We start from the raw sequence: 57,671 nt of genomic DNA on the forward strand, positions 1-57,671 counted from the left end.
CCACAAAGGTGAAGTTGGCCTGCAGACCCAGCCCGCGCAGGAAGCCCGGCAGTTGGTTGAAGAAGCCTTGGTAGCCGATTTCCAGCCCCTTGATCTTGCCGTCGCGGCCATTGGTCGGCGTGGACAGCGAATAGGTCGTGCCGTTGATCGACACCTGCGACACGCTGTTCTGGATAAAGCCCTGCACATCCTTGTAGAACGCCGCGCCATAGACGCTGTCGCTCTTGCTGATGTAGTACTCCAGCGTGGTGTCGACCTGGTTGGCGCGCAGGCGCTCCAGTTCTGGATTGCCCTGGTAGGCGGTCTGGTCGTTGACGTTCAGGCTCAGGCTGGGGGTGAGCTGGTCGAAGTTGGGACGTGTCACCACACGCGACACCCCCAGGCGGGCCTGCAGGTCCGGGCGGAGTTCCAGGCGCAGGTTCAGGCTGGGCAGCCAGTCGGTGTCGGTCTTGTCCAGATTGACCCGCTCGGCGCTGAGGTTGGTGTAGGCGCGGTCCACCTTGGTCCGCACCACGCGCAGGCCAACATTGCCGGTCAGCGGCAGGCCCGCCAGGCTGGTGTCCAGATCACCCGCCCCATACAGGGCCCCGCCACGCTCGCGGTAGTTGAAGGTCTGCGCCGGGTCGAAGGTCGGCACCGACAGGTCGAAGGTGTCCCGCACGGCCTGGGCATTGCGCAGCCAGTTGGTGTCGGTCACGCCCAGCCATTGGCGAGGAATGTTGCCGCTGCCGGCGTCCTTCAGCAGGTTGTTGTAGGGCAGCAGGCCGACGCTCGGAATGTCGGACAGGCCGAACATCCAGATGTCGTTGATGGTGTTGATCTCGGCGCTTTCGGCACGGCGGTCGTTGATGCGGACACCGCCACGCACCTTGGTGAGGATGCCGGCATCCACCGGCTTGTCTACGTCCGCACGCCAGGCCGTTTCACGACCGGTGTTCTTGATGCGGAAGTACAGCGTCTTGTCCGCCCAGTAGTTGGCGGTGTTGTCCAGCTGCGAGGTCGACGAATAGGCCGAGGGCAGCTTGGTGCTCAGGTCGAAGGTGTAGGTGGCCGGGTCGTCGGAGAAGGTGCCCAGGCGCACTTCCTGATAGAAGCGGTCGAATTTGCTGCGGGTGTGGCTGATGTCGCTGCGCACCACGGCGTCCGCGACCTTCCACTTGCCGGCCAGCGACAGTTGGTCGATACGGGTGTCTTCATCCGCCACCGAGCTGGAGGTGCTCATGCTGGCCCCCCAGAACGTGCCGGACACAAAATGGCCGTTGCTGTCGGTCTTGATCTCGCCGTTGGGCCACAGTTGGCCCTGGTTGGCGGTGCTGCTGTAGTTGGCCCAGAACGGCGAGGCGTAGAGGCCGTAGACGTCGGTGCGGCTCTTGAGCTGCGTGTGGGTCAGGTCCAGCGTGTATTCGCTGCGGCCGTCCGGGCGCCATTGCAGCGCGGCGCTGGCCGCCTTGCGGTCCCGTTCGCCGAATTCATAGGCCAGCCAGTTGCCCAGCGGTGCCACCACGCCGGAGCCGTCGGCCAGGGCGGCCGGGTTGTCCAGCTCTTGTGTGTCCGAGCGGTATTCGCGCTTTTGCGTGGAGAGGCTCAGCAGGGCGCCGAATTCACCGGCATCCAGCTTCCAGCGGTTGGACACCAGCAGCGACCCTTCGGCATTGTTCTTGTCCGCCAGTTCGGCACGGGTGCCCTTGACCGAGCCGGCCAGCTTGAAGCCGGCGAAGTCGAACGGGCGACGGGTGCGCAGGTCGATGACGCCGCCGATGCCGCCTTCAATCAGATCGGCGGTCGGGGTTTTGTAGACGTCGGCACCGGCCAGCAACTCGGACGGGACGTCCTGGAACGACAGGCCACGCTCCTTGCCGGCGGTGAAGATCACCCGGCCGTTCAGCAGCGTCTGCGTCTGCTGCAGGCCACGCACCTGCACCCGATCCCCTTCGCCGCGGTTGCGGGAGATCTGCACGCCGGTGATGCGCTGCAGTGCTTCGGCCACATTGGCGTCCGGCAACTTGCCGATGTCATCCGCCACGATGGAGTCCACCACCTGCTCGGCATTGCGCTTGATGTCCTGCGCACGGATCAGGCTGGAGCGCTGGCCTTGCACCACCACGGTGTCGAGCTTGGTGCTGTCACCGGAGGCGGGAGCCGCTTCCTGGGCGAGGACGGCCAAGGGGCTCAGCAGCGCGGCGCAGGCCAGGGCCACCGGGGCCAGGGGGGGCCGTGTGCTGTTGCGGGTGAGGGAAGCGGTCATGGTTGTCTCCGAAACTTGAGGTAACTCGTTTTAGGTGTGGTGGGGCCGGGGAAAGGGGGCGTTCAACAAGGGGGAGGGCCGAGGTCCGGTCAGGGGCAGGGCGCGGCGTCCCGGAACGCCTTGAGCGCGGGCAGCGCCCGACCGTTGGCGTCAAACAGGGTCTGGTTGGCCCAGGCATTGCCTTCACCGGTGCGCCAGCCCGCGCCGGGAACGTCCAGCCAGGCGGGTTCCCACCAGAACACGCCCAGGCCTTCCGGCACGGCAGCCACGGCCTGCACCAGATCCCGCAGCATGGCGGCCTGGCCTTCCGGCGTGGCGGGGTAACCGCCGCGTTTTGCACCTTCTTCATTGAAGACGGTGGGGCCGCCGACTGGATGGTCCGGCCGCCATCCATACGCGGTTTCCACCACCACCAGCGGTTTGCGGTAGCGGTCGGAGAGGTCGCGCAGGTTGGTGCGCAGGGCCTCGAAACCATCGTGGTGATAGGGGTACCAGCTCAGCCCGATCACGTCGTAATCCAGCTTGCCAGCTTCGAACTGGTCGTACACGCCGCGGAACATCTCGCCGCTTTTGCCGTCGCCCTGATGGGCCAGGTGGAGCATGACCGGCAGGCGGCTGCCCCGGAGGGCATCGGTAGCGCGGACGCCGCGAATGCCGGCCCGCAGCAGTTCAACAAATGCCTGCTCGCCGCCGATCTTTTCGTCCGGAGTCTCGCGCCAGGTCTTGCCGTCCGGCCAAAGCATGCCGCCGTTGATTTCGTTGCCGACCTGAATCATGTCGGGGTCGGTGCCCTGGTCATGCAGGGCCGTCAGCACTTGCGAGGTATAGCGTTCAACCGCAGCCTGCAATTCGGCCCCGTGGAGCTTGGCCCAGGCGGCCGGTTTGGCCTGCTTGCCGGGGTCGGTCCAGAAGTCGGAATAGTGGATGTCCAGCAGCAGCTTGAGGCCTTGCTTGCGGATGCGTTTGGCCAGCGCCAGCGTCACTTCCAGCCCGTTGTTGCCGCCGCCCACCGGGTCGCCGTGGCGGGAAATGATGCGCTCACCTTCCACCACGTCACGTGCATTGACCGGGGTGTGCCACAGCCGCAGCCGGGCCCAGTTGATGCCGGCCACTCGCAGGATCTGCAAGGCCGTGCCGCTCCGGCCGTCGGCGGTGGAAAACCTGGCGCCGCCGCGTTCCACCACGTCCAGCGTGGAGACATCAGCGCCCAGGATGAAGGATTTGGCGTACTTGGTGGCCGTTGGGGCCTGGCAGAGGGGCGCGGACGCCACAGCGGCCGGTGCGGATGCCGTGGCGGCCGCTGTGGCGCCCGCAGTCGCACCAGCAGTTGTTCCAGAAGCAGTGCCGGAAAGGGCTGCAGGCGGCGCCAGCCCGTCTGCCGCCAGAGCGGGCAGGGCATGGCTGGCCAGCGCGGCGCCACCGGCCAGCATCAGGCGACGGCGCCCCGGGTTGGCGGGGGCAGGGGAAGGGTGCGCAGGGGACGCATCGGTCATCAGGTGGCGGTCGCTCAAGGTTGTCTCGCTCCGGCGGTGGTCCAGCAGAACCACGCTCTTCTGTGCTTGGGCTTCATCTCAGGTTAATCGCTTAACCTGTTGCTAGTGTCCACGATTTGCCCTCCCGCACCATTGAGGGGTTTCCCGGAAGGGCTGGAAAGCCACATTCGGGGGGGGTGCACCGTTCTGGGGCTCGCTCCCGTGGAGCGCGGTGGCAGGGGCCGCAGGCAGTCCAGAGCCGACCCGCAAAACTGCCCGGCCGGGTCAAGCCCCCCGGGGGAGGGGGCTTTGTGCGAGTCGCGTGTCGTAACAACTTACCGTAACAACTGTTGCGTTGTTCCCCCTTCGGACTTCCCCCTTCTTAGGGGGTGCTTTACCCCCCCACCGGCCTAAGATGCGCCCGTCTCCGGTGCAAGAGGGGTTGCGATGTGCAAACCGGAGTTGGGTACATCGCTCAAGGGGGGGCCCTATGGAAGGTATGACTGATCTCCGCCATTTTGCGGGTTCTGTAAATGGTGGCTTTGCCATGTCCAACATGACTGTCACGCGTCGCGTGCTGCTCGTGGATGACCATGAATTGGTTCGCGCGGGCATTCGTACTCTTTATCAATCGCTGGATGAGATTGCCATCGACTGGGTGGAAGCCTGCTCGCTGCAGGAGGGGCTGCAGCAGTATGGTGAACATGCAGACGGGCAGGGCATTGATGCGGTCCTGCTGGACCTGAACCTGGGTGATTGCAAGGGTTTGCAGGGTTTGCGTCAGTTCATGGAGGCCTATCCGCAGGCGCGGGTGGTGGTCTTCAGCGGCACACAGGATGAATTTGTGGTCCGTCAGGCGCGAGCGATGGGGGCGGTGGGATATCTGCCCAAGGGCGCGCTGATGTCCGAGATGCGCAGCACCTTGCGTGCGCTGTTGGCGGAGCAACGCCGGTCCGGCCCGCCTGGGTCGATGTTTCCGCGTTTCCCGTCCTCGGCCATGTATGACCGTGTGGCCGAATTGGGCCCGCGTCATCTGGAAATTCTGGAATTGGTGCTCTCCGGCTGCAGCAATCAGGAGATCAGCAATTCCACGCAACTCTCGCTGGGCACGGTGAAGAACTATGTGTCCTCTCTGCTGCTGGCGCTGGATGTGAAATCGCGCTCGCACATGATCAGTCTGTTCCGCTGATTCCTTGGCTGAGCGAAAGCGTAGACGGTCGGCGGAGTCTGCCGGGGCCAGTCAGTTCGTGGCGGTGGCCGGTCGCGCCGGGGATGACAACCCGCAGGAGGGCCGGCGCCACGAGCGCCGCGCCATTGTTCGCCGCCTGGAAGATGCGGCCTTTGATGAGGCCTGGGCGCACTGGCCCTGGCTGCTTGCGGCGGTGGCTTTGCCGCTGCTGGTGTCCATCAACCGCCGGGATCTGTCTCCGGGGCTGATGCTCTGGCTGAGCGGCGTGGCGGCCTTGGCGGCCGGCTGTGTCTGGACGGCGCGGCACATGTCGCACCGGCTCGCACGTCCCTCGGTGCGCAGTTCCCTCGATCCCCGCAAGGGTCGCCGCCTGCTGCTGTTGCAGGGGGCGGGCTGTCTGCTGCTGCTGAGTTTGCATCCCTGGATTGCGGAAACGCCGGGCGCCCGTGCGCCGTTGGCGGGCCCGCTGCTGGCGGCGGCTTCCACGGTGCTGGCGGTGTTGCTCGCGCCCATGGGCCGAGGGGCGGCGGCTGCTGCCCTGTTGCCGGCGTCCGAGGGGCTGGCGCGGCTGGTGCTGGACGGGGCCCTGGAGCGTCCCTTGCAGGGCGCGGCCTGGTTTGCGGCGGCCATGGCGGTGGCGGGACTGGCGCTGCTGGAGCAGCATCGCTGGCACCGCAATCAACTTTGGGTGATGCAGCGTGATGACCGCGTGAACCTGCTGGAGCAGGAGCGGGACGAGGCGGTGCGGGCCGATCAGGAAAAGAGCCGCTTCCTCGCCATTGCCAGCCATGACCTGCGCCAGCCAGTGCATGCGCTGGGCCTGTTTGCAGCCACCCTGGAGCGGCGCCTGCAGGGCAGTGCCGAAGAGCCCCTGGTGCGCAACGTAATGCGGTCCATCGAGGGGCTGGAGCGTTCGTTTAATGCCATGCTGGACATCTCCCGCCTGGACGCCGGCACGGTCGAACCCAACATCCAGCACTTTGCCCTGCGCGACCTGTTCCGCCGGCTGCACATGCACTATGCCGGCCAGGCGGAGGCGTCGGGGCTGGGCCTGCGTCTGGCGCCGGGGGGGAAATCGGTCAGCAGCGACCCGCAACTCCTGGAGCGGATTCTGGGCAACCTGGTCCAGAACGCCCTGAAGTACACCGAAACAGGCGGCGTCGTGGTGGTGGCCCGCAGCACGGCGGACAACATCAACCTTGAAGTGTGGGATACGGGGATCGGCATCAAACCGGCCGACCTGCCCCGCATCTTTGCCGAGTTCTATCAGGTGGGCCACGGCGAGCGTAGTCGCACCCAGGGCTTGGGCATGGGCCTGGCCATTGTGAAGCGGCTGGCGCATTTGCTGGGCTACCGGCTGATGGTGGCCTCCCGGCCGGGGCGGGGCACCATGTTCCGTCTCAGCATTCCCGTCAGGCAACTGCATGCCGTGCAGGATGTCATTGGCGCGGCCGACACCGTTCCCATGTCGGTGATCGAGCCCCGCTCGGTGCTGGTGATAGACGACGAGGAGCCGATCCGGGAGGGTCTGAAAGTGCTGCTCGAGGAATGGGGTTACGAGGTGCAGGTGGCCGCGCATGCCGAAGATGCCGAGCGGGTGGCGCGTGAGCGCCCGGAACCGCCGGATCTGATCCTGTCCGACTTGCATCTGGGTGATGGCCCTGATGGCCTCGATGCCATTCGCGCCGTACGGACGGTGTATGGGCTGGATGTGCCCGCCATTCTGGTCACGGGCGACACCAGCAAGGAAGAAATTCGGCGCGCCACCGAGAGTGGCCACACCGTGCTCTTCAAGCCCCTGCAACCGCGCAAGCTCTTCAACGCCCTGCGCGGCATGGTGGCCTGAGGGTTGAAACGCGGCTTGCGCGCCGCGTTTCAACCCTCAATTTTGAGCAATGTGACTTTCGACCACTGCGCAGATTCAAACCTATCTCTAGAGTCCGGTCGTTAAGAAAACGCCGGACGCAATGGCTGATATAGAACTCGATCATCTGCTGAGCCCTCTTCAGGACGACGCCCCCTGTGGCCCCGACCTGGAATACGACCCTGCCTTCCTGGCGCTGCAGACCGCAGGCGAAGGCAAAGCCGAACAGCAGTATGGCGACACGGTCATCCCCGCCGAGGAACCTGACTGGATCAAGGTCTGGGAACAGGCCCTGGCCTTGGCCGAGCGCAGCCGCGACCTGCGCCTGGCCGTCTGGCTGGTGCGCAGCGGCGCCCGCCTCAAAGGCCTCCAGGCCGCCCTGCAAGGCCTCACCCTCATCCACGGCCTGCTGGACCGTCACTGGCACCACGTTCACCCCCAACTGGACGCCAGCGACAACAACGACCCCACCATGCGCATGAATGCGCTGCTGCCCCTGGCCAGCGGCGATGGCGGCCTGGCCGACCTGCGCGCCGCCAGCCTCACCGGTCAGCGCGGCGGCCCCCGCGTGCGCGACGTGGAACTGGCGTTTGGCAATGCCGACCCCGGCCCCAATGAATCGGCCCCCTCGCCGCAAGGCCTGCAGGAAGGCCTCAGCGCCTTCGCCGCGCAAGAACCGGCCCTGCTGGAACGCCTGCAGGCGGGGGTCACCACCGTCCAGGCCATCTCCGACATCATCGAACAGCACCTGGGCGTTGCTCAGGGACCGGACTTCTCCCCCTTGATCCGTGTCCTCAAGCCCCTCGCTCAATTGGCTGCTCAACTCGGCGGTGGCACGGTGGCCGCAGCCGACGACGTGTCGGCCGCCGGGGAAGGCCTCGACGCCTCCCCCGGTGCGTCCGCCACCCGGGTGGTGGTGCCCGCCGGGGTCATTGCCAGCCGTGAAGACGCCATGCGGGCCCTGCAGCGCGTGTGCGACTGGATCGAGCTGAACGAGCCCAGCAACCCCGCCCCGTTGCTGATCCGCCGTGCCCAGCGGCTGATGAGCAAGAACTTCATGGACATCATTCGCGACCTGGTGCCGGATGGCCTGCGCGAGATTGAACGCCTGGCCGGTACCAGTGAGTGATGCGTCCCGAATTTCCTTCCCTTCAAAAGAACCATTTCGACGCCCACGACGACGTCTTTCATCAGGAGTAAGACCATGGCCACCAGCAGCCAGAAGTTCATCGCCAGGAACCGTGCACCTCGCGTGCAGATTGAATACGACGTCGAACTCTACGGCGCCGAGAAGAAGGTCCAGCTGCCCTTCGTGATGGGCGTGCTGTCGGACCTGTCGGGCAAGCCGAACGAACCGCAGGCCCCGGTGGCGGACCGCAAGTTCCTGGATTTCGATGTCGACAACTTCGATGCCCGCATGAAGGCGATGAAGCCGCGTGTGGCCTTCAACGTGCCCAACACCCTGACGGGCGAAGGCAACCTGATGGTCGACATCACCTTCGAAAGCATGGATGACTTCTCGCCGGCCGCCGTGGCCCGCAAGGTGGACGGTCTCAAGCAACTGCTGGAAGCGCGTCAGCAACTGGCCAACCTCATCACCTACATGGATGGCAAGGTCGGCGCGGAACAGCTGATCGCCAAGGTGGTCAAGGACGAAGCGCTGCTCAAGTCCCTGGCGTCCGCCCAGAAACCCGCCGACGGCACCGACGCACAGTGATCGCAGCCGCGCACTGAATCAAGACTCCGGAGCACCCCACCATGGCCGAAGACACACTCGCCCAATCCTCCGCTGCGCTGCAGGGCATCTCGTATGAAGGCAACGAGTTCGCCCAGCTGCTGAACAAGGAATTCAAGCCCAAGACCGACGAGGCCAAGTCCGCCGTCGAGCAGGCCGTCCTGACCCTGGCCCAGCAGGCGCTGTCGCAAACCTCGCTGATCGGCAGCGATGTCATCGTCTCCATCGAGGCGATGATTGCCGAGCTGGACAAGAAGCTGTCCGAGCAGCTGAACCTGATCCTGCACAACCCGGAGTTCCAGCAGCTGGAAAGCGCCTGGCGCGGCCTGCACTACCTGGTCAGCAACACCGAGACGGATGAGCAGCTCAAGATCCGCGTGATGAGCATCTCCAAGCAGGAGCTGGGCAAGACGCTGAAGCGCTACAAGGGCACGGCCTGGGATCAGAGCCCGCTGTTCAAGCGGGTGTATGAAGAGGAATACGGCCAGTTTGGCGGTGAGCCGTTCGGCGCCATGGTCGGTGACTACTACTTCGACCACAGCCCGCCGGACGTCGAGCTGTTGGGTGAAATGGCCAAGGTGGCCGCAGCCGCCCATGCCCCGTTCATCGCCGCGGCCAATCCGTCGGCCATGCAGATGAGCTCCTGGCAGGAACTGGCCAACCCGCGTGATCTGACCAAGATCTTCGGCACGCCCGAATATGCGGCCTGGCGCTCGCTGCGTGAATCCGATGACGCGCGCTACATCGGCCTGACCATGCCGCGCTTCCTGGCCCGTCTGCCCTACGGCGCGCGGACCAACCCGGTGGAGGAATTCAATTTCGAGGAAGACACCGGCGGCGGCAGCCACAACGCCTACACCTGGGCCAATTCGGCCTATGCCATGGCCACCAACATCAACCGTTCGTTCAAGAACTACGGCTGGTGTACCCGCATCCGCGGCGTGGAGTCGGGTGGTGCGGTCGAGAACCTGCCCACCCACAGCTTCCCGACGGATGAAGGCGGTGTGGCCATGAAGTGCCCCACCGAGATCGCCATCAGCGACCGCCGCGAGGCCGAGCTGGCCCACAACGGCTTCATGCCGCTGGTGCACCGCAAGAATTCGGACTTCGCCGCCTTCATCGGTGCGCAATCGCTGCAAAGGCCTGCGGAATACGACGATCCGGACGCGACCGCCAATGCCAACCTGGCGGCGCGGCTGCCCTACCTGTTTGCCTGCACCCGTTTCGCGCATTACCTGAAGTGCATCGTGCGCGACAAGGTCGGCTCCTTCAAGGAGCGTGCCGAAATGGAGCGTTGGCTGAACAAATGGATCATGAATTACGTGGACGGGGATCCGGCGAATTCGTCGGAGATCACCAAGTCGCAGAAGCCGCTGTCCGCTGCCGAAGTGCTGGTGGAAGAGATCCCTGGCAACCCCGGCTACTACACGTCCAAATTCTTCCTGCGTCCGCACTATCAGCTCGAAGGGCTGACGGTGTCGCTGCGGCTGGTGTCCAAGCTGCCGTCGCAGAAGGGCCAGTAAGCACAGTGCCTGGAGACGCCCAAGACTGGGCAGCTCCCATCCGTTTCACGCATCACCGAGGGAGGGCCGGAAGGCCCACCGGCTGATAAGTTCCGGGCCACCGGCCCGTTTTTGCGGCCCCGCATGCGTTGAAGCGGGGTCGGTTACCACGAGTCCATCAAGGAGAGACCCACCATGACGATCGACGCCAATCTGAAACTCGCCGGTGTTGACGGCGAATCCACCCACAAGGACCACAAGGGCGAGATCGATCTGCTCGCCTGGTCCTGGGATTGCCGCCAGGACAGCACCGCCGGTAGTGGTGGTGGTTCGGGCAAGGGCAAGGCCATTCCCGGCCAACTGGTGTTCGCGCACTTCTACGACAAGGCTTCCCCGGTGCTGGCCAAGGCCTGCGCCAGCGGCAAGCACTTCGACAGCGCCGTGATCACCTGCCGCAAGGCCGGTGAAGGCCAGCAGGACTTCCTGAAGGTCACGCTGAAGCAGGTGCTGGTGACCTCGGTGTCGCCGTCCGCCAGCAGCGGTGGTGACATCTCGGAAAGCGTCTCGCTGAGCTACGCCGACATCGAGTTCGAATACAAGGCCCAGAACGAAAAGGGCGCACTGGGTGGCGCGGTGAAGTTCGGCTGGGACGTCGCCGCCGCCTCAACCCGCTGATCCGCGCACTTGCTGCGCTGACAAGCACCTGGCCACGCAGTGGCCGGGTGGGCGCGCCGGCCCTTTCATCCGTGGAAGCGGCCGGCGCGTGTCTTGGAGCCTTCACATGTCTTTCAACACCAGCGGCGGCAGCGCCGACATGTACCTGGACCTGACCCTCAAACGCGCAGGCAAGGTCAAGGGCGAATCCGTGGCCCAGGGCCACCAGAACGACATCACCGTCTCCGGCTTTGCCTGGGGCGTGGGTGCCAGCGGCGACGCCGTGGCCGGCCAGAGCACCGGCCGCCGCAGCTATCGCCAGCTGACCATCACCAAGCAGTTGGACAGTGCCAGCACTGCGCTGATGAGCGCCGTGGCCACCAACGACGAAGTGCGCAGCGCCAAGCTGAGCCTGCGCAAGGCCGGCGGTGAGCAGCAGGACTACTTCAGCATCACGCTGGAGAAGGCCCGTGTGGCCACCTACGACATCGATGTGGATCAGGACGGCCAGCCCGTTGAACGCATCACCCTGAGTTTCCAGAAGGTGGCGGTGGAATACCGCAACCAGAGTGCTGCCGGCCAGATGGGCGGCACCTGCACCTTCACCGACGACCTGACCTGAGGTCGGAAAGTCCTTTATGAGCGCAGTTGAAGACCTGATCGCCGCCGGCCAGCCCGTGGAGGCCTTGGCCGCCGTGCAGCAGCAGGTGCGCCAGCAAGCGCAGGATGTGCGTCTGCGGGTGTTGTTGTTCCAGCTGCTGGCCGTGAATGGCCAATGGGCACGTGCCGCTGCCCAGCTGGAGGTGTGTGGCGAGTTGGACGCCGCCACGCTGGCCATGGTCAACACCTACCGCGAAGCGCTCAAGTGCGAGCTGGTGCGTGAGGCGGTGTTTGACGGCAAGACAACGCCGCTGGTCATGGGCGAGCCGGCCGAATGGGTGGCGTCGATGGTGCAGGCCCTGAAGCTGTCGGCCGACGGCGACCACCACGCCGCTCAACTGATGCGGGCGCAGGCCCTGGAGCAGGCGCCCGCCACGGCCGGCACGATCGACGGCCAGGCCTTCGACTGGATTTGCGATGGAGATTCGCGGCTGGGCCCGATCCTGGAGGCGGTGATCAACGGCCGTTATTGCTGGGTGCCCTTGTCGGCGCTGGCCAAGATCCAGATCGAGCCGCCGGAAGACCTGCGTGACCTGGTCTGGGCTCCGGCCTTTCTGGAGTTTCCCAACGGCGGCGGGTCGGTGGCGCTGATTCCAACGCGGTATCCCCGCACGACCGGGTTTGACGACCCGCGCACCTGGCTCTCGCGTCGCACCGAGTGGTTGCCGCTAGGGGGTGAGGACGCAGCAGACGACGCTGCCGCTGCGGGCGAGGGCGGGGCGGGCCCTCAGTTCGCCGGCATCGGCCAGCGTGTGATGATGACCGACGCGACCGAAGCAGGTTTGCTGGATGTCCGTCTCATCGAACTGAGGTCTTGAATGTTCCGTTGTTCCTCCCGCAGTGCCGTCTCTGCCGTCTCCGCCGTCTCTGCCGAAGCCGCCCTCCAGATCACCCGTGCGCCAGCGGTATGGCGCACGCTGGCGGCCGTGATGCTGGGGGTGTCCTTGCCGAGCCACGCCGTGACGCCGGCAGAATCCAGACCATCGGCGGCCTCAGCCTCAGCCTCAGCCTCGGCACCGGCACCGGCACCGGCAGCCAGGTCGGCCAATACCGGCAACGTCTCCAATGCCGGCAACGTCTCCAAAAGCGGCAAATCCGCCAAGGCGGCACGCGCCTGGCGCACGCTGTCACCAGCGGGCTGCCATCCGCTCAATGATGCGGAGCAGGCGCGCCTGCCCGCGAGCTGGAAACCGTATGCCTCCTCCACGCGCCGCTGTGACCTCGCGGCACCGGGTGCAGCGCCCAAGGTGAGCCTGGTCTCCGTTTTCGCCGAGGACTATTTTCGTGGCAGCCCGCCGAGCGCCCCCTGGGAAGACTTCCCCAAGCCTTTGCTGGTGGATAACGCTTGGCGCTGCGTCGGGGTGCTGCCGGAGCTGTACCCCTTTGATGAGCCCCGCACGCTGACCCTGCGCTACGGGCAGTGGCTCGACGGCATCCCGCAGGAGATCCGCGTGCAGGTGGCCAACCCCGCCCTGGGTGGTGATTACGCCTTGCCGCCGCTGTCCTGGGATGCGGCGCAGCAGCGTTACCACTCGACTCCCACCTCCAACTCGGTAGCCCCCCAATGTCCGCAGTCCTGACTCCCTTCTCTCCGGCTTCGGCCGCCAGCGGTGCCCAGACCGGCGCCATCAGCGCGGATGAGCTGGCGCGTGTCGCTCAAGAGGCCTACGACCAGTACCCCGCCTCGTGCAGCCATTCGGTGTGGCATGTGATCAAGCGTTATGTGCCGGACCAGCAATACCGCACCGCCAATGTGCTGATCGCCTTCCTGGAAGCTGACAGGCGCTGGAAGGAAGTGCCCGTGTCCGAACTCGCGGACCGGGCCTCGCGTGGCGAGCTGATCGTCGGTGGCCTCAAGGAAACGCCCAATGGCCACGTGGTGGTGGTCTACCCCGGTGCGGCCAAGCCGGCAGGGGGCTATGCCTACACCTCCGGCGGAAGGTCGGTGACCATGCGTGCGCGGGGGCAGTATCCGCGCGTCATGTCGACCTCGCTCAGCGGTTGGGCCGGTGCCAAGAGCCGCGGCGACAAAACCATCTGGGACCCCTGGGCCAATGATGCGAAGTTCGGCCAGGTTCGTTTCTGGCGCCTGGACCTCTCCGCCGGGCAGTGACGAACGGAGCCCCGCAGTGAGCCAGCAGCCCACCCGCGACCGTCTGCAGCCGGCGCTGCTGGATCGCCTCACCGATGACGACCCCACCAGCCGCGTGGAGGCCGAAGAGCGGCGCATGATGAGCAAGTCGCAGCTGCGGCAAGCCGTGCTGCGCGACCTGGGCTGGCTGTTTAATGCGGTGCAGCCGCTCGGTCGGGCGCTGGAGGCGCATCCGCAGGTGGCCGCCAGCGTGCTGAATTTCGGGCTGCCGGCGCTGTCCGGCCAGCTGGCGTCCAAGGTGGACGTGAGCCATGTCGAGCGGGCCATCCGCCAGGCCATCGTGCGATTTGAGCCGCGCATTCTCGAGAGCACGCTGGAAGTGCGTGCCGTGGAGGCCGACAGTGTGCTGGACACCCACAACGTGATTGAATTTGAAATCCGCGGCCATCTGTGGTCGCAGCCGGTACCGCTGGAAATCCTGCTGCGGACGCAGATGGACCTGGAAGCCGGCCAGGTGGACGTGCGGGAGGCCTGAGCATGGATCCCCGCCTGCTTCGCCTCTACAGCGACGAGTTGACCCACCTGCGGGAAGTCGGCAGCGAGTTCGCTCGCGAATTTCCCAAGATCGCCGGCCGCCTCGGCATGGAGGGCACCGAGGTGGCCGACCCCTATGTGGAGCGGCTGCTGGAGGGGTTTGCCTTTCTGTCGGCCCGGGTGCAACTCAAGCTGGATGCGGAACATCCGCGCCTCATCTCGCATCTGCTGGAATCCATCTATCCGAATTTCCTGGCGCCGGTGCCGTCGATGATGGTGGCGAAGTTCACTGTCGACGTCACCGACCCCAATCTCTCCAAGGGCTTCCCGGTGCCGCGCGACAGCGCGCTGCAATCCGGCTTGCCGCGTGGCCAGGACACCCGTTGCGAGTTCCGCACCTCGCAGGATGTGATGCTGTGGCCGATCGAGCTGGTCAGTGCCCAGTACTTCAGCCATGCGACGGACCTGCCGATGAATCGCCTGCCCGGCGCGGGTGGTTATCGCGGTGGGCTGCGCCTGCGCATCCGCACCGGCGGTGGTCTGCCGCTGCGCCAGTTACGCATGGACCGGCTGCAGCTCTACATCAGCGCGCCGGACGACGTGGCCTTCCGTCTGCATGAGCTGGTGCTGGGCGCGTCGGTGGGCAGCTATGTCACCGGCAGCGGCGTGGACGGCCAGCACGCCTTGGCACAGTGGCGGGACGGCACCAGCATCGCGCCGGTGGGTTATGAACCCAGCCAGGCGCTGCTGCCGGACACCCACCGCGGCTTCTCCGGCTGCCGCCTGCTCCAGGAAGCGGCCGCCATGCCACGTCGCTTTCTGTTCTTCGACATCACCGATCTCGCCGACCGACTGGCGCGCGTCGAGGGACAGGAAGCCGATCTTGTGCTGTTTTTCAGCCGTGCCGACGCAGGGCTGGAGGCGATGGTCGACGTCAACAGCCTGTCGCTGCACTGCACCCCGGCGATCAATCTTTTCACCAAGCGGCTGGACCGCATCCAGCTCGGCCCGGGCAGTTGGGAATACCACGTGGTGCCGGACCGCACCCGCCCGATGGACTTCGAGGTGCACAGCCTGCAGTCGGTGATCGGTTACGGGGCGGGGCAGGTGGGCCAGCAGACCTTCCGTCCGTTGTACGCCACCTATCACGAGCCTTCCGGCGAGGGCGCGGGCTACTACACCGCGCGTCGCGAACCCCGGTTGCTGTCGGCTCGCCAGAAAGAGCAGGGCCCACGCACCGGCTATATCGGCGAGGAGATGTTCGTGTCGCTGGTCGATCCGCGTCATGCGCCTTACCGCGAGGACATCCGCCAGCTGTCGGTATCCGCCTTGGTGAGCAATCGCGATCTGCCCACGCTGCTGCCGCATAACGGCAGTGCCGGCCCGGCCGCCTGGCGTCTGGATGCCGCCGGCCCGGTGCTGCGGGTGGATGCAGTGCATGGCCCGACACGGCCCGTCAGCCGCCAGCCGGTGGGCGAGGCGGGTTGGAGCCTGGTGGGGCTGCTCACCCTGCAACAACTGCCGTTTGCCGATGAAGGCCCGGCCCAGGCAGCGGCAACATTGCGTCGGCTGCTGGCGCTGTACGGCCCGCCCGGGGACCCGTCCTGGCAGCGGCTGGTGGACGGCGTGCGACAGGTGTCGGTGCGGTCGGTGGTGCGCCGCCTGCCGTTCAACGGCCCGCTGAGCCATGGCTGCGGATCCGAGATCGATCTGGAGCTGGATGAGCTGGCCTTCCAGGGCCACAGCGCCTTCCTCTTTGGCAGTGTGCTGGAGTATTACTTTGCCCGGCATGCCGCCATCAACAGCTTCACCCAGCTGCGGCTGCGCACCACCCAGCGGGGCGAACTGCGCCGTTGGCCGGTGCGTATCGGTGGCGAGCCGGTGCACCGGTCGGGCGGGAGCCTGACGTGACGCCACCGGACGTGCCGCTGGACCCGGCAAGTGCGCTGCAGGTGCTATTTGCCGAGGTCGAAAAGCGCCCCTGGGCCTACGACTTCTTTGCGCTGCTGCGCCGCATTGAAGGCTTGTCGCCGCAACTGCCGCGCCTGGGGCGTGCCGCGAGGCCCAGCCTGGAGCCGATCCGGCTGGGTGAAGAAGCCGAGCTGGACTTCGCTCCCGCCGCTTTGGCCAAGCTGGAGCCCACGGCAGCGGGGGTGCCGCGTCTGGGCGTGCGCTTCTTCGGCTTGCTGGGACCGCAGGGCCCCTTGCCGCTGCACCTGACCGAATACGCCCGGGAGCGCCAATACCAGCGCAACGACCCGACGCTGGCCCGCTTCCTGGACGTCTTCCACCACCGGCTGCTGATGCTGTTCTACCGGGCCTGGGCGCAGTCCCAGCCGGCGGTGCAGCATGACCGGCCCGAGGCGGACCGGTATGCCGCCTGGCTGGGGGCCGCCACCGGGCTGCACGGCGGCTGGCAGCCGCAGGACTCGCTGCCGCAGACGGCCCGCCTGTTCAACGCCGGCATGATGGGTGGCCGCGAGCGCCACCCCGAAGGCCTGGCCAAGATCCTGACCCAGCATTTCCAGGTGCCGGTGCGTATCGACCAGCATGTGCCGCAATGGCTGCCGCTGGAAGATGACGAACGCACCCGCCTGGGTTTTGCCCGCAACCGCAAGGAACGCATCGGCCTGGCACCCGCTGCGCTGGGCCGCAGCACCACGCTGGGCACCAAGGTCTGGGACCGCCAATACCGCTTCCGGGTGGTCATCGGCCCGATCAACCGCGAGCAGTACGACCGCTTCCTGCCGGACGGCAGTGCCTGGCGGCCCCTGAATGACTGGATCCGCCAATACGTGGGCCACGGCCTGCGCTGGGAAATCCAACCGCTGCTGGAACGACGGGCCGTGCCGGCCGCCGCCTTGGGCCACCAGGTGCGCCTGGGCTACACCAGTTGGGTCGGGCGCGCCGGCCATGCAGCGGCCACCAGCGACCGTGGTGACCTGCGGCTGAGGCCCTGGTCGGTGGCGCTGGGGCGCGCCGGCCGAAGCCCTGAATCCACAACATCGCGCCCCCCACAGGGAGAGAGACCATGAGCGAAATTTCACGCACCAGCCTGTTTGGCAAACTGAATCCGCTGGCCTACAAGGCCATTGAAGGCGCCACCGTCTTCTGCAAGCTGCGCGGCAACCCGTATGTGGAGCTGCAGCACTGGATCTATCAGATTCTCAACACACCCGATTCCGACCTGCATCGCATCATCAAGCATTACCAGCTGGATGCCGCGCAGCTGTCGGCCGACCTGATGGCCTCGCTGGACCGCCTGCCTCGTGGCGCCTCGTCGGTGACCGATCTCTCCAGTTGGGTGGAAAACGCGGTAGAGCGGGGCTGGGTCTACGGCTCGCTGCTGTACGGGGACGGCCAGGTACGGACCGGCCACCTGGTGGTGGGGCTGCTGAAGACGCCGTCCATGCGCAATGCGCTGCTGTCGCTGTCTCGCCAGTTCGAGCGCATTCCGGTGGATGAGCTCAGCGAGCACTTTGCGCAGGTGGTGGAAGGCTCGCCCGAGCAGGCCATGCGGGCGGCCGAGCCGGGTGCCACGCCCGGAGACGCCAGCGGCGCGATTGCCCCGGCGGCCATGGGCAAGCAGGAGGCGCTCAAGCGCTTTGCGGTCGACCTCACCGAGCGTGCCCGCCAGGGCGAGATTGACCCGGTGGCCGGCCGGGACGAAGAAATCCGGCAGATCGTCGACATCCTGATGCGTCGCCGCCAGAACAATCCCATCCTCACCGGCGAGGCGGGGGTGGGCAAAACGGCCGTGGTGGAAGGCTTTGCCCTGCGCCTGGCCCAGGGCGATGTGCCGCCGCAGCTCAAGGACGTGTCGCTTTACATGCTGGACATCGGCCTTCTTCAGGCCGGCGCCAGCATGAAGGGGGAGTTTGAGAACCGCCTGCGTGCGGTCATCGACGAAGTGCAGGCGTCGCCCAAGCCCATCATCCTGTTCATTGATGAAGCCCACACGCTGATCGGCGCGGGCGGTGCGGCCGGCACCGGCGACGCCGCCAACCTGCTGAAGCCGGCGCTGGCGCGTGGCAAGCTGCGCACCATCGCGGCCACCACCTGGGCGGAATACAAGAAGCACATCGAAAAAGATCCGGCGCTCACCCGCCGCTTCCAGGTCGTGCAGGTGCCGGAGCCGGACGAGGCCAAGGCGGTGTTGATGCTGCGGGGCGTGGCCTCGGTGCTGGAAAAGCACCACCGCGTGGCGCTGCTGGACGAGGGCATTGAAGCCGCCGTGCGGCTCTCGCATCGCTACATTCCGGCGCGTCAGTTGCCGGACAAGGCGGTGAGCCTGCTGGACACGGCCTGCGCGCGCGTTGCGGTGAGCCAGCATGCCACGCCAGCGGAGCTGGAAGACACGCTGCGCCGTATCCAGGCGCTGGAAGTGGAGCAGGAGATCATCAGCCGCGAAGCCGCCATCGGCATGGAGGTGGCCGAGCGCAAGCGCCGCGTGTTGGCGGCGCTGGACGAGGCGCAGACGCGCCGTGGTGAGCTGGAGGCCCGCCATGCCAACGAGAAGGCGCTGGTGGACCGTGTGCTGGCGCTGCATGCGCTGCTGCGCAAGGACGGTGAGGGCGCCCCGGCGGACGAAGAACGTGAGACGCTGCTCACCGAACTGAAGGGCCTGCGCAGCCAGTTGGCGGCCTTGCAGGGCGATGCGCCGCTCATCCTTCCCACCGTCGACGAACAGGCGGTGGCCAGCGTGGTGCAGGACTGGACCGGCATTCCGGTGGGCCGCATGGTCCGCAACGAACTGCAGGCGGTGCTGCAACTGGCGGAGACCTTGAACCAGCGTGTCATCGGTCAGCGCCATGCCTTGGAGATGATCGCCAAGCGCATCGAAGTGAGCCGTGCGCGCCTGGACAACCCCAACAAGCCGATTGGCGTGTTCCTGCTGGCCGGCACCTCCGGCGTCGGCAAGACCGAAACCGCCCTGGCGTTGGCGGAGGCCTTGTATGGGGGTGAACAGAACGTCATCACCATCAACATGAGCGAATTCCAGGAGGCTCACACCGTCTCCACGCTCAAGGGCTCGCCGCCCGGCTATGTGGGTTATGGGGAGGGCGGTGTGCTGACCGAGGCGGTACGCCGCCGTCCCTACAGCGTGGTGCTGCTGGACGAGGTGGAGAAGGCCCACCCGGACGTGCATGAGCTGTTCTTCCAGGTGTTCGACAAGGGCTGGATGGAGGACGGGGAAGGGCGCTACATCGACTTCAAGAACACCATCATCCTGCTCACCAGCAATGCGGGCAGCGACCTGATCATGAAGTTGTGCGCCGACCCGGAACTGATGCCGGAACCGGAGGGCATCGCCAAGGCCTTGCGTGAGCCGCTGCTGAAGGTGTTCCCGGCGGCGCTGCTGGGGCGGCTGGTGACGATTCCGTACTACCCGTTGAATGAGGAGATGCTGGGGCAGATCATCCGTCTGCAGCTCGGTCGCATCCAGCGCCGGGTGTCGGAGAACCTGGGCGTGCCGTTCAGCTATGGCGAGGATGTGGTGAAGCTGGTTATCAGCCGCTGCAATGAAGTGGAGAGCGGCGGGCGGGTGATTGATGCCATCCTCACCAACACCGTGCTGCCGAGGATCAGCCGGGAATACCTGACGCGTCTGACGCAGGGCCACAGCATTGAGCAGGTGGCATTGACGGTGAAAAACGGGGATTTTGAGTACGGGTTTGACTGAGGGGAACCGGTCATTGCAAACGCACGCATCCCTGGTCCGGTTTGTGGGGGGGACTTTTGCGGCTATGAGCTGCCTGGCCTTGGCGAGCGTTCCCGCGCAAGCCGATATGGCATCCGCCGATGCATTGCCCCCAAGGGGGACTACGTTCGGCGACCGTGGCCTTTGCAAGGCTGATGAGACCGTTTACTTTGCCTGCCCGACGACGAAATCCCGCTGGATCAGCCTTTGCGGGGCACCCGGCGCCTTGCAGTACCGATTCGGTCGGACGACAAAGATCGAACTGGCGTTTCCCGACCAGGCTTCGGACGGCCCGAGCCAGTTTCGTTACGCCGACTACTTCCGTCAGCAGGTGACCCGAACGGAAGTGAGCTTCGAACGGGAAGGGGCGGACTATGCGGTCTACGTGTATCAGGAGGGAAATCAACGCACTGCAGGTGTGCGGGTCACCACGCGGGAAGGCAAGGAAGTCGATGTGGCTTGCCAGGGACCTGTCCTCAGCCAACTGGGCCAGTTGCAGTCGGCCATTCCCTGTGACAGGGAGAGCGCGCTCACGGGCGGTGAATGCGGCCGTTGACTGAGGCGCGCCATCACGACGGGGGCCTTCAGACCGCTCGAATGAGGGTGGGGGGCTGATGTGCTCCAATTCCGGGATGACGCCGGAACTCTTCCCCCAACTCCTTGGTCTCACCAACACCGACCCCGCCCTGCATGAGGCCGTGGCGCCCCATGCGCAGGGCGATACGGCCCTGGCGCCGGCCCGCATCCAGAAGCTCAAGTCCGACTTCCTGATGCTCACCTCGCTGGGCGTGGTGTTCTCGTTTTCCAACCGGGAGACCTTCCAGCGCGAGTTCGGCGCGCCGCGCGGCGAGGGCCCCAAGGTGCTCAGTGGCATCTTCTACTACCCCCAGGGCAGCGAGGAAGTCGAGCCGTTCGAAGGGGCCGGCCCCTTGACGGACGCGCCGGTCGAGATCCGTCAGGAGGCCCTGGCCGCCTATGGGGAACCCGAAGCCTCCGACGGCGAGGACGGCGCGATCGAATGGGAACAATGGCTGGTGCAGGGCGTGGAGCTCTCCGCCGACTATGACGATGAGGGTGAGGTGTTGTGCCTCACCGCTGCATTGCCGATCGGCTGAACGGCGACACGCCCGGTGACAGCAACCGGGCGCTTGCCCCTGATTCACGGCGGAGTGACTTTGGTCGCTATCACCGGGCCCGCCATGGGCCTACTGTCGTTGGCAGAACCACCTCGGATCCGCCATGGCCGTGCCGTTTCGCATCAAGACCGCGCTTGCCGACGATGTCCTGCGGGTGCATAGCTGCACGTCGCGTGAGCATTTGAGCGAACTCGGTGAGACCACACTCACCTTGCTCAGCGAGCACAAGGACGTGAAGGCCAGTGATCTGCTGGGCAAGGCCGCCACGCTCACCATGGCCCTGCGGGACGACGCGCCCCGGCATCTGTCCGGCTACGTCACGCGGTTTGCGCAACGAGGGTTCGAAGGGCGCTTCACGGTCTATGAAATGAGCTTGAAACCCTGGCTGTGGCTGCTCACCCGCACGGCGGACTGCCGCATCTTCCAGGAGATGACGGTGCCGGACATCGTCAAGGCCGTTTTTGACGACCATCCGGTGGCCAAGTTCGAATTCCATCTGCAGCGCCCCTACCGCAGCTGGAATTACTGCGTGCAATACCGAGAGACGGATTTCAACTTCGTGGCCCGGCTGCTGGAGCATGAAGGCATCTACTGGTATTTCATCCATGACGATGCGGGCCACAAGCTGGTGCTGACCGATTCGGCCAGTGCCCATGATTGCGCCCCGCATTGCGAGTCGCTGCCGTTTTATGCCGGGGGGGCGCAGTCGCCGCCGGCCCTGGCGTTCGTCGATCAGTGGAGCGCTGTGCAGAGCCTCACTGCCGGCAAGGTGGTGATGACCGACTTCGACTTCGAACGTCCGTCCAGCTCCCTGCAGACCAGCCAGGCCCGCACCCGGGATTACGACATCTCCGACAGCGAAATCTTCGACTTCCCCGGCGGCTACCGCCAGTCGTCCGACGGTTCCCAATATGCGGAGGACCGGCTGGACGAAATCCAGAGCGACCATGCCTGCTTCGAGGCGAGCTGCAATGCCCAGGGCGTCTGCACCGGCCATCTGCTGTCGCTCACCCGCCATCCCCGCGACGATCAGAACACCCAGTACCTGGTCACCGCCACCACCTTGCACCTGCAGCAGGCCTCCAGCGAGTCGGGCTCGGGTGCGTCCGAGCTGCGCTGCAGTTTCAGCGCCATGCCGGCGGACCAGCAGTTCCGCCCCCTGCGACGCACCCCCAAACCGGCGGCACCCGGGCCGCAGACCGCCATCGTCACCGGCCCGTCCGGCGAGGAGATCTTCACCGACAAATACGGTCGGGTGAAGGTGCAGTTCCATTGGGACCGCCGCGGCCAGCGCAATGAAAAAAGCTCCTGCTGGATCCGGGTGTCCCAGCCGTGGGCCGGCAAGGGCTGGGGCGGTGTGTCCATTCCCCGCATCGGGCAGGAGGTGGTGGTCGACTTTGTGGAAGGGGACCCGGACCAGCCGCTGATCACCGGCCGCGTCTACAACGCGGAGCAGATGCCGCCCTTCGAGTTGCCCGCCGCCGGTGTCATCAGCGGCATCAAGTCCAAGAGCCACAAGGCCATGGGCTACAACGAATTCTCGATGGACGACACGGCCGGCAAGGAAATGATCACCGTGCATGGTCAATACGACATGCAATCCACCATCGAGCATGACCAGACGCTGGTGGTGCACAACAATCGCACCGACACCATTGGCGTGGACGACACCGAATCCGTCGGCAACAACCAGAGCCAGACGGTCGGCAACCACCAGACGGTGAAGATCGGGGTGAATCAAGGCATCACGGTGGGCAGCAACCGCACGAAGACGGTCGGGGCGGATGAGACGCTCAGCGTCGGTGCCAACCAGGTGGAATCGGTGGGGGCCACCCGGGCGCTGACCGTGGGCGGCGCGGACAGCCAGAGCTTTGGTGCGACCCAGACGGTGACGGTGAGCCTGGCCAAGGCCGAGACCATCGGCGCCGCCTATGCACTCACCGTGGGCGCCGCCATGAACCACCTGGTGGGCGCGGCGCTGATGCAGGAGGTGGGGGGTGCCAAGGTGGTGTCGGTGGGGGGGCTGAGCAGTGAAGCCATTGGCGTCAGCAAGTCGGTCGTTGCCGGGACCCACATCAGCGACAAGGCCGGCGCCAACATGAGCCGATCTGCGGGTGCGAAATACTCGGCGGAGGCGGGGGCCACCATGAGCTTCCAGTCCGGTGCCGACTACACCGTGACCAGCAAGGCCAAGGCGGTCATTCAGGCGGCGGACGAACTGGTGCTCTCCTGCGGATCGGCCTCGTTGACACTCAAGAGCAATGGCGACATCCAGCTGAAGGGGGCCGGCATCAAGATCATCGGCAGCGGTACCATCAACGTGAAGGCCTCCAGCGATGTCAACATCAAGGGCGCCAAGGTCAATCAGAACTGAGCGGCGTGAAGTATTGCCAGGCCCCATGGCGAACCCCGCCGATACTCACGGCTACGCATGGGCGTGACCAGAGGTAAGTCATCGTGACTCGGCGTGCAGTCGAGTAAGGCTGCGTCAACTTCCGTTGTTACAAAGCCGCAATGACCGCCAGGAATGACCAAATGACTTTGGTTCATTGCTGAATGCCGAGGAGACAATGACCATTGCGCATGATGCGGCACTCGGGCCGCGGCGAGGCGTTTTGATGTCACGACCTGAAGGATTTCCCCGCCCTGACAAGGGCATCGACCCGGCTGTTCCGGACGATCCCATGCTGGATCCCGACGCCACCCGGATCACCACTGCCGCCAAGCCATTGGACCGCATGCCGCCCATCACGGCGGCCAATCGTGTCGAGCCACGTGCCGAGGCGCCCCACACCCCTGACCCTCGCGCTGCCGACACCTCGGCTGGCGCCGACCACCCAGTGACGTCTTCTTCCTCTTCGGATTCTGCGCTTCCTCCCATCGATCCCTCTGCGGGGGCGCCGTCGGGTGCAGCCCCGATGGGGATGGAGGCCGCAGAAGCAACGGGCACGCCCTTGGCCGCCGGGCCGCTGGCGGAGACGGCCCACGAGCCGTCGGCCTCGGACGACTCCACCGTGGTGGTGCCCGGCGCTGCGTTCAAGGCCATGGCGGCGGCTGCGGCCGCGCGGCCCGCGACCCTGGCGCCCGCCACCCCGGCAGCCATTCCGGCAGCCATTCCGCCAGGCAGTCAGGCCAGCGACACCGCACCGTCCCCGGCCGCTGCCACGCCTGCAGCGGCTCCGGCGGCCACGCCGGTGGCATCCCAACCGCCGGCACCCGTGGTGCCGCCCAGCAAGCCGGCCAACCGGCGCTTCCAGTCGCCGATCATCAACGAGCCGGTCGACGATGACGACGGCGATTCCGAATTCGCCGCCACGCATTTCGACCCCTCGCTTCAGGCGGAGGCCGAAGCCGCCTTCCGGGCGGCCACGCTGCCGGGCGGGCCGCTGATTCCGCCGGTGCCGGTGGTGCGCAGCGGCGCCCCCAGCCCGCAGGCCGACATGCCGGTCCGGCAGGTGGGCCGTTATGAGATCCGCGAACGTCTGGGCCGTGGGGGCATGGCCAGCGTGTTCAAGGCGCACGATCCCGGCATCGGCCGTGATGTGGCCATCAAGTTCCTGCATGCGTCGCTGTGCGAGGACGAGGAATATCGCGCCCGCTTCCTGCGGGAAGCCCGCGCTTCGGGCGGCCTGTCGCATCCCAACATCGTCACGGTGCATGATGTGGGCGAGATCGACGGCCGTCCCTACATGGCCATGGAGCTGCTGGACGGCGAATCGTTGGCCGATGTGCTGGAACCCGGCAAGCCGCTGCCCATCCGCGACGTGGTGGTGATGTCCATCCAGCTGGCACGTGCGCTGGACTATTCCCACAAGCGGGGCATCGTCCACCGCGACATCAAACCGGGCAACATTGCCCGCGCCAAGGGCACGCTGGACATCAAGGTGATGGACTTCGGCATTGCCCACATGGAGTCCAGCAAAGGCGAGCAACGGACACGCGTCGGTGATGTGCTGGGCACGCCTCAGTACATGTCGCCGGAGCAGATCAACGGCGAGAAGATCGACGGGCGGGCCGACCTGTTCTCGGTCGGCATCGTCATGTACCAGATGCTCACCGGCCAGCGCCCGTTCACCGGCGACAGCGTGGTGAACCTCGCGCTCAAGATCGCCAAGGAAGAACCAACGCCGCTGAACAAGCTGCGTCCCAACCTACCTGCGTCGCTGCGCCGGGTGGTCGACCGCTGCCTGGCCAAAGCCCCGGATGACCGCTTCCCCAGCGGGGCCGAGCTGGCGGATTCGCTCACCCGCGTCCTGTCTGAAATCGACGAAGAGTCCCATGCAGTGGACCGCCCGCGCATCATCCCGTTGCGGGTCAAGTGGACCGCGATGATGGCGGCTATTGTGGCCATCGTGATGGCCATCACCTGCACCATCATCCTGGACCGCCAATACAACGCCATGATGCAGCAGGTGGCGGACTCCGGCGCTGCGCTCACCCGCTTCATTGCCGTCCAGAACGCGACACCCGCGCTGGCGGAAGACTGGGTCACGGTGGATGTGCTGCTGGCCGAGATGATGAAGACGCGGGACTTCCAAAGCCTCACGCTCTCCGACAAGGACAACATCGTTCGGGCTTCCAGCAATCCCGAGGCGGTGGGCAAACCTTATCAGACGCCGGCCGGCGAGGTGCTGGGTGAACTGGGTGGCGTCAAGCGCACCCACTACCTGGTGGGCCGCGAGCCGGTGCTGGGCTTTGAGTCCGCCATCACCTACAACGAAAAGGTGGTGGGCCATGTGGCCCTGGGCCTGCCGGAACGCCCGCTGGAAAGCGTGGCGCGCTTGTCCCGCACCTTGATGGCCACCCTGGCGGTGGTCACCGTGCTGGCGGTGGCCATTGCCATGTATGTGGTGGGCAACTGGTTCTCGCGTCCGATCAAGCTGATGAACGAGGCGTTGGGAGAGATTGCACGGGGCCGCTATGCCTTCCGCATCCGTGAACAGCGCAAGGATGAATTCGGTCTGCTCTATGCCACTTTCGACCAGATGGCTCAGGCCCTGCAGGACCGTCAGGCCCTGACCGCCGGCCAGAGCAAGCCGGAAACCATCCGCACCACGGCGGCCCTGGCGGCTGCGGCGGCCAAGGGTAAATCGTCCTCGTCCTCGTCGTCCTCGTCGTCTTCCTCCCGGGAAGGCGGTCGCAGCAGCTCGTCGAGCAAACCCTCGACCTCCAGCAAGACGGACCGATCCTCCGGCACCCCCAAAGATCCTTCCAACGGCCGACGCTGAGCCCCGCTGCGATGAAACTGACCTCCCTGCAGGGTGCGTGCGCGGCGGTGGTTCTCGCGCTGTGTGGATGCACCTCCACGCCGCCGGCACCACCGCCTGTGTCGCCCGTCCTTCCCGATCAGGCTCCGCTGCCCGGCCAGGTCCTGGCCCGGAATGAACGCCTGATGATCTATGTGCCCGCTGGCGGCGATTCGCTGCGCGGCCTGGCCGCCCGACTGCTGGGCAGCGAAGACAACGACTGGCAGATCAGCGAAGCCAATGGCGGGCTGAGCAAGCTCGAGCCTGGCCAGCCGGTGGTGGTGCCCTTGAAGCCGCAGAACCCGGTGGGCGTGTGGCCGGGCAGCTACCAGACCGTGCCGGTGCTGTGCTACCACCGCATCGGTTCCGTGGGCGGCAAGATGGCCGTGTCGTCGGCCAACTTTGCGGCGCAGATGGAATGGCTGGTGAAGAACAACTACCGGGTGTTGAAGCTCGGTCAGCTCGGCCCGTACCTGGACGGTCAGCAAGCGCTGCCGCCGCGATCGGTGGTCATCACCTTCGACGACGGCTATGAGTCGGTCTATCGGTTTGCGTTTCCAGTGCTCAAGAAGCTGGGGTTGCCGGCCACGATGTTTGTCTACACCGATTTCCTGGGGGCAGGCGACGCACTGACCTGGCCGCAGTTGCAGGAGATGTCGGCGTCGGGACTGATGGACATCCAGTCGCACTCCAAAACCCATCGCAACCTGATCGAGCGTACGGCCGGCGAGACGGATGATCGTTATGCCCGCAACATCGAGCAGGAAGTGGTGTTTCCGCGGGACATGCTGGAAAAGCGCCTCAACACCCCGGTGCGGCATTTCGCCTATCCGTATGGGGATGCAAACGAGCTGGTGCTGGACCAACTGACACGGCAGAAGTTCAATCTGGCAGTCACGGTGAATCCCGGTGGCAATGCATTCTTTGCACAAGCGTTGATGTTGCGTCGCACCATGATTTTTGGTGATCACGACCTGGAGGCCTTCAAGGCGCGGTTGCAGACCAGCCGCAAGATCGGGGGCGCGCCATGAGCATGGCGATGGCGATGGCGATGGCGATGAGGCGTGCCGGTCTGCCGGTGCTGCTGGCCGGCGCAGTGCTGCTCACGGCATGTACCACCACGACCACGGTCAGCGAGCGTGCGCCGGACGCACCCCCTTCCGTGCCGCGCGGGCCGGTGGGCGAGTTTGAACTGGCGCAATTCCAGCGGGCCAAGGATCTGGAGCAGAAGGGGCAGTGGGCGGAGGCAGCCTGGGCCTGGGAGGTGCTCACGGTGCTGCGTCCGCAGGAGCCGTCCTACCGAGACCGTCTGGCGGCGGTGCAGGGGCAGATCGATGCGGGGGTGGCGGAGCGGCTGCAGAAGGGGCAGCAGGCGCAGGCCAAGGGCGACCTGGAGGCAGCGTCGCAGCAATACCTCCTGGCCTTGAGTCTGCAGCCGGACAACACCAAGGCGGCGGACGCGCTTCGCGCCATCGAGAAAGAGCGCAACAAGCGCAGCTATCTCGGCACGCCGTCGCGCATCACCCTGCGGCGAGGCGTGGAGCCCAAGCCGCTGACGCCGGCGCAGGCCAAGGCGGCTGCGGCGAAGGAAGCGCGCGAGGCCAAGGAAGCTGCCAAGGCGGCGGAGAAGGCGGAGAAGGCCGAGAAAGCGGAGAAAGCGGCTGCGGCGAAGGTCGCGGCAAAGAACGCGCCAAAGGACGCTGCAAAGGACGCTGCAAAGGACGCGCCCAAAGATGCGCCCAAAGATGCGGTGACCACGACCGCTGCCAGGAATGCAGCCGGAGTGGCTGCGGCGTCTTCAACGGCGGCGAGCGGTATTGCGACAGCCTCGGCGGCCGGGAAGGGTGCCAAGGCGGAGGCGGCCACGCCCGCCGACCGCAATGAGCTGGAGCACATTGCCATGCTGTCCGCCCAGGGCGAAGTGGATGAGGCCATCCACTTGCTGGAGCGGCGTTCGGCGCACGATCGGCGTGATCCTTCCGCGCGCCGGCTGCTGGCGGACCTCTATGTCCGCAAGGCTGAACGCGTGGCGGGCAACGATCGGGCAGGGGCCATCGGGTGGCTGCAGAAGTGCCTGAAGATCGACGAGAAGCATCCCCGCGCCCTGGCGTTGATGCGGCAGTGGATTGATGCGGCGGCATCCCCAGGTGCGGGGGGTGCCACGGTGACGGCAGCCAGCACTTCGGCCAAGCCGCTGCGCTGAAGACGATGTCCCATCGCTTCGTCAGCCCCAAGGGAAGGGGCTGACGGGTTTTGCGCGCGCCTGGGAAGGCGTGAGGCACCAGGCATTCACTCCTGGCCCAGTGCCGGAGTCGCAGGCCGAGATCGAGATCACTCGCCAACGAATGCCTGCCTCATCCAGCCACTGCTTGCGCAGGACCGGTCTGACCGGCTCGCACCAGGGCTGCATCCACCGCCAGTTCGCCGGACCGCAGGCCGTGCGAGGTGAGATGCACACACAGCACGTGGTGGTCCGTGTCCAGGGCAGGATTCAAGAATCCTTGCACGGCATGCTCTTGGGCACCAAAGCGCTATTGCGCCCGGCCCGCCATGAAAAACACCCCGGAGACTTGCATCTGCGGGGTGTTCTGCGGGGCGTCCGTTCTGTGTCGGTGGCACCCGTCTTATTTCAGCTGGTCGACCTTGGCCTTCAAGGCCACGGCCTTTTGACGCTCCAGCTTGGCCACTTCATTGCCGGGGTCCAGTTCCAGCACGTTGTCCCAAGCCTTGATCGAACCGGCCAGGTCCTGCTTGGCGAAGGCCGTACGGGCGGCCAGCGTGTAGCGGTCGGTCAGCTTCTTGCGGACTGTCTCCACCTTGGCCTGGGCGCCCGGCTGGTCCATCGAGGCCGCACGCTTGTATTCGTCCAGCGCGCGGTCCAGGCGGTTGCTACGTTCCCAGGCTTCGCCGTTACGCATGGCCTTTTCGCCAGCGCTCAGTTCCGGCGCCGGGGCGGGCGCGGGTGCAGCGGCCGGAGCCGGTGAGGGGGCCGGGGTGGCGGCAGGCTGCGGCGCCGGGGCCGGTGTGTTGCGGCCACGTCCTGGCGCCGGCTGCGGATCCAGCGAGCCCGGGGGCGGCGCCTTGCCCGGGATACGCAGCACCTGGCCACCCGCCACGCGGGCCGGCACCTTGATGTCGTTGTAACGGGCGAGGAGGTAGAACGAATAGATGTCGCCCATGAACCGCCCCGCAATGCGAGACAGCGTGTCGTTGGGCCGCACGGTGTAGGACCAGGACTCCTTGCCCAGCATCTGGACCGGGTCGCCGGTGATCTGCCGCATCAGGCTGTTGGCCAGCTTGTTGGCATTGTCCACCGCCAGGGCGCGCTGGATTTCAGCACGGGCCTGATCTTCCTGGCCGGCTTCCAGCATGTCGACGGCCGACATGGCCATCTTCTGGGCCTGGGCCTGCTGTGCAGGCGTGGCAGGGGGCGGAGGGGGGGGCTCAGGCGGGGGCGCCACCGGTGCAGAAGCAGCGGACGCAGCAGGCTCCGGCGCTGGCACGTGGCGCTTTTCAGGCGTGACACAGCCGGCCAGCAACGCAGCCAGGACGCAGGGAGCAACAGCACGAAGAGAATACTTGGGCATCGGCATCGCTAGGGAAAACAGGCTGCGGCAGTATGACGCCTGCCGCAATGGACAGAAGGTGACTTTCGTTCATTGAAGCATGGCCGCAGACCAGTAAACATGCGAGGGCCGCCAACTATTTCGCAAAGACGCGTTTGGCGACCCAGGATCGATCAAAGGCAGCAACATGACCCTCACCCTGCGCGCAGTGTCGCTGAACGACCTGCCCCTGACGCAGCCAATTACCGCACAGTTTGGGCCGCAGGGGGGCACGATTGGCCGTGCCGACAGCAACACCATGGCGCTTCCCGACCCGGAACGCCATATCTCCCGGCAACAGGCGGAAATCCGCGCCACGCCCGGCGGTTACCTGATCTTCAACACCGGCAGCGCCAATCCGATCACCGTGGCCGGCCAACCTCTGGCCCAGGGGCAGAGCGTGCCGTTGCGGGACCGCGACGAGATCCGCGTGGGGGGCTATCTGCTGGAAGTCTCCGAAAGCGCCGCAGAAGACACCGCTGTCTCGCAGGCGCCCCTGGCGCAGCCCACGGCCGCCAGCGCATCCACGGTCCTGCCTCCCGCACCCGCACGGCCGGCATCGGCGTCTAGTGACCCGTTTGGCGATCTGCTGGGGAGTGGCAGCGGCAGTCGCAGCACGAGTGGCGGCAGCGCCGGCAACCCGTTTGCCGACCTGCTGGGCACCCCACCGCCGCCGCCGTCCCGGTCCGCCTTCGGTCAGACCCACCGGACCGCCCCGGTTCCCCCGGCCGCACCGCCCGTGGCTTTGCTGCCGGACGATTTCGATCCGTTTGCCCCGCCTCCTGCCCCTGCGGTGCTTGCACCCGCAGCCCGGGCGGGCCAGGATTTCGGCGGTCTGGGGAGTCCGCTCCCGGCCCCGCCGCCGGTCAGCCGTCCCCATCAGGAGCTGTCGGGTGGCGGCGCTTTTGCCGATCTGATCCCCGCCTCCGGGAATGCCCCCAGCTCCTTGGACGATATGTTTGGCCTCAAGCCAGGCGGCAACAGCGCCGGGGATCCGCTGGCGGGTTTCATGGCCGAAGCCACCAAGGGTCTGCGCGACAGCGGCGATGACGGCCTGTCCACCGATCCGATGTCGCTGTTTGGCGCCCCGGCGCCCAAGCCGTCGCATTCCGAGCCCGTCACGCCCGCCTTGCCGGACCACACGTCCGCCCTGAACAGCGCCTTCCGGCCGCCCGAGGTGCGTCCACCGGCTCATCGGCCTGAGCCCACGGCAGCCGCTCGGGCCCCGGCCGTGACACCGGTCGCGCCGACGCTGGCGCCTACCGCACCGACGCTTGCACCGACGCTGGCGCCGCCCATCCCGACCGCCTCTGCGGACGTTGGCGCCCAGGACCGCTTTGCGCCCGCCGTCCCGCACGACGCCGCCACCCCGATGTTCATGGACTCGGAGGCCGGCGGCCTGATTTCCCCGCCACCGGCACCTCGCCCCGCCCGTCCCAACCCCGGGGCGGCCGCGCCGCGCGCCGCCGGGGCATCGGCGGACACCGCCGCCCTCTGGCAGGCCTTCAGTGAAGGTGCCGGCATCCGCTTTGAACCCACCCAGGGCCTGACACCGGAGCTGATGTGCAACATCGGCCAACTGCTGCGGTCATCGGTGGACGGCACCTTGCAGATGATGGCCGTCCGCGCCGCCACCAAGCACGAACTGCGGGCGCAGGTCACCGTCATCCGCTCCCGGGACAACAATCCCCTGAAGTTCTCGCCGGATGCACAGTCGGCGCTGGAGCAACTGTTGCAGCCGCCGGTGCGCGGTTTCCTGCCAGGCCCGGCCGCGATGTCGGACGCCATGCATGACCTGGTGGGTCACACCATCGGTACCATGGCAGGGACCCGGGCCGCGCTGGAAGGCGTGCTGGGCCGTTTCAAGCCGGAAATGCTGGAGTCCAAGCTCACCAGCCGGTCCATGCTGGACAGCGTGCTGACGCTCAACCGCAAGGCCAAGCTCTGGGAGCTGTACCTGCAGCATTTCGAAGCGATCCGTGAGGAGGCCCAGGAGGACTTCCACAACCTGTTCGGCAAGGCCTTCCTGGAGGCCTATGAAGAGCAGCTCGAACGCCTGAATCAACGCAAGACCGCGGCCTGACGGGAATCCGGTCCACTACACGACACCATGCTCAAGATCCGCGTCGCGGCCTGTAGCGAAATCGGCCAGCGCACCACCAATGAGGATGCGGTGGTCGCCCATGAAAACGGCCCTGGCTGGTATGCCGTCCTGTGCGACGGTGCCGGCGGCCACCGCAACGGCGCGGAAGCCGCGCGGCGTGCCGTCTACCGCATGCAGCATGCGCTGGGCGATGCCACCTTGCCTTGGCGCCCTGAGCTGCTGACCGGGGCGGTCATCGCGGCCCATGAGGATGTGCGCCGAGGCATCGAGGAAAGCGGCCGCGCCCGCATGCACACCACGCTGGTGGCCCTGTGCGTGGATGCGCAGCGCAACTTCGCCATGTGGACCCATGTGGGCGATTCACGCCTGTACCGGCTGCGTAATGGCCGGGTGGACCGGGTGACCAACGACGACAGCGTGGTGCAGCGGCTGATCGACGCAGGCCTCATCACACCGGCACAGGCCGAGGACCATCCGCACAAGAACCATCTGGTGGCGGCGCTGGGCATTGACGATGAGCTGGAGCCTCACACCACAGGTGCGGAGCCACTGGAAGACGGAGACGTGTTCCTGCTGTGCAGCGACGGTTGGTGGGGCAGTGCGGGCGAAGTGTCGATTCCCGACACCCTGCGTCTGGCGCAGAACCCGCAGGACTGGCTGCTGGCCATGCGCGCGGAAATTGAAGCGCGGGCGTTGCCCAACCAGGACAACTTCAGTGCGATTGCCGTGTGGGTGGGAGACCGACAGACGGCGCCCGTGATGAATGCCGATGATGACGATACCGTCACGGCGGTCACGCCGGTGCGTCCGTCCGAAGAGGCCTACGGGTCAACGCCCTCCGGGGCGCCAGCTGCATCTGTGTCGACCACTGGCCCGCAGGGCAATGATGGGGACGATGAGGACGACGAGACCACGCGGCGCATGCCGCTGTGAGGGAGTCGCTCCTTGGGAGTCCCTCATCCGCCTGGCATGCGACTGGGCTGAAACCGGTTGGAGCCGGGCCGCAACCTGGCGTCAAGGGGGCATTAAGGGGGCATCAGGCCGCCATCACCCAGCGGCCTGCGTGAGCAGCTTCCCGAACACCTGCGCGCCGGGCAGCCCGGGGCCCCACTGAAACTGCGGCATCACCGGCGCCGCCGTGAGATCCGTTCGATCCGCCCGGTGTGACCAGATCGTGCATCCGGCCAGCCGCTCCATCAGCTCCCCGGCGGCGAGCATCGCCAATCCGGAGGGCAGGGACGTGCTGGGCGGGCTGAAGGTCTGCCAGCGGTTGGCGGCATCCGGCAGCGGAATGGCGGCCGCCGCACTGGCCGGGAAGGCCGGCGCGGAGCTCAGGCGCTGCTCGAAGGACTCCAGCGTGGCGGCATCTTCCAGCGTATGCACGGCGGCCTGCGCCAGCACGGCATACCAGCGTTCCAGATGGTCCAGCCCGGCGCGGTCCACCGGCGGATCGGTGCGCTGCTGCGCAATCACCAGCGGAAAGTAGCGCCCGACGTTGTCGCAACTGGGCATGAGCACACCAAACCACCACTTCATGTCCACCACGCCCGGCGCCCATGCAAAACGCAGGACCGGGGCGGTGAGGTAGAGATCCAGCCAGTGGGACCCGAGCGCCAGCGGCAGGTCGCGCATCAGCTCGGACAGCCACGGGTCGCAGTGGCGCACCCAATGCGGTGGCAGGCGCCGCTGGGCAAAATCGCCCAAGGGCGCGATTTTTCCGTACCAGCCTGGCGTCAGTTCGTTGCCGGTGGCGTCGCTGCCCGATGCGGTCGAAGTGGAAGCCATGGGGGACATCACAGGCTGTTGGGGCAGGAGAACTGGTTGAGTTCGTTCAGGCGGAACGGATTGTTCACGCTGCTGGCGGTCACCTCGAACACGGCCTTTCGGCCGTCGATGTCGAAGGTGACGCGGAAGCGCTCCGGTGCATTGGTCTTCTCGATCTTCACCCGGTCGAACAGCCGGAAGAGGGCCCAGGGGCCGTCATTGACCATGCCGGACGAGCCATTGGCGCTGGTCGGGCTCACCTGCACCCGCACCTGCGAACTGCCGCGTGGACCCGGCCATTGCACCGAACTTGGAATCTGCGGGCCGTGGGCATAACGAACGATCTGACCGTCCACATCCAGGATGAACTGCTGGATGGTGGTGTCCATCTCCACCGGCTTGAAGTCCAGCTTCAGCGAAGGCGCATTGCTGCCGGGGAAGAAGGTTTCCTTGATGACGGCCGCGCGCTGGAACTGAGGCAGGGTGCCGACATCGCCGCCCAGCGGGGTGCCCTCAACGGGCCGGAACTTCCACGGCCGGGTGGTGGTGTCGACATACGGCGCCAGCTTCTGCTGGAACAGCTGGTCGATCTTGCCGCCCGGGCCGAAGAGGGTGGCAAAGTCGGCCTGCGTCACGTCGCGGGAGGAGTTGCGGTCCAGCGGGTAACGGCCGGCCACGGCCTGCTGGCAGAACTCACCCACTTGGGAACGCACCTCCTGGCTCAGCGTCTGGCGCATGGCGCCTTGCGACACGCGCGAGGAACTGTTGGACAAGTCATCCAGCATGGTGCGCAGCGGCTCCGGCATGCGGGTGGCCTCCACCTTCAGCCGGTTGGGCACCGGGGAGGGCGGCGGCGCGGACCCGCCCTTGAGCGCCGTTTCCGCCGCACTCAGCACCACATTGGCCTCGCCGATCAGGGCCAGCGTTTCATCCAGCGGCGACTTCCCGCCACCGGGGGGCGCCGTCACCAGATTGCGCAGCCCGGCAAAGCGGTCATCCACGATGGTGGCTTCCAGGCGTTGCTGGGTGGCCGCATCGGCCGGCGTGGTCTTGCCGGAAATGGCGTTGACGATCTTGTCGCGGGATTTCTGGATCAGGTCGCCCGCCTTCTGCTGCGCTTGTTCGATGGCATTGCCACCGGTGGCCAGCGTGGTTTCGCGCGAGATGGCCTTGAGCAGCGGCGGCAGCGGGCTGTCAGACGCCGACAGCAGCCGCGAGCGCTCCACCGACTGCGTCACCGTGCCCATCGGCTGCAGCTTGATGTCCGCCAGGAACGAGTCCCAGGTGGCCGCATAGTCGGTCAGGTAGAGCTGGCGAACCTCGTTCTCCAGCGGACCGTTGGCCTGCACCAGGGAGGCGGCCGTCTTGGGCGCGTCCGCCACGCCCAGCACCCAGGATTGTTCCGAGGCCAGTTGAGACGCCGCCTGCCCCACCATGGGCTGGAAGCCGCGCAGGTAGCCGTCGCGGGTGTAGAGGCCGGGCACCCCCGACACCAGCGAGGCGCCACTGGCCCGCACAAACACCAGCGAGGCATTGGCCCCGGCCGCGCGTGACACGGTGAAGTCGGGGAAATCCGCGCCCAGGCGCTGCGCCTTGAGACGGTTGTAGATGCGTTGCGGCAGCGGCAGGGTGGAGAGCTGGTTGCGGGTGGCCTTGAGCAGGGCCTCGTCATCCGGCAGCGGCGAGGCCACGCCGCCCTGCGCCAGCAATGCGTCCAGGTGCTGGCTGAGCTGGTCGCGCTGTTCCGGCGTCAGTTCGCGACGGGTGGTTTCCCAATCGGTCTGGACATGCTGCTTCAGCGCCGCACCATCGAAATGGTCGGTGTTGTGCAGCATCACATAGGCCTTGAGCGCTTCGTACAGCGTCTCGGGCGTGTTGCTGCCCTGGCGCAGTTGCTCTTCGATGCGCAGCATGATGCGGGGCAGCAGCGCGTCGCCCAGCATGCGCTGGTAGGCCGCGTGGGCGGCGCTGTCCAGCTTCTTGCCCTGGAACAGACCCCAGCGCATGGACCAGGGCGTGGCGCCATCCAGCTGGGCGAGGCCACGCGTGGCATCCAACGCCGGCAGGATCGGCAGCAGGTCGGCCGAGGCGCGGTTGGGGGTGGATTGCAGCAGCTCGCGCACCTGTTCCGCATGGGCGGAGACGTCGGCGATGTACTTGCGGTTGTTGCTGTAGCTCACCGCCCAGGCAGTGATCATGCCCACGCCCAGCAGGCCGACGGTGGCATAACCGGCCACCATCCAGGCGTGACGCATGCGTTCCCAGCGGCGGTTGGTGCCGCCCAGACCGGCTTCGGCGAACACCACCTCACTGAGCAGGCGGTTCAGGAAGTAGCTGCGTCCGCTGGCCTGGTTGGGCGCGATCACCGCATTTTCCAGGCGGTAGTTGCGGGCGACCGAGCCCAGCACCCGGTCGATCGGGGTGCCTTCCTGCGTGCCGCTGACGAAATAGACACCACGCAGCAGCGGCTGGGCTTCATAGGGGGACGGTGCAAACACGCCGTCCAGGAATTCCAGCAGGGCCTGACGCAAGGTGCCGAATTGGGCCGGGAATCCATAGATGCGGGCCCGGCGCTGCGGGTCCCGCTCGGCTTGCAGCCGGTCGATCAGGCCATCCAGCAGGCGTTGGGCCAGGGCGTCGAACTCCGCGCCGGCCTGCGCCAGCGGCGTGGTGGCGGCGCGTGGGAAGGTGAAGCCCCAGGGAGCGGCGCGCTGGTCCTTGTCGATCGTCGCCATGTAATCCATGAAACCGGACAGCAGGTCGGCCTTGGTCACCAGCAGATAGATCGGGAAGCGGACGTCCAGGTCCTTGTGCAGTTCCTGCAGACGGCCACGAACGGTCGACGCGTATTGCGCCCGCTCGGCCGGTGTGCGGGCCAGCAGGTCCGACACCGACACCGTCACCAGCGCCCCATTCAGCGGCTGCCGTGGACGGGACCGGCGCAGCATCTGCAGGAAGCCGCTCCAGGTGGCCTTGTCGTTGGTCGGGTCGCTGTCCTGGGTGGTGAAGCGTCCGGCGGTGTCGATCAGCACGGCCTGGTCGGTGAACCACCAGTCGCAGTGGCGGGTGCCGCCCACGCCCCGGATGGCGTGGTCGCCCATCTGGTCCGCGAGCGGGAACTGCAGGCCGCTGTGGCGCAGGGCGGTGGTTTTGCCGGAGCCCGGCGCACCGATGATCAGATACCAGGGCAGTTCATACAGATACCGCCCGCCCAGCCGCGCCGCCCAGCCCTTGAGCTGGTTGCCGGCGCCAAAACGCGCCCGTTGCAGCGTGGCCATGGCCTGCTGGAAGCGCTCGCGCACGGCCGCCATGTCGGCGCTTTCACGCTCGGATTCCTGCGGGCCGGTGGGCGACTGCATCAGCTGCTGCACCACCGCCGCATTGCTGCGGCTGGCGCGCCAGCGCCGCCAAGCCACCAGCGCAACCACCAGCACCACGATCACGCTGATGGTGATCCAGCGCGAGGTTTCGCTCTCCAGCGGCCGATGCTCCCCAATGGCCACCAGCGGGCCGATGATCCACAACACCAGCGCCACGGCCAGCAACAGCACCGCCAGCAACACCCAGCGGTTGAAGATCCATCCCAGGACACGTTTCATCGTGCGGCTCCGCTGGCCGCCTGCGCGGCATCCGCGCGGCCACCGATCATCAAACTGATTTCAACACGCCGGTTCAGGGCGCGATTGGCAGGGGTGTCATTCGGGGCGACCGGCTCGGCATCGGCCCGGCCTTCCGCTCGCACACGTTCAGCGCTGACCTGATTCGCCATCAGCAGTTGCGCCACCGTATGGGCCCGTTCTTCGGACAGGTGCCAGTTGGACGGGAAGCGGGCCGAGCGAATCGGCTGGTTGTCGCTGTGGCCGGTGACCAGCACCTGGCCCTGCACCTTGCTCAGCGCATCGGCAATGCGCAGCATCAGCGGCTCGCGGTCGGGGGACAGCGTGGCGCTGCCGCCTGCAAACAGGCCGTCACCCCGGAGCGTGACCACGCTGCGATCCACCTCATCACGCACGGCCACCAGGCCCGCCTTGATGTCCGACTGCAGGAACTGCGCCAGACGCGGCTTGGCCGGCGGCGCGGGAGGCGCCACCACCGGCGGGCTCAGACGCAGGGACTGGATCTGGCCAAACACCGGGTCGGAGCGTTCCGCCAACGACAGCGTCAAGGCCAGATAGGTGGCCGCCAGCACCAGCGCCACCACGGCGGTGAGCGCGGCCAGCGGCAGCCAACCCAGATGGCGGCGCTTCTTGGTGGCTTCCACCTGCCAATGCTGGGCCAGGGCCGGTGCATAGTCGCCGCGTTGCTGTTTGAGGATCTGCGCCAGTCGGTCGCGCACCGCTTCCAGCTGGGCACGCCCGTTGTCGATGACGCGGTAGCGGCCTTCAAAGCCGAGCGTCAGCGCGGCATAAATGACCTCCAGTAGATCCCGGTTCTCGTTGGGGTTCTCGGCCAGACGGGCCATCAGCTGGAAGACCTTCTCGCCGCCCCAGGTCTCGTTGTGGAACATCGACAGCAGGCTGTGCCGGGCCCAGACGCCCGAGCCGCCCCACGGCGTGTCGGCGGCGGCCTCATCGATCATCGTGCACAGCACATAGCGGGTGGCCATGATGCGTTCCGGCGCAATGCCGGCGGCCTGGGCCTGGGCGGCGAAGTCGCGGATACCCTGGGCCAGTTGATTGCGCAGCGCGGCCGGGTCATCCACCCGGCGGGTCGCCCGCAGCGGCGGCACCAGCAGCAACAGCTTGTTGGCCAGCGACAGCAGGGCGTTCAGCCCCTTGGCTTCCGTCTCGGGCGGTGGTTCACTGCTGCCGTCAGGATTCACCTGGCGTGCAGGGGCCGCGCCACCTGGGCGCGGTTTGATGAAGGTGCGCTGGTCGTCGAAGCCCGCGAAGGGGTCATTGAGCGCGGAGGGGTCCATGCCGGCTCCAGAAAGTTAGATCGTTCGTGGGGCGGCCGACTATTGGCGGATGGCCCAGAGCTCGAGCTCCAGCCCCGGAAAGTCGCCCGCCACGTGCAGCGCCATGCTGCCGCTGCGTTCCAGCTGCTTCCACAGCTCGCCGCCGCGGTCCAGCTCGAAATAATGGAAACCGGCGTGGAAGGGCAACTGACGCGGCGCCACCGGCAACGCGCGCAGCGCAATGCCGGGCAACTGCAGGTTGACCAGATCGCGAATCTTGTCGACCGGGCCCAGCTTGGACTGCGCCGGGAAGCGCTGGCGCAATTGCTCGGCGCCGACCTGCGCATTCACCGCCAGCACGAAGCTGGCGCTTCGCAGCAGTTCGGGGTCGCCCACCACGGCGGTGCGAACGCCATGGGTGCGGTCCACCAGGTCGATCTGCAGGGCATTGCGCTCCAGCACCACCGACAACATGCGGCGCAGGTCCTCCAGCAGCGGCGCAAAACTGCCGCGCAGGTCGTCATGGCGATACAGCGGGTAGTCGCTGGCCAGCCGCGAGTCGCTGACAAAGGTGGCCAAGTCGCCGGCCAGTTGCAGGCAGTCGCGGTGCAGTGCCTCGGGATGCTGATGCGGGGCGCCGGCATGCTGGCGGAACAGCGGATCGGCCCGGTTCAGCGCCTGCAGCATCAGGAAGTCCGCCAGTTCCGACACGCCGGTGTTGAGCTGGCCCATGCGGGAAGCCAGCAACTGGGCCCGTTGGCGCACCAGCCCGTGCAGCAGCGAGGCCATCGAGGCCAGGTGCGCGGTGGCGTCCAGCCGGGTCTGCGGCGGCACATAACTGGTGTCCAGCACCACCTGCTGGTCCGCCCGGCGTTCGGCCACGCGGGCCACACCGATGGCGGCATACCCATCATGCAATTCACGTGCGGGCAGCAGGCGCAAGGCCAACGAGGCGGTCTGCACCGGCTCCGGTTCGTCACCGACATTGGTGGCGTCGCGCAGGTCCTGGTCCAGCACCCGGTAGCGCATCAGGTCCAGGCCATCGGGGCGCGGCTCGGCTGCGCCGGCTTCGCTGCTGAAGGCCACCTGATTGGCGCCGGGGCGCGCCATCGGCGCGGCCAGGTAGATGATCTCGTCCTTCAGCGTCGCCGGTACGTCCAGGGGTGGCGGGGCCGGATCGGTCTGGGTGATGTGGAAGGGCGTGCCATCGGGCAGCACCCCACGGGCCCGCATCAGACCCAGGCGGCCCACGGCCAGCAGGGCCTCGTCCAGCTCCAGGCTGGTGAAACCCCAGCCGTGGGTGGCAATCGAGCGTACCCGGCTGTCCACCAGGTGCTCCAAATAACGGGTTTCCTGCTGGAAATGGTGGGGCAGCAGGAACATGCCCTGCGACCAGATGACTTTGCTGTGCCAGCTCACGGTTTCTCGACGGTAGCGCTGACCGACAGTTCGTCGGCCTGGATGGTGAGCTTCTGCTTCTTGCCGACCTGCACCGGCACCACGGCGCGCCAGCGCGCGTGTTCCAGATCCCGGTAGGCAGCGAAGACGGCAATGAAGCGGGTGTCTGGCCCCAGCGTCTTGGTGTAGGGGCGCTTTTCGCCCGGCTGCAGCGTCATTTCCTCGCGCGCCACCACGTCCGCGCCGAGTTCGGCCTGGTCGCGCTGGTAGAGCGAGACGAAGTCCGCCCCATTAAAGGCATTGGCCGCCTTCAGCTCATACACCCGCACCAGCACCGGCGATGGGCGTTTGCTCACGCTCGGATTCACCGTGGCCGTGGCGGCAATGCTGCCGCTGACCTGGGTGGGGTCGGGGGTGCTGGAGCAGGCGGTCAACGCCAGGGCAATGATGGCCGCTGCCGCCAGCGCTGCCATCATTGATCGATTTGACACCTTGAACCCGATTCCCATGACCGTCCACGTTTGTGTTGGATGGTCGGAAGAATAGCCAGGGCGGAGGCCTCGGGCGGGTGACTTAGGTAACGCAGACGGTGCGCCGGGGCGTCAACCGAATCGATGCAGGGTGCGGCTGCGGTAGGTCTGGCCGGGCCGCAGTACGGTGCTGGGCCAGTCCGGACCGTCCGGATGATGGGGGGAATCCGGGTGGTGCTGGGTCTCCAGGCACAGGCCGTCGCCCTGGCGGTAGAGCTGGCCGTCCGGGCTGGCCAGGCTGCCGTCCAGGGCATTGCCGGAATAGAACTGCACGGCCGGTTCGGTGGTCAGCACTTCCAGCGAACGGCCGGAAGCGGGGTCGCGCAGGCGGGCGGCCCGATGCAGTTCGCCGTCCTGTGGCGCGTCCAGCACCCAGCTGTGGTCATAACCGTGCGCCCGCTGCAATTGCGGATGCGCCTGCCGGATGCGGGCTTCAATGCGCTGCGGGGTGCGGAAATCAAACGGCGTGCCGGTGACGTCCGCCAGGCCGGTGGGGATCATGCCGGCATCCACCTCGGCATACCGGCTGGCCGTCAGTTCCAGCTCATGGCCCAGCACCGAGCCACCACCGGCCAGATTGAAGTAGTCGTGGTGGGTGAGATTGATGACGGTGGCGCGGTCGGTGGTGGCTTCATACTCCACCAGCCAGTCCCGGTCGTCGGTGAGGCGGTAGCGCACCGTGGCGGTCACCCGGCCGGGAAAGCCCTGGTCACCGTCCGGGCTCACCAGGCGCAGGCACAGGCAGCTGTCCGATTCCGGCTCCACCTCCCACACGCGCGTGCCAAAGCCCTGGCGGCCGCCATGCAGGCAATTGGCGCCGTCGTTGACGTCCAGCGGGTAATGCTCGCCATCCAGCGTGAAGCCACCCTGGCCGATGCGGTTGCCGTAACGGCCGACGATGACACCGAAATGCGGGTTTCGCAGTCGGTAGTCGTCCAGCGTCGGCAGCCCCAGCACCACGTTGGCCAGGTGGCCGCGCGCATCCGGCACCTCCAGGCGGGTGACGATGCCGCCCAGGTCGATGACCGACAGGCGCAGGCCGGCGCCGCTGTCCAGGGTGTACTCATGGACGGCGCGGCCGTCGGGCATGCGTCCGTATTCGCGAATCTGCAAGGGTTTCATGGGCGGCGGGTGGCGGTCAGCGGAATTTGAATCGGTGCGGCGGAAGGCCGCGGTAGCCCTGGGCGTCCAGTTCAAAGACGGCGCCAGCCAGCGGTTCGTGCTCGCAGTACTTGCGGGCGGTGGTGACAAACAGACGGTCCAGTTGTGCCCCACCAAACACCGGGCAGGTGGGTTGGCTGGCCGGCATCGGCAGGCGCAGGGTTTCACGGCCCTGGGCATCAAAGCGAGCCACTGCGCCAGCACCCCAGAGGGACGACCACAGGCCACCTTCGCTGTCCACGGTGGCGCCGTCCGGCTCCCCGTCGGTGTCGGCAAGCCGCACATGCACCCGCGCCGGCCCCAGCCGACCATCGGCGTGGTAGTCCAGGGCCCAGATGCGGCGTTGCGGGGAATCGGTGTAGTACAGCGTGCCACCGTCCGGGCTGAAGCTCAGCGAGTTGCCGACGATGGCGGCGGGCAGGGGGAGACGTTCAATGCGCAGCCCGTCTTCCGCTTCCCCGTCGACCCGGTAGTAGCCGCCAATGGCCTGCCCATGCGGATTGAACATGCCAAAAACAAAACGGCCCTGCGGGTCGCAGCGGCCGTCATTGATGCGGGTGCGGGGCTCGTCCGCCTCGACCGGTGTTTGTGGGCCGGTGCGCCCGGTGGACAGGTCGAACAGGGCAGGGCCGGCGGCCAGCCCCAACAGCAGCCAACCCGGGGTGTCGCACAGCGCAAAGCTGCCCAGCGGCTCGGCCAAGGGCCAGTCGGTGACGCTGCCGTCAAAGGCCCGCCAGCGGAAGAGCCGGGCGCTGTCAATGTCGGTCCAGTAGAGCACCTGGTCCCGCTCGCACCAGAGGGCGCATTCGCCCAGGCGGTCGCCGTTGTTGACCAGCACACGGGCCGACGCGGGCCCGGCGCTCATGCCCAACCTCCATCGACCAGATAGTCCTGTGCGGTACACATGGCACTGTCGTCAGCTGCCAGGAACAAGGCCATGGCGGCGATGTTTTCGGGCAGCAGCGGCTTCTTCAGGCACTGGTTCTGGTCGATTTCCTTCTTCGTTTCTTCATTGACCCAGAGGGCCAGCTGCTTCTCGGTCATGACCCAGCCCGGCACCAGCGTGTTCACGCGGATGTTGAAGGGGCCCAGGTCTCGCGCCAGCGAGCGGGTGAGGCCCTGCACACCGGCCTTGGAGGTGGTGTAGGCCGCCATGCCGCCTTGCATCAGCATCCAGCTGAAGGAGCCGAAATTGATGATGGAGCCGCCACCCAGGGCTTTCATGTCCGGCGCCACGGACTGCGCGGCGAAGAACTGGTGCCGGATGTTGACGGCCATGGCCGCATCCCAGAATTCCGGCGTGACGGTTTCCAGCGCATGGCGCTTGTCGTTGGCAGCGTTGTTGAGCAGCACGCTGAACGGGCCCCCGAGCTGCTCGCGGAGCTGGTCGATGGCGCTGCGCAGCGCCGCGATGTCGGTGAGATCCGCGGCCACGAAGGCGCTGCCCGGCAGCTGGGCCGCCAGGGCCTCGCCCGCCTCCCGCGCGATGTCAATGAAACCGACCCGCGCGCCCTGGGCCGCAAAGGCCTCCACCAGGGTGGCACCGATGCCGGTGGCGCCGCCGGTGATGAGCACGCGGCGGTCTCGCAGGCTGGGGTAGCTTGCGCTGAGGGTCATGTCTTGTCTCCGTCCTGGTTGTGGGAACGAGGTTCCTGGGTTGATTCTATTAGTCAGACTAATTGCAGTCGATGCGCCGATTGAATGCGGGTTTCCACCGATACGTGTTCCAATAAAGTAATACTTTAATGGCAATGCGCGGCGGACTTCGGACCACCGGAGCCGACACGCGCCATCTGCATTGGAGACATCGCATGAGCTCAAGCTTCCCCAGGCCCTTCAAGGGCGTGTTCCCCGTGGTTCCGACCACTTTCACCGCCGATGGCGGTCTGGACCTGGACAGCCAGAAGCGCTGCGTGGATTTCATGATCGATGCCGGCTCCAACGGGCTGTGCATCCTCGCCAATTTCTCGGAGCAGTTCGTGCTTGGCGACGATGAGCGCGAAACGCTGACCCGCAGCATCCTGGAGCATGTGGCGGGCCGCGTGCCGGTGATTGTGACCACCACCCACTTCAGCAGCCAGATCTGCATCGAACGCAGCCGCCGCGCGCAGGCCCAGGGCGCGTCGATGGTGATGGTGATGCCACCCTATCACGGTGCCACCTTGCGGGTGAGCGAGGCGGGCATCTACGAGTTCTATTCCCGCCTGTCGGACGCGCTGGACATCCCGGTGATGATCCAGGACGCCCCGATGGCGGGCACGCCGCTGCCCGCGCCGTTCCTGGCCCGCATGGCCAAGGAGTTGAAGCAGATCCGCTATTTCAAGATCGAAACGGCCGGCGCGGCGAGCAAGCTGCGCGACCTGATCGCGCTGGGCGGCGAAGCGATTGAAGGCCCGTGGGACGGTGAAGAAGCCATTACGCTGCTGGCCGACCTGGATGCCGGTGCCACCGGCGCCATGACGGGCGGGGGCTTCCCGGACGGGATCCGCCGCATTGTGGATGCCTACGCGGCGGGCGACCGCGAAACCGCCGTGGCGGAATATGGTCGCTGGCTGCCGCTGATCAACTACGAAAACCGCCAGGGCGGCATCCTCACGGCCAAGGCGCTGATGAAGGAAGGCGGCGTGATTGCCAGCGACGCGCCACGCCACCCGTTCCCGCCGATGTCGGCACCGGTGCGGGCCGGCTTGCTGGATGCCGCCCGCCGGCTGGACCCGCTGGTGCTGCGCTGGGCGCGGTAAGTTCTCGCGTCCATTCATTGCGGCCATTCATCACGCCCATTCATCACGCTATTCAAGGACTTCAGCATGACCACCGAATTCAAGAACTACATCAACGGCGAATGGGTGTCCGGCGTGGAGACACGGCCCAACGTCAACCCGTCCGACACCAGCGACATCATCGGCCACTATGCCCAGGCCGATGCCGCCCAGACCGAAGGTGCGATTGCTGCCGCTCATGCCGCGCTGGGCAGCTGGGCCTTCAGTACGCCGCAGCAGCGCTTTGATGTGCTGGACCAGGTGGGCAACGAGATCCTCGCCCGTCGGGAGGAGATCGGCCGCCTGCTGTCCCGCGAGGAGGGCAAGACGCTGGCCGAAGGCATGGGCGAGACCCACCGCGCCGCGATGATCTTCAAGTTCTTTGCCGCCGAAGCGCTGCGGGTGGGCGGTGAAACGCTGGCCTCGGTGCGTCCTGGCGTGAGCGTGGATGTACTGCGCCAGCCGGTGGGTGTGGTGGGCCTGATCACGCCGTGGAATTTCCCGATTGCGATTCCGGCCTGGAAGATTGCCCCGGCGCTGGCCTTTGGCAATGCGGTGGTCTTCAAGCCGGCCGAGCTGGTGCCGGGCTGTGCCTGGACCATCACCGAGATGCTGTCCCGCACGGCGCTGCCCAAGGGCGTGTTCAATCTGGTGATGGGCGCCGGCTCCCAGGTGGGGGCGACGCTGGTCGATTCGCCGAAGGTCAAGGCCCTGAGCTTCACCGGTTCGGTGGCCACCGGCCGTCGCATCATTGCCAGTTGCGCGGCCCGCCAGGCCAAGGTGCAGGCGGAAATGGGCGGCAAGAATCCGGTCATCATCCTGGACGACGCAGACCTGGACGTGGCGGTGAATTCGGCGGTGCAGAGCGCCTATTTCTCCACCGGCCAGCGTTGCACCGCCAGCAGCCGCATCATCGTCACCGAAGGCATCCATGACCGCTTTGTGGACGCGGTGCTGGCCAAGCTCAAGACGCTCAAGATCGACCATGCGCTCAAGGCCGGTACCGACATCGGCCCGGTGGTGGACCAACGTCAGCTGGACCAGAACCTGCGCTATGTGGACATTGCCAAGAAAGAAGGCGGCCACCTGGCCTGGGGCGGCGAGGTGGTGGAGCGCGACACCAAGGGCTTCTACCAACTGCCGGCACTGATCACCGAGACCCGCAACGACATGACCATCAGCCGGGAAGAAGTCTTCGGCCCGGTGGCCAACGTGGTCCGCGTGCGGGACTATGACGAGGCGCTGGCGGTGGCCAACGACACCGAATTCGGTCTGTCCGCCGGCCTCTGCACCACCTCGCTCAAGCACGCCTCCCACTTCAAGCTGCACGCGCAGGCCGGCATGGTCATGATCAACCTCCCCACCGCGGGGGTGGACTATCACGTGCCCTTCGGCGGCTCCAAGGGGTCCAGCTACGGCCCTCGGGAGCAGGGCAGCTATGCGCGTGAGTTCTATACGACGGTGAAAACGGCCTACACCTTCCCCGGTTGACGGTTTTGTCGCTGGCTTGCGGTGGTTGGGCTGCCGGAGGGGCTGAGCCGTGATAGCCTGCCTCCCGATGAAGACACGCGCCGACCATTCCACCTACCGCCGCCAGCCCGAGGGCAAGAGCATGCACGGCCGCATCGTCAGCGATCTCGGCCTGGCGATCGTGTCCGGCTCGCTGCAACCGGGCGACCGGCTGCCGCCGGAGCCGCAACTGCTGGAGCGTTACGAGATCAGCCGCCCGGTGCTGCGTGAAGCCATTCGGGTGCTGGTGGCCAAGGGGCTGGTGGTGTCGCGTCAGCGGGCCGGCGCCCTGGTGCGGCCGCGCAATGAATGGCATCTGCTGGATCCGGACGTGCTGTATTGGTTGATCCAGACCAAGCCGCAGCAGGAGTTTCTCAACACCTTGATGGAAGTGCGGCGGACCTTCGAACCGGCGGCGGCTGCCCTGGCAGCGCGCTCGGCGACGGACGATCAGGTGCGGCAGATCGAGCAGGCGTTTACCGGCATGGCGGCCGCCACCGATGTGGAGCAGTTGCTGGAGCCGGACCTGGCCTTTCACCGCAGCATTGCCGAGGCCACCGGCAACGATCTGATGGCCTACATCGGCAACATGCTGTCGCTGGCGCTGCGGGAGTCCATCATCCTCAGCAGCCAGTTGCCGAATACGCATGAGCTGTCGCTGCCCCGGCACGAGGCCATCCTCACGGCAATCCGCAACCGCGACCCGCTGGCCGCCCGGCAGGCCACCCTGGTGCAACTGCAAGAGACGGACGACGACCTCTCCAATGTGCTGTCGTCCCAAGGCATTGTCGATCTGGCCTGAGCGCCAGGTCTGATCGGTCCCCAAGCATTCCTGATGGACGACGCTCCCAATCCCAACTGGTTTCTCCGTGCGCGCCTGAAGACGCGCCAGCTGCTGCTGTTGATTGCGCTGGATGACCATCGCAACATCCACCGCGCGGCCGAAGCCTTGTGCATGACCCAGCCGGCGGCGTCCAAGCAGCTGAAGGACCTGGAAGACATGCTGGAGGTGAAGCTGTTTGAGCGGCTGCCGCGCGGCATGGAACCGACGCTGTTCGGCGAGACGATGATCCGCCATGCCCGTATGGCCTTGACCAGCCTGGCCGCCGCGCATGACGACATCGTGGCCCTGAAGAAGGGGCTGACCGGGCAGGTGGAAGTGGGCGTGATCATGACGCCGGGGATGTCGCTGCTGCCCAAGGCGATTGCGCGGATCAAGGCCAAGGCACCGCTGCTGCGCATTGGCGTGCAGATGGACACCAGCAAGGTGCTGCTGGAGCTGCTCAAGCGTGGCGTGCTGGACTTCATGATCGGCCGCATCCTGGAGGAGGACGGCTCGGGCGGGCTGCACTATGAAGAGCTGACGGGTGAGCCGGCCTGTGCGGTGGCCCGGCTGGGGCATCCGCTGCTGAGCCGCGACGATCTGTCTTTGGCGGATCTGGCCACACAGTCCTGGATTCTGCCGCCACCCGGCAGTGTGCTGCGGCACCGCTGGGAGCTGATGTTCCGCCGCGCGGCGCTGGAGCCGCCGGCGGATGCGGTGGACACCACCGCGCTGCTGGTCATCACCGCGCTGTTGCAGCAGACGGATTCACTGCATGTGATGCCGTTGGAGGTGGCGCGTTATTACGCATCGCTGCAGGCGCTGGCCATCCTGCCGATCGAGCTGCCGTGCGCGATGGATCCGTTCGGAATCATCACGCGGGAAGGGCATCTGCTGTCCCCCGGCGCGCGGGCGCTGCTGGGTGAAGTGCGTGCGGTGGCGTCTCAGCTGTATTGAGTTGAGCGACGTCAGTCGCAGCAGTTCTCCTTGTCGGTGATCACGGCCAGGACCCGGGCAAAGGTGAAAGCAAAGGCGCAAGCAAAGGCGCAAGAAGCCATGCGGGCGGGTCTTTATCCGCCCGTTGCGCAAGGGGGCTTTGCTCAGCGTGGTGGGCTGCGGCTGCATGGCGTTAGCGGCTGGTGACAAAGCTCATCACGGCATTCATGACGTCCAGATTGGAGGCATTACCCATTTGAGCGTCAATGGAACTCACCCCGTGATCCGCTCCCAGCACGCGCTTGAGCACCAGGCTGCCGCCGCAGGATCGCCAGGTGTCGACCTGGCCTTCATGGACGAAGTCCTGACTGCCCAAGGTGCCGTTGCACATCAGCTGCGTGCGGATCTGCTGCTGATGGAACTCGCCAATGACAAACGGGTTTTCCCAGGCGGTGCGGGACGAAGCCACCACCGTCGGGTTGACCGTCCAGGTGGCTGCCTCCCAGGCTCCGGCGGTCTGCATGACTTCGTCGCTATCGCCGATGATGCCCATGTAAGGCCGTATCGACGTGCCCGGCGCGCAAGGGGTGGCGGCGCGATTGAAGCTGGTCGAGGCCGGCCCCGCCACGGACACGTAGGCATTGAAGGTCGATGGTGATTCACACCACATCCGGTTGGTCATCACACCGCCCATGGAGTGGCCCATCAGCGTGATGTCCGCAATGCCGTAGTCGCTGCGGATTTTGGCGGCCAAGGCCTGCAGGAAGGCTTTGTCATCCTGGCCGGACTCCATGGCGTAGTTGCGCCAGGTGCTGGCATTGGCCTCGGAGTCGATGTGCTGGCCCTGTGGCACGATCAGCATCACCTTGTTGCTGTCCAGCCAGGCCCAGTGGATGGTGCCCAGTCGGGTGGTGGTGGCGTTGTCGTTCAGGCCGACTTGATACGCAATGGCGCTCTTGTTGCCGCCACCGCCGTGCAGCAGCACGATGGCGCGCGTGGCTCGGGCGGTCTTGTAGATGTCCACCGAATGGAGAAAGCCCGGAACGGTGGTGGTCACCAGCTCGTCAGCGGCCACCACGGTGGACTGGGCCTGTGCCGTGGTTTCTGCATCGGTATCAGAACCGCCGCCGCAGGCGGCCAGCAGGGACACAACAGTGAAGATCATGATTCTGCGCATGCCCACCTCCTTGAATCGCCGGGGCGGGAGTCATGCGGATGCATGCTCAACGGCGCGTCGGCGTTGTTGAGCATTCAAACGTGGTCTGCCCTGTGGTGACCGGACAATTGGCGACGAAATGCGACAGGGATGAAATATCACCCCATGGGCGCAGTGCCTGGGGCTGAACCGGCCAAGGGTCGGGACAACAGCCGCTGCACCACGCAAAAAACAAACAGCAGGCCGCCGATGACGATCTTGGTCCACCAGGAGCTCAGTGTGCCGTCAAAGGCAATCAGGGTCTGGATGGTGCCCAGCACCAGCACGCCGGAGAGGGCGCCCGCCACATAGCCATACCCGCCACTGAGCATCGTGCCGCCGATCACCACTGCGGCAATCGCATCCAGCTCGGCGCCCTGGGCATGCAGCCCATAACCGGAGAGCATGTAAAAGCCGAACAGCAGACCCGCCAGCGACGCGCAAAAGCCGCTGAACCCATAGACCATGAGCTTGGTGCGGCCCACCGGCAGCCCCATCATCAGCGCTGACGATTCATTGCCGCCCAACGCATACACGGCACGGCCAAAGCCGCTGCGATGCGCCAGCCAGATGCCCACCGCCAGCAGCATGAGCGCCATCACTGCACCCGGCGATAAAAAGCCGCCAGGCAAGGGGATCTGCATTTGCGAGATCTGCACAAAGGTCTCGTCACTGATGGTGATGGAATCGACGCTGATGAGATAACACAGCCCGCGCGCGAGGAACATGCCGGCCAGTGTCACGATGAAAGGCTGCAGCCGGAACAGATGAATCAGCGCGCCCTGCATCACGCCGAACAAGGTGCCGCCCGCCAGCACCACACCCATCACCACCGGCGCCGGCCACTGACCCTTGTGAAGCAACCAGGCCGCCACCGTGGTGGACAGCGCCAGCACCGCGCCCACCGACAGATCAATGCCGCCCGACAGAATCACCAGGCTCATGCCCACGGCCAGCACCAGCAGGTAGGCATTGTCGATGAGCAGGTTGAGCATCACCTGCGGCGCCGCGAATCCGTCGTAGAGCACACCGCCCACCGTCAGCAGCAGGACCAGTAGCACCACGGTCATCTGCGAGCTGAATGCGGGGTGATGGAGCCAGCGCTCCAAGGGGTGAGCGCGCTTGCGCCCGTGGCCCGCCGAGGGACCGGGGGAGGCGCCTGGCGAGATGTCGGGGGGCGCACCGGGGGAACTGCCGGTAGAACTGCCGGTAGAACTGCCGGTAGAACTGCGGGGAGCGCTGCCGACGGAGGCCAAGGGGCGGTCCGCACCCGGCGCGCTGGCGCTCAAGGTAGAGGGGGTCATGCGCGTCCTCCTGGCGTGGGGCGGCGCTGCATCCAGCGTCTCAACATGGCGCGCCATTCGTTCGATTGGAGAATGCAGAGCAGGAAGACCACCAGGGCTTTCACCACCATGTTGACCTCGGGCGGCACGCCCAGGGAATAGATGGTGGTGGTGAGCGTCTGGATGATGAGCGCACCCACCAGGCAGCCCGCCAGATGATATTTGCCGCCAGCCAGCGAGGCTCCGCCCAGCGTCACCGCCAGAATCGCGTCCAGTTCGAGCAGCAGGCCGGCATTGTTGGCGTCGGCGCTCTTGATGTTGGAGGCGATCATGAGGCCAGCGGCCCCCGCGCAGGCGGCTGCAAACACATAACAGCCGAAGATCAGCGTGGCTGTCCGCAGCCCCGCCAGTCGGGATGCGACCGGGTTCAGGCCGACCGCCTGGATGAACAGGCCCAGGGCGGTCTTGCGCAGCAGCAGCGTGGTGGCCATGGCCACCGCCACCACCACCCACAGGGAGACCGGAAGACCCAGCAGGTAGCCGCTGCCGAGTACAAAGAACGCCGGCTCATACACGGTGATGATCTGCCCATCCGCCAGCAGTTGTGCCAAACCGCGGCCGGCCACCATCAGAATCAGCGTGGCAATGATGGGCTGCAGCTTGAGGCCGGCCACCAGCACGCCATTCCATGCGCCGCAGAGCAGTGCCGCACCCAGGGCCGCGAGATACGCCACCGGCAGCGGCTGTTTGCCATTGACCAGCAAAGCAGCGACGGTGGCTGCAATCGCCACCACCGCGCCGACCGACACGTCGATGCCGCGCGTGGCAATCACCAGGCTCATGCCCAGGGAGGCGAGCATCAGTGGAGCCGCACGGTTCAGGATGTCGATCAGCGGGCCATACAGGTGGCCATCGCGGATCTGCAACTGCCAGAAGCCCGGCAGGAAGATCACATCCACCAGCAGCAGCGCCAGCAGTGCCAGCACGGGGCGCAGCAGCGGGTGCTCCTTCAGCAGGGGCAGCCAGGAACGCCAAAGGGAGGGGGCGGGGGCGCCGGCCGGGGGGCTGGTGGAGGAGCTGGTGGAGGAACCAGGCATGGGCATGGCCGTGTTGGAGCGTGGCCCGGGGCCCGCCATGGGGTCCCGAGGTGGCAGGGGCAGCGATTCAATCACGGCGATGTTCTCCCGGCCTGGTTGATGGACGCCGCCCGGGCGGAATCCACCCTGACGGCATCTTCCGCACCACGGGCTTCCGCCGCATCCCCCGCGATGGCCTCCAGCACCGTGTCTTCATCCAGTTGGCCGCGTTCGTAGACACCACAGGCCCGCCGGTCACGCAGGACCATCAGCCGGTCGCTGCAACGCAGCACCTCGGGCAGTTCGGAGGAGATGAAGAGCACGGCCATGCGGCGGTCCGCCTCAGCGCCTTCGGCACACAGCCGGCGCACTTCGGTCATGATTTCTTCCTTGGCCCGGACGTCGATGCCGCGGGTGGGTTCATCCAGGATCAGCAACTGCGGCTGGGTCAGCAGCCAGCGCGCCAGCAATGCCTTTTGCTGATTGCCGCCGGACAGCAGGCCGATGGGGGTATTGATGTCGGCGGTCTTGATGCCGAGCCGGCGCACATACTCTTCCGCCATGGCGCGCTGGCGTTTGAGTGGAATGGCGCGCCACCAGCCTTGGCGGGCCTGCAGCGCCAGCACAATGTTCTCTCGCACCGAGAGGCCCAGCACCGCGCCTTCCAGCTTGCGGTCTTCCGAGCAGAAGGCGAGCCCGGCCTCAATGGCCTGGCGGGGCGAGCTGAAGCGCCGACGCCGTCCATTGATTTCAACATCCCCGGCATCGGCCGCATCGGCGCCAAACAGCAGGCGGGCGGTTTCGGTGCGGCCGGAGCCGAGCAGGCCACACAGGCCCATCACCTCACCGCTGCGAATGTCCAGGTCCATCGGCTGCAGGGCCCCCCGGCGCGCCAGGCCGTGGGTGCGAACCACCGGCTCGCCATGAGTGTCGCCCTGTGGACCGGTGGTCACGGTGGCTGCTGCATGCGGCCCCACCATCTTCTGCACCAACTCCAACCGGCCGAGTTCAGCGGCCCAGTATTCGCCCTCGGTGCGTCCGTTGCGCATCACCGTGATGCGGTCAGAGACGGCGTAGACCTGGTCCAGGAAGTGGGTGACGAACAGAATGGCCATGCCCTGGCCGCGCAGGCGTCGCATCACGCGGAACAGATGCTGAACCGCCGCTTCATCCAGGCTGGAGGTGGGCTCATCCAGGATCAGCACCTGCGCTGAAATGTTCAGCGCACGCGCGATGGCCACCATCTGCTGGACCGCCAGCGGGTAGCGCGCCAGCGGCGCTTCCACCTCGATGTCCAGTTCCAGCTCCGCCAACAGTTCCCGTGATCGCTCGCGCATGCGCTTCCAGTCGATCTGGCCGAAGCGCTTGGGATAACGGCCGATGAACAGGTTTTCCGCCACCGAGAGGTTGGGGCAGAGGTTCACTTCCTGATAGACGGTACTGATGCCCAGATCCTGGGCCTCGGCCGTGGATCGCGGACTGATGGGGCCGCCATGCAGGCTCATGCTGCCCGCATCCGGCGCATAGAGGCCGGTCAAGACCTTGATCAGCGTCGACTTGCCCGCGCCGTTTTGCCCCATCAGCGCGTGAATCTCGCCGGAAAACAGACGCAAGCTGGCACCGGTGAGTGCCTGCACCCCCGGAAAACCCTTGTTGATTCCTTCCAGCACCAGCACGGGCGCCGATCCGTCATGCACAGCAATACTCCTTGGGTCAGGCGGGTGCGGGGGCAGGGCCGATCACGGCCGAGCCCGCCGGAAGCTCAGGACCTGATCAGGACCTGATCAGTACTTGCGCTTGGGCAATTCCTGTGCCGCCATGTCTGCGGTGAATACACCTTCCTCGGTGGTGATGCGCTTGGGCAGCGGCTTGCCGGCCTTCACATCCTTGGCCAATTGCATCAGCTGCGGACCCAGCAGCGGATTGCATTCAACGGTCACATTCAGTTTGCCTGCGGCCATGGCCTCGAAAGCGCCGCGCACGCCATCGATGGAGACAATGGCAATGTCCTTCACCGGCTTCAGGCCCGCTTCCTCGATGGCCTGGATGGCGCCAATGGCCATGTCGTCGTTGTGTGCAAAGAGCAGGTGGATGGGTTTGTCCTTGGCTTTCAGGAAGGCTTCCATCACTTCCTTGCCCTTGGCGCGGGTGAAGTCGCCGGACTGGGAGCGGAGGATCTTCAGGCGCGGCTCGGCCTTGATGACCTCTTCAAAGCCTTTCTTGCGGTCGAGGGCCGGGGCAGACCCCACGGTGCCTTGCAGCTCGACGATGTTCACATCCCCTGTCGGGGCATTCTTCTTGGCCCATTCAATGGCCCACTTGCCGGCCTTGCGGCCTTCCTCGACAAAGTCGGAGCCAATAAAGGTGACGTACAGAGAGGGATCGCTGACCTTGACTGCACGGTCGGTGAGGATCACCGGAATATTGGCAGCCTTGGCTTCGCGCAGGACGGTGTCCCAGCCGGTTTCGACCACCGGGGAGAACGCAATCACATCCACCTTCTGAGCGATGTAGCTGCGAATGGCCTTCACCTGGTTTTCCTGCTTTTGCTGAGCGTCGGCGAATTTGAGCGTAATGCCGGCCTGCTTGGCGGCCTCCTTGATGGAATTGGTATTGGCCGTTCGCCACTCACTTTCTGCGCCCACCTGGGAAAACCCGAGAACCAAGGGTTTGTCTGCAGCCAGTGCAGGGGTCAGGGCGCTGGCGCCCAGACTCAGAGCGAGTGCGGCCATGGCCAGCAGTTGCCGACGGAAAGTCTTCATGCGTTTGTCTCCTCGTTGGAATGAATATGTGCGTGCCAGTGCCACCAGCATGCGAATGAGGTGGGGCCCATCCTAGGCACTGGGGGCATGCACAACCAATCACATTTCCGTCATGAGCGATGTTGTGATTGATATCGGGGACAAGTCCGCTTGATAAGTGCTGGCGTGGGTGCTGGGGGGCGACGAGAACCGCAGCCGGCGGGGAAACGCCAGGTCTTGTTGCCAGGCAATCCCACCGAGGTGGGTGTCGATCTCGTTGGCTTAAAGATACTGCCCAGCAACAAAAATTCATGGATACTCGCGACCGCATTCCTGGGGAGGAGTGCAGAGCTGGGAATGTGAGCCGTGAATACAAAACGATACAAGTCGCGCAATCGCGACCTTGCTGGAATGCACTGGCGCTTTGACGTGGCCCTTGGGAAAGGGCGCATGCGCCCGAGTCACTGAGGCCCCAGGCCTCGGCGATCCCCAATCTTCAGACGCGACCTATGTGACTGCCCTTGGGGTTGTCCCTGGCACAGGTGGCGCACGAGCTTCGGCTCTCCCCGTCATCGCTTCCAAGATGCGTATCCATTGCGGACGGATGTCCATGTTGTTCACTGAACGCCTGCGTGCCGCAATGGGTGCGTGGATGGGTGCGTGGATGGGCGCGCTCGCAGCTTTCGTGATGCTGATGGCGCCTGCCGTGCAGGCCCAGACAACCGTCAACAGCGCCGTCACTGCCAACACGCGCTGGTCGCTGGCGGGAAGCCCTTATGTCGTTTCCGGTGACGTGGTCATTCAGGGCGGCGCACAACTCACCATTGAGCCCGGCGTGGTGGTGTCCATGGCCGCAGGCGCGCGTTTGACGGTGCAGGCGGGCGGCATTCAGGCCATCGGGACGGTGGATCAGCCGATCCAGGTGATCTCTGACAAGCAACGCCAAGGCGCCACCCCTGCCGCTGGCGACTGGGACCAATGGGTTTTCAGCAGCGGCACGGCCAACACCCGCCTGGAACGAGTGACCTTTCTCCATGGCCGCGGCTTGCGGGTGGAAGGCTCGGCGCCGGTGTTCAACTATCTGGACATTCGCCAGCAGCAGGGCGCAGCCATTGCCGTGGATCTGGCGGCGTCGCCCAGCGGTGTTGGCAATCGAGCCAGTGGCAACGTCATCAATGGGATTTCGGTTCCTGCCGGCGATGTGATCGGTTCCGTGAGATGGGCACTGCGCGGCATTCCTTATGTCGTGACATCGGGCGTGGTGTCGGTGGGGGAATCACCCGGGGTGGCGAGCGTATCTCCGGCCACGCTGGAGCAAGGGCAGACGGTCACAGTGGCGCTGAACGGCACCCGCCTCGGCGGGTTGAATCGTTTGTCGTCCAGCCATTCGGGCTTGACCTTCACCCCGTTCACGGGCGGTTCATCGGCCCAGGTCTTCGCCCAGGTGGCCGTCGCAGCCAACGCCCCGGTGGGGCCAGCCGACCTGCAGGTGCTGGTGGAGGCCGGTGCGCTGTCCTTGCCCGCAGCATTCACCATCACGCAACCCCTGCCGGCGATTGTCAGCTTGTCTCCCTCCACCGTGCTGGCTGGAGCAGGCGTGACGCAGATCACTGTCAATGGTCGCAACTTCGCGTCCAACTCGACCGTCCTCTTTAATGAGGGTGCAGTGCCCACCACCTTCGTGAGCGCTTCTCAAGTACTGGCCGCCTTGCCCAGCCAATCCGCAGTCGGCACCTTGTCTGTCAAGGTCAGCAACCCGGCTGCCGGCGGCGCAGGCCAGCCTCTGCTGTCCAATGTCGCCAGCCTGACCGTCGAGGCACCGGTTCCCCCTGGTGTGTCGGTGGAGCCGACGCCCATTGCTTTGCCGCCGGATGGCAAGTCGCGGGACATCACGATCCGTCTGTCCAAGGCGGACTACCGCGACAACGTCCTGAACTTCTCGATCTCCGATGTCAGCAAGGCCACGGTCAGCCCAGCCAGCGTTGTGGTGCGCGCCGGCCAGACCACGGCCACTGCGACCATCGTGCCCAAGCAGGCCGGTACGGTGAGCTTCATTGTGGAATCGCCGACGCTTCAGCGCGTGGCGGTTCCGCTGTTCATCACGAATGACTTCTCCGGCGTCAATACGGCGTATGCGCCGCTGGTGGGTGTGATGGTGAATGCGCCCCTGCCGGGTGGCACTGCGACCCGCACCGCTGCGGATGCCGTGGTCGGGGTGACGGTGGGCAGCGTGGTGACGCAAGTTGCTCCCAGGGCGTGGACCAAGGGCAGTTCGAACACCCTGGTCATCCGCGGCCGTGCGCTCCCGGCTGGCGCCCAGGTGAGCGTGTTGCCCTCGACGGGCGTGGTGGTGGGAAGCCCTGTGCTGAACGCAGAAGCGACCGAGTTGCGGGTGCCGGTGACGGCAGCCGTCGATGCTGCGGTGGGCGCTCGACGACTGTTGGTGCGGGATGGCGCGAACAAGGAAGTGCTGTTTGCCGATGCTTCGCAGGCCAGCGTCGAAGTGATGAATGGCTTGCCCTCCATTCGGTCGATCACACCGATCGTGGTGTCACGGGGCGACACGGTGAAGGTCGTGGTGCGCGGAGAAAATCTCCAGCGTGGTCGTCTCCAGCTCACCCCGGAGTCAGGCCTGCTGGCAGACGCCGCTCCGGTGGTCAGCAGCGACGGGACTGAACTGAGCGCGTGGCTCCAGGTGTCGTCGGATGCCGTGCTGGGGGACCGCTTGCTTCAAGTCGTGGCCCCCGCCGGTGCCACCAGCGCCGTGATGACCGAGGCGAATCGGATGACCGTGGTGGCGCGATCGCTGGGTCAGACAGGGCCGATCGCTGCGCCCGTGGTGGGTGTCATGGTCGGCAAGGTGGAGCAGACCAGGACGACTCACACCGCCACTTCGCTGGTGGGTGTCCTGCTCGGCACGGGGGTCAATAGTGTCGCTCCCAATATCGGTGTGGTGGGAACCACCCAGACGGTGACGATTCGCGGCGCAGGCCTGCAACTGGTGTCTGCGGTGTCCATGCAACCGACGGCAGGTGTCTCGGTCGCCACCCCGACGGTGAATGAATCCGGCACGGAAATGACGGTGGCCGTCACGGTGGATAGCGCCTCGGCGCTCGGCGCTCGGCGTCTGGCCCTCACCGCAGCCAATGGGCTGCCGGTGGTGTTCGCGCGGCCGCAGGATGCCAACTTCCTGATTTCTGCGCCGGTGCCGGAGTTGATCGCGACGGAGCCGCAAGTACTGGTGTCCGATGGGTCCACCGTGCGCATGAACCTGCGCGGTCGCAACCTGTTGAATGTCGTGGGTGCCCGTCTGGAGCCGTCGGACGGTGTGACGGTCACGGGGCCGTTCAACACCAACGCAGAGGGCACAACCTTGAGCTTCAATATCTCGGTCGCCGCAGGGGCGGGTTCTGGTGTGCGAGCCGTGGTGGTGAAGTCCGCAGCGGGTGAATCGCTCGCTACGGTACAGCCAGGCAACCTTGTGCGGGTGGCGCAGCGTACCGCCGGAAGCTACGCCTCCATCTTGTCGATGCCTGTGGGGATCCAGGTCGGCAGGGGCGCTGACACGTCGAGCACCTATGTGGATCTGATCAGCGCGTCACCGGTGGGCGTTCAAGTGGGGGGCGCACCGCCTCAGGAAACCGCACCCGTTCAGCCCGCCAGCCGACCGGTCGGTGTCGCGGTGGGCGCGTTTGGTGCCAGCGTGTCGCCGTCCGGCTGGTTGCAGGGCAGCTCCGGTGAGCTGCTGATCCTTGGACAAGGGTTGGACAGTGTGAGTGCTGTGGTGATCGAGCCTGCCACCGGACTGCTGGTGGGAGCCCCGGTCGCGAGCGCCGATGGATCGCGGCTGTCCGTGCCCT

At 66.2% G+C, this 57,671-nt stretch carries 44 protein-coding genes (2 of these 44 only partly in view); 27 read left to right on the top strand and 17 right to left on the bottom strand.

Going from position 1 to position 57,671, the window contains the following annotated elements; all coding sequences use genetic code 11:
• Both OU995_RS17630 and OU995_RS17635 read right to left on the bottom strand, forming a co-directional pair.
• Window positions 1-2,245: the 5' portion of a TonB-dependent receptor gene (locus OU995_RS17630; RefSeq protein WP_267831312.1), read on the bottom strand. It extends 386 nt beyond the left edge of the window; the window shows 2,245 of its 2,631 coding nt (coding positions 1-2,245); its start codon is at window positions 2,243-2,245; its stop codon lies off the left edge, out of view.
• Window positions 2,246-2,334: 89 nt separating this feature from the next.
• The gene (locus tag OU995_RS17635) at window positions 2,335-3,756 is read right to left on the bottom strand and encodes a glycoside hydrolase family 53 protein (RefSeq protein WP_267831313.1); all 1,422 of its coding nucleotides are present in this window, start codon (window positions 3,754-3,756) and stop codon (window positions 2,335-2,337) included.
• A gap of 508 nt (window positions 3,757-4,264) precedes the next feature.
• On the opposite strand from OU995_RS17635, the gene OU995_RS17640 reads away from it, so the two are divergent.
• From OU995_RS17640 to OU995_RS17735, 20 genes are all read left to right on the top strand, one after another.
• Entirely contained in the window at window positions 4,265-4,906 is a 642-nt protein-coding gene (locus OU995_RS17640) for a response regulator transcription factor (protein ID WP_267831314.1), read from the top strand.
• A 58-nt stretch (window positions 4,907-4,964) separates the two neighbouring features.
• On the top strand, window positions 4,965-6,752 hold the full coding sequence (locus OU995_RS17645; protein WP_267831315.1) for a hybrid sensor histidine kinase/response regulator: 1,788 nt from the start codon (window positions 4,965-4,967) through the stop codon (window positions 6,750-6,752).
• 121 nt (window positions 6,753-6,873) lie between these two features.
• Window positions 6,874-7,899, top strand: a complete 1,026-nt coding sequence (gene tssA / locus OU995_RS17650) for a type VI secretion system protein TssA (RefSeq protein ID WP_267831316.1) — start codon at window positions 6,874-6,876, stop codon at window positions 7,897-7,899.
• Window positions 7,900-7,974: 75 nt separating this feature from the next.
• Complete coding sequence (tssB, locus tag OU995_RS17655; RefSeq protein WP_267831317.1) at window positions 7,975-8,487, top strand: type VI secretion system contractile sheath small subunit; 513 nt, start codon at window positions 7,975-7,977, stop codon at window positions 8,485-8,487.
• A 41-nt stretch (window positions 8,488-8,528) separates the two neighbouring features.
• Window positions 8,529-10,028, top strand: a complete 1,500-nt coding sequence (gene tssC / locus OU995_RS17660; RefSeq protein WP_267831318.1) for a type VI secretion system contractile sheath large subunit — start codon at window positions 8,529-8,531, stop codon at window positions 10,026-10,028.
• 174 nt (window positions 10,029-10,202) lie between these two features.
• The gene (locus OU995_RS17665) at window positions 10,203-10,682 is read left to right on the top strand and encodes an Hcp family type VI secretion system effector (RefSeq protein WP_267831319.1); all 480 of its coding nucleotides are present in this window, start codon (window positions 10,203-10,205) and stop codon (window positions 10,680-10,682) included.
• 106 nt (window positions 10,683-10,788) lie between these two features.
• Window positions 10,789-11,283, top strand: coding sequence for an Hcp family type VI secretion system effector (locus tag OU995_RS17670; RefSeq protein WP_267831320.1), 495 nt, complete (start codon window positions 10,789-10,791; stop codon window positions 11,281-11,283).
• A gap of 16 nt (window positions 11,284-11,299) precedes the next feature.
• Window positions 11,300-12,139 (top strand): type VI secretion system accessory protein TagJ, encoded by an 840-nt coding sequence (locus OU995_RS17675; RefSeq protein ID WP_267831321.1) that lies wholly within the window; start codon window positions 11,300-11,302, stop codon window positions 12,137-12,139.
• The gene (locus tag OU995_RS17680) at window positions 12,140-12,901 is read left to right on the top strand and encodes a hypothetical protein (RefSeq protein ID WP_267831322.1); all 762 of its coding nucleotides are present in this window, start codon (window positions 12,140-12,142) and stop codon (window positions 12,899-12,901) included.
• Entirely contained in the window at window positions 12,886-13,434 is a 549-nt protein-coding gene (locus tag OU995_RS17685; RefSeq protein ID WP_267831323.1) for a hypothetical protein, read from the top strand. The genes OU995_RS17680 and OU995_RS17685 overlap by 16 nt, the downstream gene beginning before the upstream one ends.
• A gap of 16 nt (window positions 13,435-13,450) precedes the next feature.
• A complete protein-coding gene (gene tssE / locus OU995_RS17690; protein WP_267831324.1) occupies window positions 13,451-13,948 on the top strand; it encodes a type VI secretion system baseplate subunit TssE in 498 nt (165 codons plus the stop codon).
• A gap of 2 nt (window positions 13,949-13,950) precedes the next feature.
• The gene (gene tssF, locus OU995_RS17695; protein WP_267831325.1) at window positions 13,951-15,858 is read left to right on the top strand and encodes a type VI secretion system baseplate subunit TssF; all 1,908 of its coding nucleotides are present in this window, start codon (window positions 13,951-13,953) and stop codon (window positions 15,856-15,858) included.
• Window positions 15,855-16,982 carry a type VI secretion system baseplate subunit TssG gene (tssG, locus tag OU995_RS17700; protein ID WP_267831326.1) on the top strand — a complete coding sequence of 376 codons (1,128 nt, stop codon included), beginning with the start codon at window positions 15,855-15,857 and terminating at the stop codon, window positions 16,980-16,982. The genes tssF and tssG overlap by 4 nt, the downstream gene beginning before the upstream one ends.
• Window positions 16,979-19,630 carry a type VI secretion system ATPase TssH gene (gene tssH / locus OU995_RS17705; protein ID WP_267831327.1) on the top strand — a complete coding sequence of 884 codons (2,652 nt, stop codon included), beginning with the start codon at window positions 16,979-16,981 and terminating at the stop codon, window positions 19,628-19,630. The genes tssG and tssH overlap by 4 nt, the downstream gene beginning before the upstream one ends.
• 79 nt (window positions 19,631-19,709) lie before the next feature.
• Window positions 19,710-20,204, top strand: a complete 495-nt coding sequence (locus OU995_RS17710) for a hypothetical protein (RefSeq protein WP_267831328.1) — start codon at window positions 19,710-19,712, stop codon at window positions 20,202-20,204.
• A gap of 76 nt (window positions 20,205-20,280) precedes the next feature.
• Window positions 20,281-20,763, top strand: a complete 483-nt coding sequence (locus OU995_RS17715; RefSeq protein ID WP_267831329.1) for a hypothetical protein — start codon at window positions 20,281-20,283, stop codon at window positions 20,761-20,763.
• A gap of 124 nt (window positions 20,764-20,887) precedes the next feature.
• Window positions 20,888-23,158: a type VI secretion system Vgr family protein gene (locus tag OU995_RS17720; protein ID WP_267831330.1), complete on the top strand. Its 2,271-nt coding sequence runs from the start codon at window positions 20,888-20,890 to the stop codon at window positions 23,156-23,158.
• A gap of 244 nt (window positions 23,159-23,402) precedes the next feature.
• Window positions 23,403-26,012 (top strand): protein kinase domain-containing protein, encoded by a 2,610-nt coding sequence (locus OU995_RS17725; RefSeq protein ID WP_267831331.1) that lies wholly within the window; start codon window positions 23,403-23,405, stop codon window positions 26,010-26,012.
• Window positions 26,013-26,023: 11 nt separating this feature from the next.
• Window positions 26,024-27,061, top strand: a complete 1,038-nt coding sequence (locus tag OU995_RS17730; RefSeq protein WP_267831333.1) for a polysaccharide deacetylase family protein — start codon at window positions 26,024-26,026, stop codon at window positions 27,059-27,061.
• Window positions 27,058-28,233 (top strand): hypothetical protein, encoded by a 1,176-nt coding sequence (locus tag OU995_RS17735; protein ID WP_267831334.1) that lies wholly within the window; start codon window positions 27,058-27,060, stop codon window positions 28,231-28,233. Before OU995_RS17730 ends, OU995_RS17735 begins: the two co-directional genes overlap by 4 nt.
• 151 nt (window positions 28,234-28,384) lie before the next feature.
• Here OU995_RS17735 and OU995_RS17740 read toward each other — a convergent pair whose 3' ends face one another.
• Together OU995_RS17740 and OU995_RS17745 are read right to left on the bottom strand one after the other, a co-directional pair.
• Entirely contained in the window at window positions 28,385-28,537 is a 153-nt protein-coding gene (locus tag OU995_RS17740) for a hypothetical protein (RefSeq protein WP_267831335.1), read from the bottom strand.
• A 117-nt stretch (window positions 28,538-28,654) separates the two neighbouring features.
• A complete protein-coding gene (locus OU995_RS17745; protein WP_267831336.1) occupies window positions 28,655-29,416 on the bottom strand; it encodes a LysM peptidoglycan-binding domain-containing protein in 762 nt (253 codons plus the stop codon).
• Window positions 29,417-29,783: 367 nt separating this feature from the next.
• On the opposite strand from OU995_RS17745, the gene tagH reads away from it, so the two are divergent.
• Both tagH and OU995_RS17755 read left to right on the top strand, forming a co-directional pair.
• Window positions 29,784-31,718 (top strand): type VI secretion system-associated FHA domain protein TagH, encoded by a 1,935-nt coding sequence (gene tagH, locus OU995_RS17750; protein ID WP_267831337.1) that lies wholly within the window; start codon window positions 29,784-29,786, stop codon window positions 31,716-31,718.
• Between the two features lie 27 nt (window positions 31,719-31,745).
• Window positions 31,746-32,672, top strand: coding sequence for a PP2C family protein-serine/threonine phosphatase (locus tag OU995_RS17755; RefSeq protein WP_267831338.1), 927 nt, complete (start codon window positions 31,746-31,748; stop codon window positions 32,670-32,672).
• Window positions 32,673-32,786: 114 nt separating this feature from the next.
• Here OU995_RS17755 and tagF read toward each other — a convergent pair whose 3' ends face one another.
• The 8 genes from tagF to OU995_RS17795 form a co-directional block, all read right to left on the bottom strand.
• Entirely contained in the window at window positions 32,787-33,524 is a 738-nt protein-coding gene (gene tagF, locus OU995_RS17760) for a type VI secretion system-associated protein TagF (protein ID WP_267831339.1), read from the bottom strand.
• A gap of 8 nt (window positions 33,525-33,532) precedes the next feature.
• The gene (gene tssM / locus OU995_RS17765; protein WP_267831340.1) at window positions 33,533-37,102 is read right to left on the bottom strand and encodes a type VI secretion system membrane subunit TssM; all 3,570 of its coding nucleotides are present in this window, start codon (window positions 37,100-37,102) and stop codon (window positions 33,533-33,535) included.
• Entirely contained in the window at window positions 37,099-38,421 is a 1,323-nt protein-coding gene (locus tag OU995_RS17770; protein ID WP_267831341.1) for a DotU family type VI secretion system protein, read from the bottom strand. Before OU995_RS17770 ends, tssM begins: the two co-directional genes overlap by 4 nt.
• A gap of 39 nt (window positions 38,422-38,460) precedes the next feature.
• On the bottom strand, window positions 38,461-39,819 hold the full coding sequence (gene tssK, locus OU995_RS17775; RefSeq protein ID WP_267831342.1) for a type VI secretion system baseplate subunit TssK: 1,359 nt from the start codon (window positions 39,817-39,819) through the stop codon (window positions 38,461-38,463).
• A complete protein-coding gene (tssJ, locus tag OU995_RS17780) occupies window positions 39,816-40,274 on the bottom strand; it encodes a type VI secretion system lipoprotein TssJ (RefSeq protein WP_267831343.1) in 459 nt (152 codons plus the stop codon). Before tssJ ends, tssK begins: the two co-directional genes overlap by 4 nt.
• A 126-nt stretch (window positions 40,275-40,400) precedes the next feature.
• The gene (locus OU995_RS17785; protein ID WP_267831344.1) at window positions 40,401-41,450 is read right to left on the bottom strand and encodes an aldose epimerase family protein; all 1,050 of its coding nucleotides are present in this window, start codon (window positions 41,448-41,450) and stop codon (window positions 40,401-40,403) included.
• Window positions 41,451-41,466: 16 nt separating this feature from the next.
• A complete protein-coding gene (locus OU995_RS17790; protein WP_267831345.1) occupies window positions 41,467-42,354 on the bottom strand; it encodes an SMP-30/gluconolactonase/LRE family protein in 888 nt (295 codons plus the stop codon).
• Window positions 42,351-43,106 (bottom strand): SDR family NAD(P)-dependent oxidoreductase, encoded by a 756-nt coding sequence (locus OU995_RS17795; protein WP_267831346.1) that lies wholly within the window; start codon window positions 43,104-43,106, stop codon window positions 42,351-42,353. Before OU995_RS17795 ends, OU995_RS17790 begins: the two co-directional genes overlap by 4 nt.
• 194 nt (window positions 43,107-43,300) lie before the next feature.
• Between OU995_RS17795 and OU995_RS17800 the strand changes: the two genes are divergently transcribed.
• The 4 genes from OU995_RS17800 to OU995_RS17815 all read left to right on the top strand — a co-directional run bounded on the left by OU995_RS17800 (window position 43,301) and on the right by OU995_RS17815 (window position 47,537).
• Complete coding sequence (locus tag OU995_RS17800; protein ID WP_267831347.1) at window positions 43,301-44,230, top strand: dihydrodipicolinate synthase family protein; 930 nt, start codon at window positions 43,301-43,303, stop codon at window positions 44,228-44,230.
• Window positions 44,231-44,296: 66 nt separating this feature from the next.
• Window positions 44,297-45,739 carry an aldehyde dehydrogenase family protein gene (locus tag OU995_RS17805; protein ID WP_267831348.1) on the top strand — a complete coding sequence of 481 codons (1,443 nt, stop codon included), beginning with the start codon at window positions 44,297-44,299 and terminating at the stop codon, window positions 45,737-45,739.
• Between the two features lie 67 nt (window positions 45,740-45,806).
• Window positions 45,807-46,559: a FadR/GntR family transcriptional regulator gene (locus OU995_RS17810; protein ID WP_267831350.1), complete on the top strand. Its 753-nt coding sequence runs from the start codon at window positions 45,807-45,809 to the stop codon at window positions 46,557-46,559.
• A gap of 33 nt (window positions 46,560-46,592) precedes the next feature.
• On the top strand, window positions 46,593-47,537 hold the full coding sequence (locus OU995_RS17815; protein WP_267831351.1) for a LysR family transcriptional regulator: 945 nt from the start codon (window positions 46,593-46,595) through the stop codon (window positions 47,535-47,537).
• A gap of 172 nt (window positions 47,538-47,709) precedes the next feature.
• Here the strand turns inward: OU995_RS17815 and OU995_RS17820 are convergent, their stop codons facing one another.
• From OU995_RS17820 to OU995_RS17840, 5 genes are all read right to left on the bottom strand, one after another.
• Window positions 47,710-48,693 (bottom strand): alpha/beta hydrolase family esterase, encoded by a 984-nt coding sequence (locus OU995_RS17820; RefSeq protein ID WP_267831352.1) that lies wholly within the window; start codon window positions 48,691-48,693, stop codon window positions 47,710-47,712.
• A gap of 137 nt (window positions 48,694-48,830) precedes the next feature.
• A complete protein-coding gene (gene yjfF / locus OU995_RS17825) occupies window positions 48,831-49,781 on the bottom strand; it encodes a galactofuranose ABC transporter, permease protein YjfF (RefSeq protein WP_267836295.1) in 951 nt (316 codons plus the stop codon).
• 230 nt (window positions 49,782-50,011) lie between these two features.
• The gene (locus tag OU995_RS17830) at window positions 50,012-51,091 is read right to left on the bottom strand and encodes an ABC transporter permease (protein WP_267831353.1); all 1,080 of its coding nucleotides are present in this window, start codon (window positions 51,089-51,091) and stop codon (window positions 50,012-50,014) included.
• A 71-nt stretch (window positions 51,092-51,162) separates the two neighbouring features.
• Window positions 51,163-52,767: a sugar ABC transporter ATP-binding protein gene (locus OU995_RS17835; protein ID WP_420714740.1), complete on the bottom strand. Its 1,605-nt coding sequence runs from the start codon at window positions 52,765-52,767 to the stop codon at window positions 51,163-51,165.
• A gap of 87 nt (window positions 52,768-52,854) precedes the next feature.
• Window positions 52,855-53,832 (bottom strand): ABC transporter substrate-binding protein, encoded by a 978-nt coding sequence (locus OU995_RS17840; RefSeq protein WP_267831354.1) that lies wholly within the window; start codon window positions 53,830-53,832, stop codon window positions 52,855-52,857.
• 589 nt (window positions 53,833-54,421) lie between these two features.
• On the opposite strand from OU995_RS17840, the gene OU995_RS17845 reads away from it, so the two are divergent.
• On the top strand, window positions 54,422-57,671 hold the 5' portion of the coding sequence (locus tag OU995_RS17845; RefSeq protein ID WP_267831355.1) for an IPT/TIG domain-containing protein. 416 nt of this gene lie beyond the right edge of the window; 3,250 of the gene's 3,666 nt are visible here — the first part of the coding sequence; its start codon is at window positions 54,422-54,424; the stop codon falls past the right edge of the window.

Source organism: Roseateles sp. SL47 (assembly GCF_026625885.1).
GTDB lineage: Bacteria > Pseudomonadota > Gammaproteobacteria > Burkholderiales > Burkholderiaceae_C > Roseateles.

Coding starts and splice junctions, on each gene's coding strand:
- OU995_RS17840 (WP_267831354.1), bottom strand. CDS start 53,832: ATGAAGACTTTCCGTCGGCAACTGCTGGCCATGGCCGCACTCGCTCTG.
- OU995_RS17820 (WP_267831352.1), bottom strand. CDS start 48,693: ATGCGCAGAATCATGATCTTCACTGTTGTGTCCCTGCTGGCCGCCTGC.
- OU995_RS17795 (WP_267831346.1), bottom strand. CDS start 43,106: ATGACCCTCAGCGCAAGCTACCCCAGCCTGCGAGACCGCCGCGTGCTC.
- tssB (WP_267831317.1), top strand. CDS start 7,975: ATGGCCACCAGCAGCCAGAAGTTCATCGCCAGGAACCGTGCACCTCGC.
- OU995_RS17800 (WP_267831347.1), top strand. CDS start 43,301: ATGAGCTCAAGCTTCCCCAGGCCCTTCAAGGGCGTGTTCCCCGTGGTT.
- OU995_RS17745 (WP_267831336.1), bottom strand. CDS start 29,416: ATGTCGGCCGTCGACATGCTGGAAGCCGGCCAGGAAGATCAGGCCCGT.
- OU995_RS17665 (WP_267831319.1), top strand. CDS start 10,203: ATGACGATCGACGCCAATCTGAAACTCGCCGGTGTTGACGGCGAATCC.
- OU995_RS17830 (WP_267831353.1), bottom strand. CDS start 51,091: ATGCCTGGTTCCTCCACCAGCTCCTCCACCAGCCCCCCGGCCGGCGCC.
- OU995_RS17675 (WP_267831321.1), top strand. CDS start 11,300: ATGAGCGCAGTTGAAGACCTGATCGCCGCCGGCCAGCCCGTGGAGGCC.
- OU995_RS17770 (WP_267831341.1), bottom strand. CDS start 38,421: ATGGACCCCTCCGCGCTCAATGACCCCTTCGCGGGCTTCGACGACCAG.
- OU995_RS17790 (WP_267831345.1), bottom strand. CDS start 42,354: ATGAGCGCCGGGCCCGCGTCGGCCCGTGTGCTGGTCAACAACGGCGAC.
- OU995_RS17715 (WP_267831329.1), top strand. CDS start 20,281: ATGACGCCGGAACTCTTCCCCCAACTCCTTGGTCTCACCAACACCGAC.
- OU995_RS17755 (WP_267831338.1), top strand. CDS start 31,746: ATGCTCAAGATCCGCGTCGCGGCCTGTAGCGAAATCGGCCAGCGCACC.
- OU995_RS17730 (WP_267831333.1), top strand. CDS start 26,024: ATGAAACTGACCTCCCTGCAGGGTGCGTGCGCGGCGGTGGTTCTCGCG.
- OU995_RS17670 (WP_267831320.1), top strand. CDS start 10,789: ATGTCTTTCAACACCAGCGGCGGCAGCGCCGACATGTACCTGGACCTG.
- tssF (WP_267831325.1), top strand. CDS start 13,951: ATGGATCCCCGCCTGCTTCGCCTCTACAGCGACGAGTTGACCCACCTG.
- yjfF (WP_267836295.1), bottom strand. CDS start 49,781: ATGACCGTGGTGCTACTGGTCCTGCTGCTGACGGTGGGCGGTGTGCTC.
- OU995_RS17640 (WP_267831314.1), top strand. CDS start 4,265: ATGTCCAACATGACTGTCACGCGTCGCGTGCTGCTCGTGGATGACCAT.
- tssC (WP_267831318.1), top strand. CDS start 8,529: ATGGCCGAAGACACACTCGCCCAATCCTCCGCTGCGCTGCAGGGCATC.
- OU995_RS17810 (WP_267831350.1), top strand. CDS start 45,807: ATGAAGACACGCGCCGACCATTCCACCTACCGCCGCCAGCCCGAGGGC.
- tagF (WP_267831339.1), bottom strand. CDS start 33,524: ATGGCTTCCACTTCGACCGCATCGGGCAGCGACGCCACCGGCAACGAA.
- OU995_RS17720 (WP_267831330.1), top strand. CDS start 20,888: ATGGCCGTGCCGTTTCGCATCAAGACCGCGCTTGCCGACGATGTCCTG.
- tssA (WP_267831316.1), top strand. CDS start 6,874: ATGGCTGATATAGAACTCGATCATCTGCTGAGCCCTCTTCAGGACGAC.
- OU995_RS17685 (WP_267831323.1), top strand. CDS start 12,886: ATGTCCGCAGTCCTGACTCCCTTCTCTCCGGCTTCGGCCGCCAGCGGT.
- OU995_RS17815 (WP_267831351.1), top strand. CDS start 46,593: ATGGACGACGCTCCCAATCCCAACTGGTTTCTCCGTGCGCGCCTGAAG.
- OU995_RS17725 (WP_267831331.1), top strand. CDS start 23,403: ATGTCACGACCTGAAGGATTTCCCCGCCCTGACAAGGGCATCGACCCG.
- tssH (WP_267831327.1), top strand. CDS start 16,979: ATGAGCGAAATTTCACGCACCAGCCTGTTTGGCAAACTGAATCCGCTG.
- OU995_RS17805 (WP_267831348.1), top strand. CDS start 44,297: ATGACCACCGAATTCAAGAACTACATCAACGGCGAATGGGTGTCCGGC.
- tssM (WP_267831340.1), bottom strand. CDS start 37,102: ATGAAACGTGTCCTGGGATGGATCTTCAACCGCTGGGTGTTGCTGGCG.
- tssJ (WP_267831343.1), bottom strand. CDS start 40,274: ATGATGGCAGCGCTGGCGGCAGCGGCCATCATTGCCCTGGCGTTGACC.
- tagH (WP_267831337.1), top strand. CDS start 29,784: ATGACCCTCACCCTGCGCGCAGTGTCGCTGAACGACCTGCCCCTGACG.
- OU995_RS17735 (WP_267831334.1), top strand. CDS start 27,058: ATGAGCATGGCGATGGCGATGGCGATGGCGATGAGGCGTGCCGGTCTG.
- OU995_RS17785 (WP_267831344.1), bottom strand. CDS start 41,450: ATGAAACCCTTGCAGATTCGCGAATACGGACGCATGCCCGACGGCCGC.
- OU995_RS17680 (WP_267831322.1), top strand. CDS start 12,140: ATGTTCCGTTGTTCCTCCCGCAGTGCCGTCTCTGCCGTCTCCGCCGTC.